The sequence below is a fragment of the Carnobacterium jeotgali MS3 genome (assembly GCF_000745125.1).
Classification (GTDB): domain Bacteria; phylum Bacillota; class Bacilli; order Lactobacillales; family Carnobacteriaceae; genus Carnobacterium_B; species Carnobacterium_B jeotgali.
Genome location: NZ_JQNF01000010.1, coordinates 115,343 through 173,013 on the forward strand (window position 1 = coordinate 115,343; position 57,671 = coordinate 173,013).

The 57,671-nt window shown below is 34.8% G+C and carries 51 protein-coding genes and 1 pseudogene (2 of these 52 running past the window's edge); 18 read left to right on the top strand and 34 right to left on the bottom strand.

The genetic code is table 11. The features are described from left to right. From BP18_RS08115 to BP18_RS08140, 6 genes are all read right to left on the bottom strand, one after another. Positions 1–482: the start of an ABC transporter ATP-binding protein gene (locus BP18_RS08115; RefSeq protein WP_007723984.1), read on the bottom strand. The gene continues 613 nt to the left of window position 1, outside the view; the window shows 482 of its 1,095 coding nt (coding positions 1–482); the start codon lies at positions 480–482; its stop codon lies off the left edge, out of view. 65 nt (positions 483–547) lie between these two features. Then, positions 548–1,090: a helix-turn-helix domain-containing protein gene (locus tag BP18_RS08120; RefSeq protein WP_007723985.1), complete on the bottom strand. Its 543-nt coding sequence runs from the start codon at positions 1,088–1,090 to the stop codon at positions 548–550. Positions 1,091–1,349: 259 nt separating this feature from the next. Continuing rightward, on the bottom strand, positions 1,350–2,249 hold the full coding sequence (gene murB, locus BP18_RS08125; RefSeq protein ID WP_029276113.1) for a UDP-N-acetylmuramate dehydrogenase: 900 nt from the start codon (positions 2,247–2,249) through the stop codon (positions 1,350–1,352). A 246-nt stretch (positions 2,250–2,495) separates the two neighbouring features. Further along, positions 2,496–3,167 (bottom strand): potassium channel family protein, encoded by a 672-nt coding sequence (locus BP18_RS08130; protein WP_007723988.1) that lies wholly within the window; start codon positions 3,165–3,167, stop codon positions 2,496–2,498. Between the two features lie 12 nt (positions 3,168–3,179). Further along, positions 3,180–4,559, bottom strand: a complete 1,380-nt coding sequence (locus BP18_RS08135) for a TrkH family potassium uptake protein (RefSeq protein ID WP_029276115.1) — start codon at positions 4,557–4,559, stop codon at positions 3,180–3,182. 141 nt (positions 4,560–4,700) lie between these two features. Then, a complete protein-coding gene (locus BP18_RS08140) occupies positions 4,701–5,600 on the bottom strand; it encodes a Gfo/Idh/MocA family protein (RefSeq protein ID WP_007723990.1) in 900 nt (299 codons plus the stop codon). Between the two features lie 408 nt (positions 5,601–6,008). On the opposite strand from BP18_RS08140, the gene BP18_RS08145 reads away from it, so the two are divergent. The 5 genes from BP18_RS08145 to BP18_RS08165 all read left to right on the top strand — a co-directional run bounded on the left by BP18_RS08145 (position 6,009) and on the right by BP18_RS08165 (position 13,063). Then, a complete protein-coding gene (locus BP18_RS08145) occupies positions 6,009–6,782 on the top strand; it encodes an exodeoxyribonuclease III (RefSeq protein ID WP_029277629.1) in 774 nt (257 codons plus the stop codon). 545 nt (positions 6,783–7,327) lie between these two features. Further along, complete coding sequence (locus tag BP18_RS08150; RefSeq protein WP_029277627.1) at positions 7,328–9,964, top strand: cation-translocating P-type ATPase; 2,637 nt, start codon at positions 7,328–7,330, stop codon at positions 9,962–9,964. Between the two features lie 141 nt (positions 9,965–10,105). Continuing rightward, positions 10,106–10,639: a 3'-5' exonuclease gene (locus BP18_RS08155; RefSeq protein ID WP_007720877.1), complete on the top strand. Its 534-nt coding sequence runs from the start codon at positions 10,106–10,108 to the stop codon at positions 10,637–10,639. Positions 10,640–10,884: 245 nt separating this feature from the next. After that, positions 10,885–12,339: an amino acid ABC transporter substrate-binding protein/permease gene (locus BP18_RS08160; RefSeq protein ID WP_029277625.1), complete on the top strand. Its 1,455-nt coding sequence runs from the start codon at positions 10,885–10,887 to the stop codon at positions 12,337–12,339. Next, the gene (locus tag BP18_RS08165) at positions 12,332–13,063 is read left to right on the top strand and encodes an amino acid ABC transporter ATP-binding protein (protein ID WP_029277623.1); all 732 of its coding nucleotides are present in this window, start codon (positions 12,332–12,334) and stop codon (positions 13,061–13,063) included. Before BP18_RS08160 ends, BP18_RS08165 begins: the two co-directional genes overlap by 8 nt. A gap of 37 nt (positions 13,064–13,100) precedes the next feature. On the opposite strand, the gene BP18_RS08170 is transcribed toward BP18_RS08165, so the two are convergent. The 5 genes from BP18_RS08170 to BP18_RS08190 all read right to left on the bottom strand — a co-directional run bounded on the left by BP18_RS08170 (position 13,101) and on the right by BP18_RS08190 (position 16,745). Next, complete coding sequence (locus BP18_RS08170) at positions 13,101–13,625, bottom strand: GNAT family N-acetyltransferase (protein ID WP_029277621.1); 525 nt, start codon at positions 13,623–13,625, stop codon at positions 13,101–13,103. Positions 13,626–13,628: 3 nt separating this feature from the next. Continuing rightward, on the bottom strand, positions 13,629–14,099 hold the full coding sequence (gene tsaE / locus BP18_RS08175) for a tRNA (adenosine(37)-N6)-threonylcarbamoyltransferase complex ATPase subunit type 1 TsaE (protein ID WP_029277619.1): 471 nt from the start codon (positions 14,097–14,099) through the stop codon (positions 13,629–13,631). A gap of 122 nt (positions 14,100–14,221) precedes the next feature. Then, positions 14,222–14,860 carry an NAD(P)-dependent oxidoreductase gene (locus BP18_RS08180; protein WP_007720904.1) on the bottom strand — a complete coding sequence of 213 codons (639 nt, stop codon included), beginning with the start codon at positions 14,858–14,860 and terminating at the stop codon, positions 14,222–14,224. Between the two features lie 120 nt (positions 14,861–14,980). Further along, entirely contained in the window at positions 14,981–15,961 is a 981-nt protein-coding gene (gene pta / locus BP18_RS08185) for a phosphate acetyltransferase (protein ID WP_007720906.1), read from the bottom strand. A gap of 100 nt (positions 15,962–16,061) precedes the next feature. After that, positions 16,062–16,745 (bottom strand): uracil-DNA glycosylase, encoded by a 684-nt coding sequence (locus tag BP18_RS08190; RefSeq protein ID WP_029277617.1) that lies wholly within the window; start codon positions 16,743–16,745, stop codon positions 16,062–16,064. 197 nt (positions 16,746–16,942) lie between these two features. On the opposite strand from BP18_RS08190, the gene BP18_RS08195 reads away from it, so the two are divergent. From BP18_RS08195 to BP18_RS08205, 3 genes are all read left to right on the top strand, one after another. Then, positions 16,943–17,851, top strand: a complete 909-nt coding sequence (locus tag BP18_RS08195) for a Cof-type HAD-IIB family hydrolase (RefSeq protein WP_007720914.1) — start codon at positions 16,943–16,945, stop codon at positions 17,849–17,851. A 108-nt stretch (positions 17,852–17,959) separates the two neighbouring features. Next, positions 17,960–18,124: a YvrJ family protein gene (locus tag BP18_RS08200; protein WP_231549456.1), complete on the top strand. Its 165-nt coding sequence runs from the start codon at positions 17,960–17,962 to the stop codon at positions 18,122–18,124. 123 nt (positions 18,125–18,247) lie between these two features. Beyond that, a complete protein-coding gene (locus BP18_RS08205; RefSeq protein WP_007720920.1) occupies positions 18,248–18,766 on the top strand; it encodes an LURP-one-related/scramblase family protein in 519 nt (172 codons plus the stop codon). A 40-nt stretch (positions 18,767–18,806) separates the two neighbouring features. Here BP18_RS08205 and BP18_RS08210 read toward each other — a convergent pair whose 3' ends face one another. After that, positions 18,807–19,367 (bottom strand): GNAT family N-acetyltransferase, encoded by a 561-nt coding sequence (locus tag BP18_RS08210; RefSeq protein WP_029277613.1) that lies wholly within the window; start codon positions 19,365–19,367, stop codon positions 18,807–18,809. Positions 19,368–19,554: 187 nt separating this feature from the next. Between BP18_RS08210 and BP18_RS08215 the strand changes: the two genes are divergently transcribed. Next, complete coding sequence (locus tag BP18_RS08215; protein ID WP_029277612.1) at positions 19,555–21,006, top strand: amino acid ABC transporter substrate-binding protein/permease; 1,452 nt, start codon at positions 19,555–19,557, stop codon at positions 21,004–21,006. Then, a complete protein-coding gene (locus BP18_RS08220; RefSeq protein ID WP_029277610.1) occupies positions 20,999–21,730 on the top strand; it encodes an amino acid ABC transporter ATP-binding protein in 732 nt (243 codons plus the stop codon). The genes BP18_RS08215 and BP18_RS08220 overlap by 8 nt, the downstream gene beginning before the upstream one ends. Positions 21,731–21,780: 50 nt before the next feature. Here the strand turns inward: BP18_RS08220 and BP18_RS08225 are convergent, their stop codons facing one another. Together BP18_RS08225 and BP18_RS08230 are read right to left on the bottom strand one after the other, a co-directional pair. Then, positions 21,781–24,558, bottom strand: coding sequence for a YhgE/Pip domain-containing protein (locus tag BP18_RS08225; RefSeq protein ID WP_029277608.1), 2,778 nt, complete (start codon positions 24,556–24,558; stop codon positions 21,781–21,783). Positions 24,559–24,591: 33 nt separating this feature from the next. Further along, positions 24,592–25,062, bottom strand: a complete 471-nt coding sequence (locus BP18_RS08230; RefSeq protein WP_029277606.1) for an Rrf2 family transcriptional regulator — start codon at positions 25,060–25,062, stop codon at positions 24,592–24,594. Between the two features lie 181 nt (positions 25,063–25,243). Here BP18_RS08230 and BP18_RS08235 point away from each other — a divergent pair, with 181 nt between their 5' ends. Continuing rightward, positions 25,244–25,588, top strand: a complete 345-nt coding sequence (locus BP18_RS08235) for an iron-sulfur cluster biosynthesis family protein (RefSeq protein ID WP_029277603.1) — start codon at positions 25,244–25,246, stop codon at positions 25,586–25,588. Positions 25,589–25,683: 95 nt separating this feature from the next. After that, positions 25,684–26,031 (top strand): iron-sulfur cluster biosynthesis family protein, encoded by a 348-nt coding sequence (locus BP18_RS08240; protein ID WP_029277601.1) that lies wholly within the window; start codon positions 25,684–25,686, stop codon positions 26,029–26,031. A gap of 57 nt (positions 26,032–26,088) precedes the next feature. Here BP18_RS08240 and uvrC read toward each other — a convergent pair whose 3' ends face one another. The 3 genes from uvrC to BP18_RS08255 all read right to left on the bottom strand — a co-directional run bounded on the left by uvrC (position 26,089) and on the right by BP18_RS08255 (position 29,482). Then, a complete protein-coding gene (gene uvrC, locus BP18_RS08245) occupies positions 26,089–27,867 on the bottom strand; it encodes an excinuclease ABC subunit UvrC (protein WP_007720942.1) in 1,779 nt (592 codons plus the stop codon). A gap of 192 nt (positions 27,868–28,059) precedes the next feature. After that, positions 28,060–28,320, bottom strand: coding sequence for a hypothetical protein (locus tag BP18_RS08250; protein ID WP_007720945.1), 261 nt, complete (start codon positions 28,318–28,320; stop codon positions 28,060–28,062). A 25-nt stretch (positions 28,321–28,345) separates the two neighbouring features. After that, positions 28,346–29,482 (bottom strand): 3D domain-containing protein, encoded by a 1,137-nt coding sequence (locus BP18_RS08255; RefSeq protein ID WP_155860424.1) that lies wholly within the window; start codon positions 29,480–29,482, stop codon positions 28,346–28,348. Between the two features lie 152 nt (positions 29,483–29,634). Here BP18_RS08255 and BP18_RS08260 point away from each other — a divergent pair, with 152 nt between their 5' ends. Further along, the gene (locus BP18_RS08260) at positions 29,635–30,114 is read left to right on the top strand and encodes a nucleoside 2-deoxyribosyltransferase (RefSeq protein WP_007720949.1); all 480 of its coding nucleotides are present in this window, start codon (positions 29,635–29,637) and stop codon (positions 30,112–30,114) included. A gap of 89 nt (positions 30,115–30,203) precedes the next feature. On the opposite strand, the gene brnQ is transcribed toward BP18_RS08260, so the two are convergent. From brnQ to BP18_RS08285, 6 genes and pseudogenes are all read right to left on the bottom strand, one after another. After that, positions 30,204–31,562 (bottom strand): branched-chain amino acid transport system II carrier protein, encoded by a 1,359-nt coding sequence (brnQ, locus tag BP18_RS08265; RefSeq protein ID WP_007720951.1) that lies wholly within the window; start codon positions 31,560–31,562, stop codon positions 30,204–30,206. A gap of 193 nt (positions 31,563–31,755) precedes the next feature. Then, the gene (locus tag BP18_RS12865; RefSeq protein ID WP_081835468.1) at positions 31,756–32,208 is read right to left on the bottom strand and encodes a group II intron maturase-specific domain-containing protein; all 453 of its coding nucleotides are present in this window, start codon (positions 32,206–32,208) and stop codon (positions 31,756–31,758) included. After that, positions 32,121–33,029 (bottom strand): annotated as a pseudogene (ltrA, locus tag BP18_RS12870) (group II intron reverse transcriptase/maturase). The gene BP18_RS12865 and the pseudogene ltrA overlap by 88 nt, the downstream one beginning before the upstream one ends. Positions 33,030–33,851: 822 nt before the next feature. Then, positions 33,852–34,532 carry an amino acid ABC transporter permease gene (locus BP18_RS08275; RefSeq protein ID WP_007720956.1) on the bottom strand — a complete coding sequence of 227 codons (681 nt, stop codon included), beginning with the start codon at positions 34,530–34,532 and terminating at the stop codon, positions 33,852–33,854. Between the two features lie 17 nt (positions 34,533–34,549). Further along, the gene (locus BP18_RS08280) at positions 34,550–35,419 is read right to left on the bottom strand and encodes a transporter substrate-binding domain-containing protein (RefSeq protein ID WP_007720958.1); all 870 of its coding nucleotides are present in this window, start codon (positions 35,417–35,419) and stop codon (positions 34,550–34,552) included. Positions 35,420–35,813: 394 nt separating this feature from the next. Further along, entirely contained in the window at positions 35,814–36,776 is a 963-nt protein-coding gene (locus BP18_RS08285; RefSeq protein ID WP_007720960.1) for a phosphoglycerate dehydrogenase, read from the bottom strand. Between the two features lie 151 nt (positions 36,777–36,927). Between BP18_RS08285 and BP18_RS08290 the strand changes: the two genes are divergently transcribed. After that, positions 36,928–37,968 carry a hypothetical protein gene (locus BP18_RS08290; RefSeq protein ID WP_007720962.1) on the top strand — a complete coding sequence of 347 codons (1,041 nt, stop codon included), beginning with the start codon at positions 36,928–36,930 and terminating at the stop codon, positions 37,966–37,968. A gap of 101 nt (positions 37,969–38,069) precedes the next feature. Here the strand turns inward: BP18_RS08290 and BP18_RS08295 are convergent, their stop codons facing one another. Continuing rightward, the gene (locus tag BP18_RS08295) at positions 38,070–38,537 is read right to left on the bottom strand and encodes a Dps family protein (protein ID WP_007720964.1); all 468 of its coding nucleotides are present in this window, start codon (positions 38,535–38,537) and stop codon (positions 38,070–38,072) included. Positions 38,538–38,798: 261 nt separating this feature from the next. On the opposite strand from BP18_RS08295, the gene BP18_RS08300 reads away from it, so the two are divergent. Then, positions 38,799–40,427 (top strand): ABC-F family ATP-binding cassette domain-containing protein, encoded by a 1,629-nt coding sequence (locus BP18_RS08300; protein WP_007720965.1) that lies wholly within the window; start codon positions 38,799–38,801, stop codon positions 40,425–40,427. A gap of 112 nt (positions 40,428–40,539) precedes the next feature. Here the strand turns inward: BP18_RS08300 and BP18_RS08305 are convergent, their stop codons facing one another. The 3 genes from BP18_RS08305 to BP18_RS08315 form a co-directional block, all read right to left on the bottom strand. Continuing rightward, positions 40,540–41,640 carry a GGDEF domain-containing protein gene (locus BP18_RS08305; RefSeq protein WP_029278270.1) on the bottom strand — a complete coding sequence of 367 codons (1,101 nt, stop codon included), beginning with the start codon at positions 41,638–41,640 and terminating at the stop codon, positions 40,540–40,542. Positions 41,641–41,711: 71 nt separating this feature from the next. Then, a complete protein-coding gene (locus BP18_RS08310; RefSeq protein ID WP_007720969.1) occupies positions 41,712–42,425 on the bottom strand; it encodes an EAL domain-containing protein in 714 nt (237 codons plus the stop codon). A gap of 215 nt (positions 42,426–42,640) precedes the next feature. Then, positions 42,641–44,092: a DEAD/DEAH box helicase gene (locus tag BP18_RS08315; RefSeq protein ID WP_007720971.1), complete on the bottom strand. Its 1,452-nt coding sequence runs from the start codon at positions 44,090–44,092 to the stop codon at positions 42,641–42,643. Between the two features lie 239 nt (positions 44,093–44,331). On the opposite strand from BP18_RS08315, the gene BP18_RS08320 reads away from it, so the two are divergent. Further along, a complete protein-coding gene (locus tag BP18_RS08320) occupies positions 44,332–45,297 on the top strand; it encodes an asparaginase (RefSeq protein WP_007720972.1) in 966 nt (321 codons plus the stop codon). A 59-nt stretch (positions 45,298–45,356) separates the two neighbouring features. Here the strand turns inward: BP18_RS08320 and BP18_RS08325 are convergent, their stop codons facing one another. The 5 genes from BP18_RS08325 to BP18_RS08345 all read right to left on the bottom strand — a co-directional run bounded on the left by BP18_RS08325 (position 45,357) and on the right by BP18_RS08345 (position 51,904). Further along, the gene (locus BP18_RS08325; RefSeq protein WP_007720973.1) at positions 45,357–46,109 is read right to left on the bottom strand and encodes an acyl-[acyl-carrier-protein] thioesterase; all 753 of its coding nucleotides are present in this window, start codon (positions 46,107–46,109) and stop codon (positions 45,357–45,359) included. 135 nt (positions 46,110–46,244) lie between these two features. Further along, positions 46,245–48,029 carry an ABC transporter ATP-binding protein gene (locus BP18_RS08330; protein ID WP_007720975.1) on the bottom strand — a complete coding sequence of 595 codons (1,785 nt, stop codon included), beginning with the start codon at positions 48,027–48,029 and terminating at the stop codon, positions 46,245–46,247. Beyond that, entirely contained in the window at positions 48,016–49,776 is a 1,761-nt protein-coding gene (locus BP18_RS08335; protein ID WP_029278267.1) for an ABC transporter ATP-binding protein, read from the bottom strand. Before BP18_RS08335 ends, BP18_RS08330 begins: the two co-directional genes overlap by 14 nt. Before the next feature lie 304 nt (positions 49,777–50,080). Beyond that, positions 50,081–50,935: a glycosyltransferase family 8 protein gene (locus BP18_RS08340; protein WP_007720984.1), complete on the bottom strand. Its 855-nt coding sequence runs from the start codon at positions 50,933–50,935 to the stop codon at positions 50,081–50,083. Positions 50,936–51,046: 111 nt separating this feature from the next. Next, entirely contained in the window at positions 51,047–51,904 is an 858-nt protein-coding gene (locus BP18_RS08345; RefSeq protein WP_007720986.1) for a glycosyltransferase family 8 protein, read from the bottom strand. 372 nt (positions 51,905–52,276) lie between these two features. Here BP18_RS08345 and BP18_RS08350 point away from each other — a divergent pair, with 372 nt between their 5' ends. Further along, entirely contained in the window at positions 52,277–52,834 is a 558-nt protein-coding gene (locus BP18_RS08350) for a hypothetical protein (RefSeq protein WP_007720987.1), read from the top strand. Positions 52,835–53,152: 318 nt separating this feature from the next. Here the strand turns inward: BP18_RS08350 and BP18_RS08355 are convergent, their stop codons facing one another. Continuing rightward, positions 53,153–56,212: an SbcC/MukB-like Walker B domain-containing protein gene (locus tag BP18_RS08355; protein WP_035050581.1), complete on the bottom strand. Its 3,060-nt coding sequence runs from the start codon at positions 56,210–56,212 to the stop codon at positions 53,153–53,155. A gap of 1 nt (position 56,213) precedes the next feature. Next, complete coding sequence (locus BP18_RS08360) at positions 56,214–57,344, bottom strand: exonuclease SbcCD subunit D (RefSeq protein ID WP_029278265.1); 1,131 nt, start codon at positions 57,342–57,344, stop codon at positions 56,214–56,216. Between the two features lie 177 nt (positions 57,345–57,521). Here BP18_RS08360 and BP18_RS08365 point away from each other — a divergent pair, with 177 nt between their 5' ends. Then, on the top strand, positions 57,522–57,671 hold the start of the coding sequence (locus BP18_RS08365) for an acyl-CoA thioesterase (RefSeq protein ID WP_029278264.1). Its footprint extends 288 nt past the window's final position; 150 of the gene's 438 nt are visible here — the first part of the coding sequence; its start codon is at positions 57,522–57,524; its stop codon lies off the right edge, out of view.

Here is a 57,671-nt window from a genome sequence, read left to right on the forward strand (position 1 = left end):
AACAATAAAACTTCCGGTTCATTTACTAATGCACGTGCAATAGCAACTCTTTGACGTTGTCCACCCGACATTTCACTAATAGCACGATCTTCATAGCCCGATAATTGAACCATTTTTAAAATATTTTCTACTTTCTCTTTGATGATCTTTTTGTCTAGTTTCTTGATTCTTAACCCAAAAGCTACATTTTCAAAAACATTCATATGTGGAAATAGCGCATAGTCTTGGAAAACCGTATTTACTTTGCGTTTATTAGCAGGGATATCATTAACCTTTTTTCCATCTAACGTAATCGTTCCTTCTGAAGTTTCAGTAAAGCCCGCAATCAAATTTAGAATCGTTGTTTTCCCACAACCAGATGGCCCAAGCAAAGTATAAAATTTTCCTCGTTCAATCTCAAAATTAATATTCTTTAAAACTGGCTCGTCATCATCGTATTGTTTTTTTACATTTTCAAATGTAATAATCGCATTGTTTGTCATTTTTTTGCTCCCTTATAATGAATTTTTTTGACTTTCGTTCTTGTTGTCTCTGTTTAGTTGATTAATCAAAGATAAGAATCGGTAACTACCAATAGCAATAAACTTTCTTCATTGCTGTGATTAATGATTTGGTGCTTCTGGGTAGCATGAAAATAAATAGATTCCCCTTTTTTAGCAAAATACCGTTTAAGTCCTATTTCGACACAAATTTCTCCTTCTAATACATACCCAAACGTCTCAGCTAATGATGGTCCAAATTCTTTAAATTGCCCATTAGTAGTCAATTTTAAAAAAACCGGCTCCATTTCATTTTCATTCGATTCTGGAACAAGCCATTTGATCTCGTATCCTTTTTCATCGTCTTCATAGACAGTTATCTCATCTTTAGTGTAAACGACACGCTGCTCTTCTTGTTTTTCATCAAAGAAGTCTTTTGGACTACACCCCAAAACTTCTAAAATATCAAAAAAGACTTCCATTGAAGGAACACTTAAATCTCTTTCAACTTGAGAAATGTATCCTTTGCTCAAATTGGTTCGTTCAGCTAATTCTTCTTGTGTCAGATTCTTTTGGATTCTTAAATTTTTAATCTGGTTCCCAATTTCCATACAAACTCTCCTTCGAGTTTCCTTGTTTACTATCAGTAAACCAAAGCTCACTATTGTTTACGCTTAGTAAACATAATGTTTACTACAACCTTTTATATTATAAATCCTTTTGAATAAAAAGCAACAAAAAGAATCGCATTCCATTCAAACTGGATGCGATTCTATGTGCTCCCTAAATCTCTTTGATTAAATTCCACCCATTCAGCTGTGCTACCTAAAAAAAACTCTAGAAGATTTCGCTTCTAGAGTTTTCAACTCATTAGTCTTCTCCAATGATTCTTACTTCAGGTACAAGCTTAACACCATTCTTTTCAAAAATAACTTCTTGAATATGATGAATCAATTCGATGTAATCTGTTGCTGTTGCTTGATTGATGTTTACAATAAAGCCGGCATGTTTCATTGAAATTTGAGCGCCACCCCATATCTTCCCTTGTAAACCAGCTTCTTGAATCAATTTACCAGTAAAATACCCAGCCGGACGTTTAAAAACACTTCCACATGAAGGATACTCCAAAGGTTGCTTAGATTCTCTTAACAAGGTTAATTCATCCATTCTTTCTTTTATATCTACAGAATGGCCTTTTTTCAATTGGAAAACGACTTCCAAGACGATATCTTGGATTTCTTGGATACGACTATGTCGGTAACTAAATTCTAGTTCTTGATTATCAAATGTTTTTACTTCACCATCACGTGTTAATACCGTAACTGATTCAATAACTTCACTCACTTCACCATCATAAGCACCGGCATTCATATAAACTGCTCCACCAATACTTCCAGGGATGCCGCACGCAAATTCTAATCCCGTCAACTCAGCTTCATAAGCTGCATAAGATGTATCAATTAATCGTGCTCCACTTTGGACAGTTATTTTTTTCTTCTCAATTTTTATCTGTTTCATTTCCGTTAATATCATGACAATTCCATGTATCCCGCTGTCTTTGACAATCAAATTACTGGCATTTCCTAAAACCGTTAAAGGCAAGTTTTCTTTTTTTGCCCACAGGACAACGTCTTTAACTTCTTCTGCTGAATTTGGAAAAACTAACATATCAGCTGGTCCACCTGTTTTAGTATACGTGTAAAGTGACAAAGGTTCATTTTCTTTTATGTTCAAATTCGGGAATTGATTCTTAAACTCTTCAAATAACATAGTATTTAATACCCTTTCGTATAAGTTGAGCCTACTGCTCTACCTTTTATTAATCGATCTAGCCTACTTACTATACTTAGTTTAACATGCTAGGTTTCTTTTTTATAGTTTCGTTTAGCTTTCTGTCAAAAGATTTAGTACTTTCTTAACATAACCTTTGTTCAAAAAAAGGTCTGGGAAAATTCTCCCAGGCCTGTTTGATTTGAACTCATTTTTCAGCTAACCATAAGTCGCTACATCATTTTCTTATTTTAATTTATTCAAGTAATCATAACGTTCAAATATTTCTGACTCAGCTATTCCTACAAGAACGGTTCCTTCTTCGATCCGGTAATCTGGACCAAAAGAAACATCCATTCGTTTTTGATTCACTTTTCTGATTCCAATAATATTGATTTCATATTTTTGGCGTAAATCTAACTCATCAAACGTTTTACCAATCCAACGAACTGGCGGTTTGAATTCAATAACAGCGTAATCTTCATCTAAATCTACAATATCCGTAATGTGTCTTCTTAAAACATTTTTTGCTACACGCGTTCCAGCTTCTTTTTCAGGACGTATTACTTTGGTAGCACCAATTTCATAAAGAACTTCCATAAACGACTTGTTTTTAGCTTTTGCAATAATCGAAGGAACACCTAATTTTTTGCAGTTCATAATAGCTAGAACACTAGCTTCTAAACTCGTTCCAGTTGCTACAACCACTACATCGCAATTATCTAAACCGATGCTACGCAAAAAATTCAAATCTGTAATATTTCCTTGTATTGCTTTTGTTACATAAGGTTCGACACGTTCAACATTATCCATATCTAAATCAACTGCAATAACCTCACAGTCAAATTCATTTAATTCTTTAGCAATTGACGATCCAAAGACACCTAGGCCTAATACGCCGATTGTTCTTACTGCCATATTCAAGTTCTCCTATCCAATTAAAATTGTTGTCTTTGCATACAACTGATCTTTTGTTTTTCTACTTTTCCGACTCAAACTTAATAAAATGGTGATCGGTCCAATTCTACCCACGAACATTAAAATCATCAATACAACCTGACTAATATGAGATAACTCTGGTGTCAAATTAACACTAACACCCACTGTTGCCAATGCAGATACTGCTTCAAACAATAAATATAAGAAAGGTTGGTCTTCAACTAACATTAAAATGCTCACACCTGCCAATAGGAAGAGTGTAAAGGTTGCAATAACAACGATTGCACGACGAATAAGTTCTATCGGAATTGTATGATGAGCATAGTTAACGTGTTTTTGACCTTTGATTTCACTGATAATTAATAAAACAACTAGTGCAAATGTTGTCGTCTTAATCCCACCCGCAGCTCCACCTGGAGACCCGCCAATAAACATTGTGCCAATAAAAAATAGTAATGAAAAAGGTTTTACTAATTCAAAATCAATTGTCGCAAAACCGGCTGTTCTCATCGTTACTGTTTGGAAGAAAGAAGTTAATACTTTCTCACCAAACGTGAAGTTTCCGATTGAATTAGGATTATTCCACTCTACCGCTAAGAAAACAAGAGTTCCAACTACAATTAACCCCAAGGTCATATTGATAGCTAAGCGCGTATGAATTTTTAACATCCTGTAAGATCTTTTCCAACCACTTTTGCATTTATTTTTAATAATAGATTGAACATTATGAGTCACATCAAACCAAACGGAGAAACCAATCCCGCCTAAAATAATCAACGTCGTGACCACCAAATTTATCAAAGGATCATGAACATATTCTTGCAGGCTGTAAGCACCTATGTTATCAAAACCTGCATTGCAAAATGCTGAAACAGCAATAAATAAAGAAACAAAAAGACCGCTAGCATATCCAAATTCCGGGATAAATCTAATTGATAAAAGAAGCATTCCCGTACCTTCTATAATGGCAGTATATTTAATAATGGAGGCTAGATAAATTTTGAAATCTCCTAGTTCATCTCTGTTAAGAGATTCTTTCACAGCAATAGTATCCGAGAAACTCATTTTCCTTCCCATTCGCATGAGAAAGGTCGCTAATATGGTCATTAAACCAATTCCACCAATTTGCATGAGAATAATACAAACTATTTGTCCAAATACCGTAAAAGATGTGGCTACGGGTAATGTAAATAAACCCGTTACACATACCATGGATACTGCTGTAAATAAATTATCAAAATAAGTTGTTTCTGAACTTTCAAGATTGCTAAAAGGAAGCGTCAATAAAAGCGATCCTATGAAGATAACTGTTGCAAAGCTAATGACTATTTTAACAGCTGGAGGTAATCTCCTGAGCCTTTTTAAAAACATCGTTTTCTCCTCATTCTTTCTTAAATTCTGGCATACGAATGTATTATATTCTTTCTAAAATAAAAGTAAAGCAAATTCGATTTTTTCTAAAAAAATAAGATTGGTTTCCGCCAATCTTATGCTTATAATCACACTAGTTTATTAGACATAATCTGCTACAATCAGTTGACAGATGCGGTGGCTTTCCAGAGAGGATTCCATGCTCACAGGATTCACTTGATTTTCAAATCCTTCTATTGTATCACGAATCAACGGAGCAAAACCTCTTTTTTCAAGCGTTTGATCCCAATCACTAAAATTGATGACTTGTTTTTTTCCAGCAGTTTCAATTTCGTAATCGGTTAAATTTGTTACTCGATGAGTACCTGTTGGCGATTGAACTTCTGCTGTTTCGAAGTTCGCACCTGAGTTATAATTCATTGTGGCAATACACTCTGTGTGTTTTGTAGTAAGATGCAACACACATGTTTTCAAATCACCGTTTTCTTCTTTTATGCTGAAGTTTGTTTGAATAACGGGTTCATCCAATAAGAATAAAGCGGTATCAACTACATGAATAAACAAATCATAAATGGCATATTTCACACTACCCGAACTGTTAGGTTTTGTTTTTTGGACAAAGACCATACTTTTGTTAGGAACTTCTTTCAATTTTTTAATCATCGGTGCAAATCTACGATTAAATCCTGTAACAAGTAAAACATTTTTTTCTTCAGCTAGTTGCATCAATGTTTTTACTTCATCAAGATCTTCACTGATTGGTTTATCAACATACACATGGATGCCTTTTTCAATACATTGTCTGATTAGAGCTTCATGAGTATGCGTTGCTGTATGTATAAAAACGGCTTCAACTCCACTCATAAGTAACTCTTCAACAGAAGAATACAAATTAGAAATTCGATATTTTCCACCGATTTTTGCTAACTTTTCTTGATCACGTGTAAATAAATGCCATTCTATTGTTTTATCCATAGCCATCATAACCGGCAAATAAGCCTTTTGAGAAATATTTCCTAAACCAATAATTCCAATTTTCATTTTTAAAACCTTCTCTCTTTTTTCTTTTTCACTACATATCCTATCATATTTCATACGAGAATACTCTTTTTAAAGGCTTTTCGTCAAATAGTGTGGATGCTTCAAAAAATTCTTATGGAATAGACGGATTTGCTTGTAAGAGCCCTGGTACGGTCTTAAGCCTAAAGTCTTAATATCTTTCAAGCATCAAACACAGCCTACTCGCTAAAGCATTAAAGCTGAGTCATTCGCATTGAATACTTAATCGGGCTACAAGCAATCCTATTTCTCCAGAATGTTAAGCATGAACTAAATTAATCTACCCACACTAAAAAGTATAGAGACTTTTTAAAATGCGAGATAGTTTACTATTTTTTTATCTTTTGTACAATAAAGATAAGATGTTACTTATTTAGGAGGAACAAGCTAATGAAATTTATCTCATGGAATGTTAATGGATTGCGTGCCATTATAAAAAAAGGCTTTATGGATATTTTCAATGAATTAGATGCTGATTTCTTTTGTCTGCAAGAAACCAAGCTCCAAGAAGGACAGATTGAGTTTAAAGTTCCAGGCTATTATGATTACTGGAATTATGCAGAGAAAAAAGGCTATTCTGGAACAGCTATTTTCACCAAACACAAACCACTATCTGTAACTTATGGCATTGGGAAGCCTGAACATGATCAAGAAGGACGCGTTATCACTTTAAGCTACCCTGATTATTATGTTGTTACTTGTTATACACCTAACTCTAAAAGCGAATTGAAACGTCTGGATTATCGAATGGAATGGGAAGATGACTTTCTCTCGTACCTTAAAACATTGGATACTGAAAAACCAGTTATTCTCTGTGGCGATTTAAATGTTGCTCACGAGAATATCGATTTAAAAAATTGGAAAACAAATCAATTAAGTGCGGGCTTTAGCAAAGAAGAACGCTTGAAGTTCTCCACTTTACTAGACAATGGATTTATTGATACTTTCCGTTACTTCTACCCCAATAAAGAAGGTGCCTATACTTGGTGGAACTATCGTTTTAACGCACGTAAAAATAATGCTGGTTGGCGGATTGATTATTTTTGTGTGTCTGAGCGTTTACAAGAACACTTACAAGGAGCTAAAATTCTTAACGATATTGTGGGCTCTGATCATTGCCCTGTAGAATTAAGCTTAAAAGATTCATTTGACGAATCAAAATGAGATGAAAAGCGCCAGAAAGTAGTCTCTTTTACTCATTCGGTTAAATTATGTTCGCTATTCCAATTTTTTTTGTTGCAAAATCAAATAAAAACAGATATACTAACTAAGATGAAATCGATAGTTTTTCATAAGGGAGTAACTGGCAGCAACAGCTGTGGCAACGTCACCAACAAGTAGATTTGCAACAATCTTCTGGTGTTGTCTTAAATAGTGAGACTTATGCACATTGTTCTCTATAAAGGACAATCCTGCATAAGTCTCTTTTTTTTATCGATTTTACTGACCATCAATTAAAGGAGGATATTGAGCGTACAAAAACAAGCTTAGCTAATGATTGGACTAGTTTTTTTACAAGGTCATTGCCAATCAACCTAAAACTTGTTTGATGATAGTGAATATGCTACTATTTTTGGCAACTGTACTATAATGATATTATAATGGTATTATTTTTATTTCATGTTAAAACCGTTTCTACAGGCATTTCATCATATTCTTGATTGTCTGTCAGTAAACTGTCTATTTTTTTTTACGAAAGGGTGTATCACTTGGAAAATTATCAAAAAGACCAAGAAACAATATTAAAAGAATTACAGACTTCACCAAAAGGCCTGCAGGATGCCGAAGTCAAAACACGCCAGGAACGTGATGGCTTAAACGAATTAAAGCAAAAAGAAAAAGATTCCGTTCTTAAATTATTTTTATCAACTTTTAAGGACGCAATGGTTATTGTGCTGTTAATAGTAGCCGTTATCCAAATGGCTTTAGGTTCAGTAGTTGAATCATTGATCATTTTTGCTGTTTTAATGATCAACTCTGTTATCAGTGTTATTCAAACTAAAAAAGCTGAAAGTTCACTCGATGCGTTGTCCAGTCTCTCTGCTCCTGAATCGAAAGTAATCCGTAATGGCGTTAAAGTAACTATTCCGGCAAAAGAACTTGTTGTAGGAGATATTGTTATCTTAGATGCTGGGGATTATGTTCCAGCTGATGGACGTTTACTAGAAGCAGGATCACTTCAAATCAATGAAGGAATGTTAACTGGTGAATCTGTTCCGGCAGACAAAAATATTGAGATTGTTGAAAAAGAAGTACCTGTTGGAGATCGTTCAAACATGGTTCATAGCGGAACTTTAGTTACGTATGGTCGTGGTCTTGTGGTTGTTACAGGTACCGGTAACAATACTGAAATCGGTCAAGTTGCTAGTTTAATTGATAACGCAGTGGCTAAGCAAACACCATTGCAAAGAAAATTAGACGACTTTAGTAAAAAACTAGGATTTGGTATTCTTATCCTTTCTATTCTTATCTTTGCTATCCAAGCCGCTCGTATCTTCTTTGGTGGAGCAACAGATGTAAACACTGAATTGTTGAATGCCTTTATGTTCGCAGTTGCAGTAGCCGTTGCTGCCATTCCTGAAGCATTACAATCTATCGTTACCATCGTTCTTTCTACTGGAACAAACAAAATGGCTAAGAAACATGCGATTATTCGTAAGCTCCCAGCTGTTGAAACATTAGGTTCCACAAGTGTTATTTGTACTGACAAAACAGGTACATTAACACAAAATAAAATGACGATAGTTGATTACTTCTTACCAAATGGACAAACAGGCGATTTCAATTCTACTCCTGATACATGGACTACTGATGAAGCTCGTTTAATGCAAATTGCTGTACTAGCAAATGATTCTAACATCAATGACCAAGGTCAAGAACTTGGTGACCCAACTGAAGTTGCTATGATTGCTTTCAGTAATAAAGTGAACAAACCTTACCATGAATTACGTAATGCTTACCCTAGATTAGCTGAGTTGCCTTTTGATTCAGATCGTAAGCTAATGTCTACTGTTCATGTCATTGACGGTGAAAACCTTATGTTAACAAAAGGTGGCCCCGATGTAGTCTTTAACCGCAGTTCAAAAATCTTGATTGATGGAAAAGTCGTTCCTTTAACAGATGACAACCTAAAATCTTTAGCTGATCAAAATGAAATCTTTTCAGATCGTGCTTTGCGCGTATTGGCTTTTGCTTATAAACCTGTTTCAGAAGGAGAAAACATTACTTTTGAAGACGAAAACGATTTGATTCTAGTTGGTTTAGTTGCTATGATTGATCCGCCTCGTGAAGCTGTTTATGGCGCTGTAGAACAAGCTAAAAAAGCTGGTATCAAAACCGTTATGATTACCGGTGACCACAAAACAACTGCACGTGCAATTGCTCGTGATATCGGAATCTCAGAACCAGACGACATTGCTTTGACTGGTCAAGAATTAGACGCTTTAAGTGAAGATGAGTTAAATGCTAAATTAGAACAAATCTCTGTTTATGCTCGTGTTTCTCCAGAAAACAAAATCAGAATCGTTCGCGCTTGGCAAAATAAAGATAAGATTTCTGCTATGACTGGTGATGGTGTAAACGATGCACCTGCACTGAAACAAGCAGATATTGGAATCGCAATGGGTAGCGGAACTGACGTAGCTAAAGATGCTGCTGCAATGGTATTGACAGATGATAACTTTGTGTCAATCATTAGTGCCGTTGAAGTTGGTCGTAATGTATTTGATAACATCAAAAAGGCTGTTGCTTACCTATTTGCTGGTAACCTTGGTGCTATTATCGCAATCATTGTTGCGTTAATAATGAACTGGGTTAACCCATTCACTGCTTTACAATTATTGTTCATCAACTTAGTTAATGACTCTATTCCTGCTATTGCCTTAGGAATGGAAAAAGGCGAACCAAATGTTATGGAACGTAAACCTAGAGATCCGAACGAAGGCATCTTCGCAGGTGACACTTTAAGATCTGTTCTTTATCGTGGTGTGCTTATTGGTATCGCTGTTGTTATCTCACAATATATCGGATTAGGTTATTCAAATGAAATGAGTATTGCTATGGCCTTTACTACCCTTATCTTGGCTCGTACTTTACAAACTTTCCCAGCACGTTCAAATACACAAACATCTATTGGAGCAGGTTTCTTCTCTAATATGTATGCTATATATGCTGTTTTATTCTGTTCTGTTTTATATGGTGTGACAGTTCTTCCAGGTGTTCGTTCAATCTTTAATATTCCAGATAATTTTGGATGGGAACAATGGGGAATTGCTGCAGGCTTAGCTTTAGTTGCCGTTGTTCTAATGGAATTAGCTAAATTTCTTCCTCATAAAAAAGAAGCTTAAGACAAGCTAACTTATTAAACAAAAAAAACTTTCGCAGCTGATTTGTTAGCTAGCGAAAGTTTTTTTTGGAAATTTAATAGTAGCAACTTCTACTTAAATCCTTTATACTGTTAACCGAATACTTGTTCGAGGAGGACTCATATGAATTTTGTCGCATTAGATTTTGAAACAGCTAGCAACCAACGTCATAGCGCTTGTTCAGTGGCACTGACAGTTGTTCGAAAAAGCAAGATTGTTGATCATTACTACTCTTTAATTAAACCAGAAACTGAATTTTTTTGGCGTAATGTGCAAGTTCATGGCATTACTGAAAATGATGTTAAAGACGCACCTTCTTTCCCAGAAGTCTGGGAACAAATAAAACCTTTTTTCACAGAAAATAAATTGATTGTTGCTCATAATCTTCCGTTTGACCGTGGCGTTTTACAAGGCTGTCTTGATTACTATGACTTGCCTCAGCCTCACTTTCAAACTCTGTGCACTGTTCAAAGCAGTCGGAAATTAATCACAGAAATTCCCAATCATAAATTAAATACAGTTTGTGATCATTTAAATATTAGTTTGAAAAATCATCACAATGCACTTGAGGATAGCAATGCCTGTGCAGCTATTTTGCTTTATTTAGAAGATCATTTTGGAACAGATCCCTTAAAAAAACTCGTTAAACATATTTAGCGTGTTCGTTTTTTATAAGATGGTTGCTTTCAAAAAATTTAAGCAACCAAAGGAACTCAGCTATCTACACTAAAAATTATAAATGCAAAATAAACTGATTCTTTAGTTCTTTTAAAGAAACAGTTTATTTTTTTATACAAAAATTGCTCAAGTGCAAATAGTTGAAATGATAAAAGGATTCCCGTATTTTTAATATACGAGCTATATTTTAAAACTATAGCAAAACTATTTGGAGGAGTTTTTATATGATTACGAAACAGAACCAGTTTTTAGGGGCTGTATTTGCACTTTTTTTAGGCTTATTTTTATCCCTATCCACACCTATCCATGCTTCAGCAGAGAAAGGAACCGAAAGTGATCCTTATGTTATCACTACAGATGTCACTTACGCTCCTTTTGAATTTAAAAATGCAGAGGGCGACTATGTTGGTATCGATGTAGAAACGTTAGATGCGATTGCTGAAGATCAAAATTTTTCATATGAGTTACGCCCTTTAGCTTTCAGTGCAGGTTTACAAGCCTTAGAATCAAATCAAGTAGATGGAATGATTGCTGCAATGAGTATTACGGATGAACGTAAGGAATCTTTTGATTTTTCTGATCCTTATTTCGAAGCCGGTACCGTTATGGCTGTCTCAAAAAACAATGATGCTATTTCTTCTTATGAAGATTTAGATGGCAAGACTGTTGCTGTTAAGGTTGGTACCACTGGTGCCGCATTTGTGACAGAACTGAAAAAACAATTTGATATTGATATTAACCAATTTGAAGACTCAGCAACTATGTATGAAGACGTTGTTTCCGGTCATTCTGATGCGGTCTTTGATGACTACCCTGTTATGGCTTATGCTGTACAACAAGGTCTTAAACTACAATTTCCACTTGATCCAGAAGCAGGAGATGTTTACGGATTCGCTGTTAATAAAGGTCAAAATCCAGAATTACTAGAAAAATTCAATGCAGGTTTAGCAACCATCAAAGAAAATGGTGTTCATAAAGAAATTACGGATAAGTATACTAGTGAAAATTCAGAAGCTGCTACTAGCAATAACTTCTTCACTTTGATTCAAAATAATTATAGTGAATTATTAACAGGTCTTGGACGTACTTTAGTATTAACGCTTGTTTCATTTGCAATTGCTTTAGTCGTAGGAGTTATTTTAGGATTATTCAGTGCTACGTCAAACAATCTATTAAGTGGGATTTCGACTTTATATGTGACTATTATGCGCGGTATTCCTTTGATTGTACTAGCCTTTTTTGTCTATTTCTCTATTCCACAATTCTTAAACATTCAGTTATCCGCTTATCTTGCTGGTGTAATTACATTGAGTCTTAATACTTCTGCATACATTTCAGAGCTTGTTCGTGGCGGAATTCAAGCTGTGGCTGGTGGGCAATTAGAAGCCGCAAGAAGCTTGGGACTCCCTTATAAAACTTCTATGCGTAAAATTGTCTTACCACAAGCTATTAAGATAATGATTCCATCCTTTATCAATCAATTTGTTATCACGCTTAAAGATACTTCAATCCTATCGGTTATTGGCATTGTTGAATTGACTCAAACCGGAAAAATTATCATTGCTCGGACTTACTCTTCTGGAAATATGTGGTTAATCATCGGAATCATGTACATTGTTTTGATCACTATTTTAACGAAACTATCAACGGTACTTGAAAGGAAAATATCTAATGACTAAATTAAAAGTTGAACATTTAAAGAAAAATTTCGGAAAATTAGAAGTTTTAAAAGACTTGAATATTGAAGTTCAAGAAGGAGAAGTTATTTGTATTATTGGTCCTTCAGGTTCTGGAAAAAGTACTTTTCTTCGTTGTATGAATGCTTTGGAAGAAATTACAGGCGGAAAAGTCATCATTGATAATTTTGATTTAACTGATCCTAAACAAGATATCAATAAAGTACGCGAAAATATTGGAATGGTTTTTCAACAGTTTAATTTATTCCCACATTTGACAGTGTTAGACAACATTACGCTAGCCCCCAAAGAATTAAAAAAGGAATCCGCTGAAACGAGCGAAAAACGTGCATTAGAATTACTCGAAACAGTTGGTCTCTCTGAAAAAGCCAATGATTACCCAAAATCACTATCTGGCGGACAAAAGCAACGTGTGGCCATTGCAAGAGCTTTAGCGATGGATCCAGACATCATGTTGTTCGATGAACCCACTAGTGCATTGGATCCAGAAATGGTTGGTGACGTCCTTGAAGTTATGCAAAAATTAGCAGATCAAGGCATGACTATGCTAGTTGTAACTCATGAAATGGGCTTTGCCAAAGAAGTAGCAGATCGCGTTATTTTCATGGATGGCGGTTATATCGTTGAAGAAGGCGACCCTAAAGAAGTCTTCGATAATCCCCAACAAGAACGAACGAAAAACTTCTTAGAAAAAGTATTAATCTAAAAAAAAGCTTTGCAAAAGTTATCTTTTGCAAAGCTTTTTAAATTTCTCCAATCAGCATACTCATCAAACAAACATCTAAGTAAACACCTTCATCTTTAACTCCACGAGGCATGATTGCTTCGAGTTTAAAATCCATTCTTTCATAAAGACGGCGCGCTCGTTCATTGCGTGCTTGAACGGTTAATTCAAGTCGTTTTAACTGACTTACAGGACTATTTGCCCATTCAATCAATTGTTCCATCATTGTTGTGCCTAAACCTATTCCCCAATAAGCTTTTGCAATTGAAATGCTGATGTCCCCTATATGTTTCAGTTTTGGACTTACATTCCCATGAATTTCAGCAATTCCAATTAGTTCTTTTTTGTCTAAAGCGACAAATAAAACCGTTACATCGGACTCTAAAATAGTCTTAATTTCCTTCCGTTTCTCTTCAACTGTTTTCCCAGGACCTTCTGCTCCCATTGTCATAAAACCTGTTTCAACAGCGATTTTTTTCAAATGTTTCAACAAATTTTCAGCATCACTAGGGATAGCTTCTCGTATTTGGATAGTACTTATCATTTGTTATACCTGACTTTCCTCAAAATTTTGCATCAATTTTTCATACCTTTCCCCAACAGGCGAAAAAGTCAGCTCCCGTTCCATTAAATCATCTCCAGCAGGAACAAGCTTGATCTGCAAATATTCTTGAGGCAAGTCTTCGGGAATAAAGGTTGCCCATTCAACGATTGATACACCCTCGCCTTCAAAATATTCCTCTAATCCTAAATCCGTTCCACCAGTTTCTTCTAATCGATAGACATCCATATGGTACAACGGCAATCTTCCTTCAAGGTACTCCCTGATAATTGTATAAGTTGGACTTTTAATCACTTTGGTAATTCCAAGACCTTCGGCTAGGCCTTTTGTAAAAGTCGTTTTTCCAGCTCCAAGATTGCCTTCTAAAAGAATCGTATCTCCAGGTTCAAGCAATTTGGCTAATGTAGCAGCTATTATCTTTGTTTCTTCTTCATTACGTGCTTTAATTTGTTTCATTTTGTTCTCCTCTATCCCTATCTAGTTATCTTTTATTGTAATTCAAGTATTTAAAAATAGCCAAACAAAAATCCATTGAGCACCTAAAAATATAGACTCAATGGATTTCTATGCTCGTTTCCTTATTCGCTACATACTGTAATACGTTGACCCATAAATAATTGATTTTCAATTTCATCTACCAATGCAAGAGCAAAGTCAGCATAACTAATTTCACTTTCACCTTTACTATTGGTCAATAGTTGGTCTTGTCCTAATTGATATTTCCCAGTTCGTTTGCCTTCAGGATTAAAAAACGCAGATGGACTTACATACGTCCAATTGATATCTTCCGCTAGTTTTAATTGCTCAAAAGCTTTACTCATATTAACAGCTGTAGGTCTAGCTACTTCAGGAAAATCGGGAGTATCTATCAACCGCGTCGTTTTCGTATCATCAACATATAAACTTCCTGCTCCGCCAACAATGATTAGGCGCGGATTTTCATGTCCTTGTATTAACGACACAATATAAGCCAAACTTGTTTGATGCAATTCTTCTTTCCCAGGTGGAGCATTAAATGCATCAACCACCACATCTAAATTTTTTATATCATCATAGGTTAAATCATATAAATCCTTTTCGATATAATGGCTGTCTTTACTGTCTATCAGTTTGGAAGCATTTCGTATCAAAGGAATCACTTCATGTCCTCTGATCAATGCCTCTGCTGAAATTTTTGAACCTGATTTACCTGTAGCGCCGATAATGCCAATCTTCATAACCGTTCCTCCTTTTTACTAATACTCTTGTTTATTCATTATAATGAGAACGCATTCAATAGAGCAACTATTCTCTCTTTATCAAAAAAAAGCTAACTCAATGAGTCAGCTTTTTTAAATTTAATTCATTAATGTTTGATTTGCTGTGATGATTGTTAGTTTGTAAACATCCTCTTCGTTACAACCACGAGACAAGTCTGAGATGGGTTTATTTAACCCTTGTAAGATAGGTCCGATTGCTTCAAAATTACCAAAACGTTGCGCAATCTTATAACCAATGTTTCCTGATTGTAATTCAGGGAATACAAAAACACTTGCTTGTCCAGCAACATTAGAATCTGGTGCTTTTTGTTCAGCAACAGAAGCTACGAATGCAGCATCAAATTGCATTTCACCATCGATATCATATTGAGGAGCTAGTTCTTGAGCAATTTTAGTTGCTTCTGCTACTTTAGTTGCTTCTTCAGCAACTGCTGATCCTCTAGTTGAAAAACTTAACATAGCAACTTTTGGTTCGATACCAAACATTTCAGCCGTTTTAGCACTTTCTACAGCGATTTCAGCTAATTCTTGAGCATTTGGATTCACATTGATTGCACAATCTGAGAATAAGTATTTTTCTTGTCCACGTCCACGCATCATAATAAATGCACCACTTGTACGGCTAACGCCTGGTTTAGTTTTAATAATTTGTAATGCAGGGCGAACAGTGTCTCCTGTTGAGTGGATTGCTCCACTTACTAAGCCATCAACTAATCCCATATAGGTTAACATTGTACCAAAATAGTTTTCATCTTTTAATAATTCAATTGCTTTTTCTTCAGAAACTTTACCTTTACGACGTTCTACGAAAGAAGCAACCATTTCATCTATTTTAGCATAATTTGCTGGGTCAACAATTTCAATGTTTTCTACATTGAAGCCACGATTTTTTGCAGCTTCTTTAACAACTTCGGGGTTCCCAATTAATACCGGTTGAACTAAATCTTCTGATGCCAAACGAACTACAGCACCAAGAATACGAGGTTCAGATCCTTCTGGAAATACAATCCGAACTTTTTTTCCTTTAATCTTGCTTGATAAGCTTTCAATTAGCTCCACACTAATAACCTCCACAATTTGTGATTTTATATACAGTACTATCATACTCTTATTTTCTTAACAATAACAGTCTTTTTGGTTTAAAACCTATAAGTATTGCTTATTCAACTGTCTCAGGCAATTGCCAATTTATAGGTTCTTCGCCTAAATTGATCAATGCTTCATTTGTCTTAGAAAATGGTTTTGATCCAAAAAAGCCACGATAAGCTGACAAAGGACTTGGATGAACTGAGGTCAACACAACATGTTTTGTTTCATCAATTAAAGCTCTTTTTTTAATGGATGGATTTCCCCATAAAATAAACACCATTGGTTTCTCTCGTTCACTTAATTTTTTGATAACCGCATCTGTCAGTACTTCCCAGCCTTTGCCTTTATGTGAATGAGCCTGGCCTTTTCGAACAGTTAAAACGGTATTAAGTAATAAGACACCTTGTTTAGCCCAAGATTCCAGATAACCATGATTTGCACGAGGAATATCCAGATCCGTTTCCAATTCCTTATAGATGTTGACGAGAGAAGGCGGCGTTTTAACATTCGGCAATACAGAAAAGCTCAGTCCATGTGCTTGATCTGGTCCATGATAAGGATCTTGTCCTAAAATGACTACCTTTACTTCATTATAAGGAGTCCATTCAAAAGCTTGCCAAATATGGTGCATTTCAGGATAAACCGTTGTTTCTTGATAATCGTGTACTAAAAATTCTTTTAATGATTGATAAGTTGGTGTATTTATTTGTTCTTCCAAAATTGGCAACCAATCATTTTGTATCGGTAAGGTCATTATAATTTGCTCCTTATCTCTAATAAACTTACTCTTATCCTACAAGAATTACTTTTTTCTAACAAGTATTACCTGTCAGCTTCTTTTTGTTCTATTCATTTATTTCGACAATTTATTACAAAAAAAGCTTTATACGTTTGTTTTTTTATTATTAATGGTAGACTTAGTAATACAAACAACTCTTGGGAGGAACCAAAATGATAGAACTTATTGTATCTGATATGGATGGAACATTATTAAATGGAAAAATGAAAGTTTCTGAAACAAATGCTAAAGCTATTAAAGCGGCTATGAACCAAGGGATTCATTTTATGGTCGCCACAGGCCGTGGATTTACTGAAGCACAACCGTTACTTAAAGAAGTGGGTATCAACTGTTCGTTTATCACGCTTAATGGTGCTCAAGTTTATAATGAAGAAGGCTCTGTCATTCAAAATATTGGCATCGATAAACAATCGGTACACGAAATCGTTGCTGCGATAAAGAAAAGAAATCTTTATTGTGAAATGACGACATCTAATGGAATTTATTCCGATAATAAAGCGAAACGTATCGAATCTGTTGCTTCTTTATTATTTGAAACAAATCCGGATACTACTTATAAAATGGCCGTTGTTTTAGCAGCAGCCCGTTTAGAAATTATGAATATAAACTATGTTGAAGATTACGAAGAGCTTGTGCACGATGATTCCATTGAAGTTTTAAAAATTATCGCTTTTAGTGATGATGGTCGTAAGGTACTTGGGCCACTTACAGAGGAACTTGAAAAATCAGGTGAGCTTGCAATTACCGCTTCTTTTGTTAATAACATTGAAATCAATAACATTAATGCCCAAAAAGGCATTGCTCTTGAAGCAGCTGCAAAAAAATTAAATATTCCTCTTGAAAACATTATGACACTTGGAGATAATTTCAATGATGTCTCGATGTTAAAAGTAGCCGGATATAGTTTTGCCATGGAAAATGCTGAAGAAGAAGTCAAAACGTATGCTAAATACATTACTACTAGCAATAATAATGATGGTATTGCACATGCAATCAACCTAGCTTTAAACGATCAATTAGACTCAGCCAAATCACCTACTTTCGTAGAACGCACTGAGTAGAAAGTGAAAGTTAACAAATCTTATAGTAACAGTTTTTCTTTTCGTTTCGTTGTTATTAGTAGGTTGACAATACGTTAACTCAGCTAATAAATGAAGGGAGAGAATAACATGGATGCAAGTACTCAGTGGCTGTCTACTGTAACAGAGATTATCGGTAATGTTGGTTTCCCCATTTTTATCGCTTTATTTCTACTTCAGCGTATGGAAACTAAACTTGATGACGTGGTGAAAGCTCTGCACGAATTAGGTCAAGCCATTAAATCAGCGATATAAAGAAAACCCGCCATTAAAAAAGGCGGGCTTTTTTTTATCTCATTTGTATTTCGTTTTGCTTCTAGTTTTGGTATACTAAAAGAAACTGTATCCGCTTAATTTACCTTTAGAGGGGCGTTCATTATGGTACTTCTTTACATGAAACAAGAATATGTTTCAAGACAAGAAAAGATTCTCGTGAAAAATGAACTTGGCAAAGATCTCTACCTTATTTCAGGCAAATGGGGCAGAATCGGTGATAAATTATCGTTATATAGCATAGACGGTGACTTGCTTGTAGAAGTCAAACAAACAGTATTGTCTTTATTTCCTAAATTTGATATCTATACCCAAGGTAAAAAAATTGGTTCCATTACTAAACACCGTGGCTTAAAAGATGTTTATTTTAAAGTTACGCCGCTAAATTGGATTGTAACTGGAGATTTTTATAATCACAACTACACGGTAAACTGTAAAGGTAAGTTAATTATGGAAATGACTAAAGCTTATACTTCCTTTGGTGATTATTATGCACTGCATATACCCGAATCTCAACATGCACCACTTTGTCTCTGTATTGCTTTGATTGTAGATAATCTTACGTTAACACGCTTACCACAGACAGAAAAAAAACGAGTAAACCGTGCAATACAACTTATTTAATGGACATATAAGGCATTGATTTAATTGATCAATGCCTTTTTTAATGGATTTCCCATTGCATGTGGTCGTATAAATGTTGACCCAGCGTACACTCCCATACCTTTTTAAAGCCGATTTTAAGATACAGTTGTTGTGCTTTTTGATTCAGTTGGTCACAATTCAGTCCAATGATTTTCTCGTTCTCTGACTTTGCAATAGCTGGTAGTGCTTTTAACAACTCGCTTGCTACACCTTGTCCTCTAAAATTCACATCCGTCACCAACGAATCTAAGTACCACTCACCTGGAATGGTTTCAGGATCCTGAAATAAGAGGGTCTCTATTCCTTGTGCTTTTAATTTATCATTAAAAGCCTCATCAACTATAGGTTCCAACTCACCTTTGTACCCAAAACAGACACCTGCTCTTTTCCCTTCACGGATGCAGATATGTGCGCGATGATAGCTATAGCGGTAATTTTCATCTTCCATCGCTTCTTTCATCAGTTGTTTCAATTTATCCGTGTTTATTTCTTTCAACAATGTTAGCTCCATGTCTTCTAGAATAATCCAGACCCATTCCACTAATTGTTCTATATCTGTTATTTTAGCTTTTCGTAACACTTTATCACCCGCTTAGTTTGTCTTTTTCGCAATTTAAGCATAACGAACAAGTTTAAGTTATTCAACCTTTTATAGAAAAAGAAACGAGACAAGGGTATGTTAGTTTTTATCACATAACCAGATTACATTTTTGTTGCAATTGCCTTAAAATTAAATTAGTATTATATCTTATACAAGGAGGTTTCTTATGAATTTACGAAAAAAATCACTTTTTACTATTATGACGGCTTTATTACTTACAGTAATTTTCACTATTCTACTACCTACTACAGCTTCTGCTCAAGAAACAGATAAGACATATATCATTGGAACTGACATCACGTTTGCTCCCTTTGAATACAAAGATGCTGATGGTGAATATAAAGGAATTGATGTTGATTTATTAGATGCAATCGCTAAAGATCAAGGTTTCAACTATGAATTACGACCTCTAGGATTTAGTGCTGCATTACAAGCTTTAGAAACAAATCAAGTAGATGGCATGATCGCCGGTATGAGTATTACACCCGAACGTCAAGACTCATTTGATTTTTCTGAGCCTTACTTTGAAAGTGGTGTAGTTATGGCCGTCTCAGCGGATAACGATGACATTACTTCTTACGAAGATTTAGAAGGCAAAACAGTGGCTATCAAAGTAGGAACTACTGGTGCTGCTTTTGCTGAATCTATTCAAGAGGAATATGGATTTGATGTAAATACTTTTGAAGATTCTGCAAATATGTACGAAGACGTTCAAACTGGCAACTCAGATGCTGCTTTTGAAGATTATCCTGTAATGGCTTATGCGATTCAATCAGGTTTAAAATTGAAAATACCGACTGATCCTGAGCCTGGCGACAATTATGGTTTTGCCGTAAATAAAGATCAAAATGCTGAATTATTGGAAATGTTCAATAATGGATTAATCAACATCCGTGCAAATGGCACTTACGATGACATACTTGATACTTATCTTGGAGAGACGTCTCAAACCGAAACAGCTAATCTTGGATTCTTTGGTTTGATACAACAAAATGGCGGCGAATTATTAAAAGGTCTTGGTAGAACATTACTGTTAACCATTACGGCATTTATCATCGCTACCATTTTAGGTGTTATTTTTGGATTATTTAGCGCTTCTCCAAACAAAGTATTAAATTGGATAGCAACGATTTACGTAGATATTTTACGCGGTATCCCTTTAATCGTTTTAGCCTTTTTCATCTACTTCTCTATCCCACAATTCTTAAATATTCAAATACCAGCTTACCTTGCTGGTGTGATTACATTAAGTTTAAATACAACAGCCTACATCGCTGAACTGGTTCGTGGTGGTATTCAAGCGGTAGATAACGGCCAGCTAGAAGCTTCTAGAAGTTTGGGTCTTACTTACAACACTTCGATGCGCAAAGTAGTTTTACCACAAGCCGTTAAGATAATGATTCCATCTTTTATCAATCAATTTGTTATCACACTTAAAGATACTTCAATCTTATCCGTGATTGGAATTGTTGAATTGACTCAAACCGGAAAAATCATTATTGCCCGTACCTATTCTTCTGGCGATATGTGGTTGATCGTCGGTTTAATGTATATCATTATCATTACCATTCTAACGAAATTTTCAAATTATCTTGAAAGGAGATTATCAAATGACTAAACTAAAAGTTGAACATTTAAAGAAAAGTTTCGGAAATCTAGAGGTTTTAAAAGACTTGAATGTTGAAGTACAAGAAGGAGAAGTTATTTGTATTATCGGCCCTTCTGGTTCTGGGAAAAGTACTTTTCTTCGTTGCATGAACGCTTTAGAAGACATTACAGGCGGAAAAGTCATCATTGATGATTTTGATTTAACCGATCCTAAGCAAGATATCAATAAAGTACGTGAAAATATTGGAATGGTTTTTCAACAATTTAATTTATTCCCACATTTAACTGTTCTAGATAATATTACATTAGCTCCTAAAGAGTTAAAAAAAGAATCGACTGAGGCCATCAATAAAAGAGCGTTAGAATTATTAGAAACAGTTGGTCTTTCAGAAAAAGCCGCTGATTATCCTAAATCATTATCTGGTGGACAAAAGCAACGTGTGGCTATCGCACGAGCTTTAGCAATGAATCCGGACATCATGTTATTCGATGAACCAACTAGTGCACTTGATCCAGAAATGGTTGGTGACGTGCTTGAAGTTATGCAAAAACTAGCGGATCAAGGCATGACAATGTTAGTTGTGACCCATGAAATGGGTTTCGCTAAAGAAGTAGCGGATCGCGTTATTTTCATGGATGGCGGTTATATCGTTGAAGAAGGCAAACCTGAACAACTCTTTAACCATCCGCAACATGAGAGAACAAAAAACTTTTTAGATAAAGTGTTAATTTAAAAAAGTTCTGCCATGCGAGTAAACTCTCGCATGGCAGAACTTTTTTGCTATTATAACTCTTTTATTTCTTTCAATTCGGTTGTTTCATTTTCATTATTAGTTACCTCTTTTTTTTGCAAGACGTGCATTGCTAACATAAGCAAGCCATTGGAAACAAGAATAATCCCTATCATAACAAAATTAGCTTTCAAATAAACTGCATCCCCTAACCCACTACTGATAGCTTGTCTAAAACCATAAATAGAATACGTCATTGGTAAGAACGGATGAATTGCTTGGAAGAATGAATTTGTTAACGGCATTGGGAATGTTCCACCAGAACCGCCTAATTGTATGACGAGCAACACCATTGCCAAAAAGCGACCGATATTGTCGAATGCGACAACTAACATCATTATAATAGACATGAATGCTAGCGAAGTAAGGATAGCTAATAAGAATAATTTCCCAACAAATAATACTTCTAATCCCATCATTAATAAGATTCCACATTCAATCACTGCCATTAAAGTTGCCACTAGCATGGTTACTGAAGTCTTACTTTGCCACCAAGCAAAGCTTGATTTCCCTTGAAGTGCTCTCTTGCGAACAGGATAGATTGTAGTAAAAGCAATTGCTCCAATGTACAATGCCATTGACATAATATAAGGGGCTAACGCTGCTCCATAGTTTGGCACAGTACTATATTTTTCTTGCTCTAACGTTATAGGACTTGCAAACATATCTGTGGTTTTATTCGTAGCATCTATATCATTAACAGTTGTTGAACCTTCTAATAAACTAGTTGATAACTGATTCGTTCCATCTTTCAATGTATTTATTCCAGTTCCTAGTGTTTTAGATCCATCACTTAATGCTTGCGAGCCCTCTTTAAGTTTTGTAGAACCATCTGCTAGGCTAGTTGCACCATCATTTAAACTAGCTGAATTATCGTTCAAAAGAGTCGTTCCTTCGACTAATTTTGTCGATCCATTGTTTAATTGATTGATACCTTCAATTAAGTTTGGCAACTGAGTGGTTAATTGTCCTATGCCACTATTTAATTGTTGAGCACCTGTATTTAATGCCGGTGAATTTGCCTTTAATTTATCTGCCCCAGACTGCAAACTTTCTACTCCGTTTGTATAGTCTGTTACTCCATTTACTAATCCATTTTCTCCTGACAGACCATTTTGAACAGCAGCTAGACCTTGGTTTAATTCAGTCATCCCTTGAATGATTCCTTTATTAGAACCCGTCCCTTGTTGTTCCAAAGCTTTTTGTATGCCTGATAATCCGTTAATAAGTTCATTCATTGCTTGATTAGTTGCTGGCAATAGTTGGTTTGAACTTTGAGCGAGTGCATCTATTTGCGTTTTTAGTTGTGGCAATTGATTGGTTAATTCACTGATTGTCGTCAATTCCTTTTGCAAATTGCTTAACGATGTACCAGCATCAGTTGCGTTTGTTGCTATTGCATTTGTACTTTCATTTGCAACAGCTAGTTGATCTTTCAATTTGCTTATGTTTGCTAACTCTGCTTGTTTTGCAGCGATTGCACTTGTATCATTTGTAGCTATTGCCGTATTCAATTCAGCAATTGTACTTTCAAGAGCGTTAACTGTATCTGTCGCTTCTTTTAAACTACCACCAGTGACTGCTATATTGTTTGCAACGCTAGTTAAACTATCACCTGCTTGTTTCAGATTAGTTTCAATCCCACCATTACTAGCAGTGTTTGACTGTCCGTTAAGCAGAGTATCTAGTTTTTGAATCCCATCATTCATAGAAGACAAGTTTTTCATTAAAAATTGTAGTTGGTCATTGTTTTCGGTTGTTAGACTTTTATCTAATTCTGCAGAAAGCTGATTTAATCCCGTTAATAATTGATCACTACCTGATTTAACTTGATCAACACCATTACTGATTTCACTTGTGCCATTTTGAAGTGAGGTAGAATTTCCGTTCAATAGCTTAGTTCCATCGGCCAACTGTGAAACACCATTTGTATAAGATTCAACACCGTTTGATAAATCTGCTGATCCTTTTTCTAACTGCAGACCGCCATTTTGAAGCGGGCCTACATTTGACGCTAACGTACTGATGCCATTATTTAGCTGAGTTGCGCCATTATTTACTTGAGCTACTCCATTTGTATAGTCTTTTAGTCCCAGCTCAATTTTCTGCGTTCCTTCTTCAAATGTTAATGTACTTGAAGACAGCTTTTCTAAATTCTTTGTTAACTGTTGGCTTCCATCTGCCAACTTCCCAGTTCCATCATCAATCTCTCCGGCACCGTCAGCGGCTTTTGAAAAACCCGTTCCTATCTTACTAATTTGTTCAAATATTGCTTCCGTATAAGCTTTCGTTACATTATCAGATACTTCGGTTTTAATATCTTTAGCAGCTGATTTACTGATAACTTCTCCGATATAATTTAACGATCCATTCGTTTCATATTTAATGGTCATTTTTTTAGGATTCTTATCCATCAATGTAGCAGCATCTGTGGAAAAATCAGCCGGTAAAGTCATGACCATATAATAATCGCTATTTTCCAATCCAGATTGAGCCTCTTCTTGAGATACAAAATGCCAATCTAATGCATCATTTCCCTTAAGTTTCTCAACCACATCAGAACCTATGTCCAGTTTTTCTCCCTGATAGTCAACTGAGTGATCTAAATTAACAACTGCCACAGATAGTTTATCCGTATTTCCATAGGGATCCCAGTTTGATTTTAAGAAGAAACCAGCATACATTATTGGAATAAATAACATCACTATACAAGATAGTAGCATCATTTTATTAGAGACTAATTTCTTCCATTCCTTTTTTATCATTTCCATTTTACAAGTACATTCCTTTCAATTTAAAACGAATTATTTTTTATTCCAGTCAATAGAAGGTACTTCACTTTTGCCTATCGTAGAACCAATAAGCTGATTTAGCGTTTGCTGTTCGAGAAAACTTGTGTAAAGTTTGTCTGCTTCTCCAAAAGTTGTGGTTAGCATTTTTTCTCCATTACTAGCTGGTTCACCTATATCTGAGAAAACTTGATTAATCATCCCAGAATTTGGATAAGTAACGATTTTACCTTCTAATGCTTCTACAATTTCCAACAAATTAATTTTTTCGGGTTTTTTAGCTAACATAAAACCACCATTGCTGCCAGGGATTGATGTTGCTAACCCACTAACCACTAATTTTCGAATAATTTTTCTAATGTAAGAATGTGACGTTCCTTTTAAACGACTATTCAATACATGCGAAGTAATCGGAATATGATTATCTTGAGTAGAAAGCATAGCCAAAATACAAACTGCTTGTTCCAAGCCTTTTGTTAACTTCATTGTTTCCCTTCTTTCTTTACTTCAGTAGCATTAATTGTGGACTTTAAATATCCACAAATAGTAATATACATCTTTCACACTAATTTTGCAATTATTTTCTTCGTTTTTTCCACCATTTAGCTCGACAAGTTTAGTTGTTCGAGCTATCATAAGTTCAAAGAATTGAAAAGAGGTCTTTTACATGTTTTTAACTATTACTGAACAAGCTCAACAAAAGATCGAACAGACATGCTCTCAACATCCAGGGCAGTTAGTCCTCTATTATGAATCTAGAATTGGCTGTACCTGCGGAAATAACGGAATTTTTTTACTAAAAATCATACAACAAATAGATTCTGAACTCGATTCCATCTTATCCACATCGTTAGGGGACTTGCCTATTCAAGGCTGGAGCTTAGCTTTTTTAGATGAACAAATGAAGTTAGATTACAACGAAACCAAAAATGCGCTAATTCTGCGCAGTGATAGTGGTCTTATTAATGATAATGTCTTGATTCTTAATGAGGCTAATCACGCTCTTTCTTAATTTTAGCAAACATATTGGTGGACATTCCGCCCTTTTCGATATATAATTCACTTACTAAATGAAAGTGTAACAAAGTAGCTAAATGGAGGGATTTTATGTTTTTAACTGTAACAGAACCCGCAATTGAACGATTAAAAGCAATTCAAGCACAACACCCAGGAAAATTAGCTTTATATTATAACCGTATAACAGGTGGCTACGCTTGTGGAATCGTTGGTACCTTTTCACTAAAATTATTTACCAGTCCCAATGAAGAATTAAATGCGACTATTGACTCAACTATTGGAGAAATCCCAGTCCAAAGTAATCGTCTAGAAGACTTATCAGAAAACGTTGTATTAGATTATAAAAAATCAAAAAATAGTTTGATTTTAAAAAGTGACGCTGGACTGATAAATGACGACGTAACCGTACTAGATAATGACAATAACAAACTTTTTTAAACCCTAACAAACTAAAAAGCCGAGACAAAGGATTCTTTCTCCTTTATCTCGGCTTTTTTATTTTTCACTCAGGGCTTCTTTAATTCTTACAGCTGTTTTTAAAGGGATTCCCAACCCATTTATTTCTTCCACACTTGCTTCTGTTACTTTTTTTACTGATTTAAAATGCTTTAATATCTTTGTGCGTGTCTTTGGCCCAACACCTTCAATACGATCCAATTTCGAGGACAAACTATTTTTCCCACGTAACTGACGGTGAAATGTAATCGCAAAACGATGGACTTCATCTTGAATTCGTTGAACAAGGTAAAAAGCTTGACTAGTCGGTTTTAGAGATACTTTTTCAAGTTTTTCGCCAAAAATAAGCGAAGAAGTTCTATGTTTATCATCTTTCACCATACCTGCTACAGGAATCGATAATCCCAACTCGTTCTCAAGAATATTAATGGCACCATTTACTTGAATTTTCCCACCATCCATTAAAATTAAATCCGGTAAAGGTTTGCCTTCTTTTAACAACCGCTCATATCTTCTTCGAATAACCTCTTCAGTCGTGGCTAATTCATTGCTTCCATGAACATTTTTTATTTTGTATTTTCGGTAATTGCTTTTATCTGGTCGACCATCTAAAAAAGAGACCATCGCTGAAACAGGGTTTGTTCCTTGAATATTGGAGTGGTCAAAGGCTTCAATACGACTAACTAGAGGCAAATGTAGCGCTTCTGAAAGCTCTTTGATTGCTCCAATTGTTTTACGATCATCCATTTCAATGAGCTGGAATTTTTCATTTAATGAAATTTCACTGTTTTTCGTTGCTAAATCCAGCATGTCTTTTTTTCTTCCTTGAAGCGGTACTTTAACAGGTATTTCTAGCACCTCAGACAATGTTTTGGTATCTACGCCACTTGGCACCAATATTTCTTTTGGTAGCAAATGATTCTCTTCTTGATAAAATTGAACCATATAGGAGGCTAACTCTTCTTGAGGTGTATCGTAACAAGGAAAAATAGTTGCTTCTCTCTTAATCAATGTGGCTTGCCTTATAAAGAATACTTGAATTGAAATCCAACCTTTATTCATATAATAGCTAAAAACATCTCTAGTCGTAAAATCATTCGTAATAATATTTTGTCTTTCCACAGTCGTTTCAATATATTGAATTTGATTGCGGTATTCTGCTGCTCGTTCAAAAGCCAACTCATCAGCTGCTTGCATCATTTTACTTTTCAATATTTTTTTAATTTCTTTTACATCGCCATTCAAGAAACGCCTAATTTTGTCGATTTGAGCATTGTATTCTTCTTTAGGTATCTCATGGTCGCAAGGGCCAATACACTGCCCTAAATGGTAATACAAACACGCTCTCTTTTGATACCCATTGCATTTCCTCAATGGATAAACTTTTTGGATAAATTGTTGTGTTTCACTCGCTGCATATACATTTGGATAGGGTCCAAAATAATGTCCGCCATCTCTTTTAACTTCAGACGTAATAATGAGTTGTGGATCCTTTTCATTTGTAATCTTTAAATACGGATAGCTTGTTCCTTGCTTTAATTTGATATTGTATTTCGGTAAGTGTTTTTTGATTAATGTGATTTCAAGCAGCAAACATTCTTTATCCGTAGAAGTAATAATAGTTTCAAAATCTACAATTTCTTCAACCAGTAATTGCGTTTTCCCTTCGTGAGTCCCTCGAAAATAAGAACGTACGCGTTTTTTTAAATTTTTAGCTTTTCCAATATAGATGATTTCTTTTTCTTTATTTTTCATTAAATAACATCCTGGCAAGTCAGGAAGCAACATTAGTTTATTATTGATATGTGTATTAACCATCTTCATGATTCCCCTTATAGTCATTCATTACTTTTCACTGTTAATTAATTATGATTATTCGTCAAATAGTGCAGCTAATTCAAAAAAAACTCATCTATTGATTCTAAGAATTGTAAATTCTTATTTATCTATTTTACCACTAAACAGTAAAACAACGACAGAATTAACGCTCTGTCGTTGTTTTACTGTTTATTATCTTTTAGAAGAACTAAATAAGAACCAATTATTAAATGTACTATAATCTGAGTAGCCCACTGCAATCTCTTTATATAAAAATAACTTTCCAAGTTGATGTTCCCCAGATTGGTATTTCAATTCGATATCTTTTGCAATTGCTTGGTACAACTCTTCTAATTGTTCATCATTAAGTTGGCCGTACTTGTTTTCCCATGACTCTAAAAAAGCTTCTTCATCACTATCTAGATAAAAATCGATTTCTACTTGCTCTGCCATCTGATTCACCTTTTCTAAAAAAATCTTAATTTAAGATATTAATGGTAATTGTTTTTCTACCAAAATTATTCGCTTGTTGCACAGTAGAAAAGTGAATATCAATTTTATTGCCTTTGATTGCTCCACCAGTATCTCCAGCGATAAATGTTCCATATCCTGGAATTTCAACAATCGAACCTAAAGGAATTACACGAGGATCTACCGCAATAACCATTGGATTACTTTCTAAGTTGATTCCAGTTGCAGTATGAGTACTCAAATTAGCTTGTTTAGTTGAATATCCTGTTGCTGATACAACAATTGATTTACCTTTTGATGTTGTTGCAGTACTTTCAGCTGGTTTAGTAGTAGCAACCTTTTCAGTTGCTACTGTTGTTTCTTCTTTTTTATTTTCTGATGGCTCAGTTGTTGCAGTTGTTGTTACAGTAGCAGATTCTTTTTCAAGTTTTGTTTCAAGCGCTGTAGCAGTTGCTTTTTCAGCTGCTGCTTTCTCTTCAGCAGCTTTAGCTTCAGCAATTCTTGTTTCTTCTGCTGCACGTTTTTCATCTAATTCATTTAGAATTTCTTGATTTTCATCCATTGTTTTTTGAAGACTTGCTATTTGTGTATCCATTTCAGCTTTTTGTGCTTTAGCTTCTGCTGTTTCATTTTCTAATAAAGCTAAATTACTTTCAAGTTCTGTTTTCAATGCTGCTAATTCTGCTTTTTCATCTTCAGCCATTTCTAACTGGTCGTTTCCAGCTGATTGCAAAGTAACTAAAACATATGCACGATTAAAGAAATCTGATACACTTTCAGATTCAAATAATGACAATACAACATTTTGATTTACTTCAGTTGTTTGCATAGATAAGATACGTTCTTTTGCTTGATCCAAACGTTCTTTAACAACTGCTTCTTGTTCATTAACTGTTTCACTAGTTGCTTGAACCGTGTCTTTTAAAACATCAATTTGAGTAGTTAATTCTTCTAGCTCACTATTTTTTTCATTTACCTTAGTCAAAACTTTATTAATTTCACTATCAATTGCTGCCATTTCTTTTTCTTTTGTATTTTGTTGCGATTCGATTTCATTTAATGTCGCTGCAAAACCTGTTGTAGGAATGACGTTAACCATTAATAAAGCCAACATAAGGCTAGTAACTAGTTTTTTTATTCTCACGAATTGACAACACCCTTCTTTTCTTCTATTTTTGCTCTCCAATGATTATAACGAATAAAACGTACTGTTATATTTCTTTAAGATTACTTTTTGTTACAAAACAATTTTAAGGTATACTAAAACTGTAATAAACGTATTAGGAGGATGAAAAAATGTCGAAAAAAATTTATTTTGCAAGTCCATTGTTTTCAGAGATGGAAAAAATTTACAACGAAATACTAGTAGCAAGCATTCGAAAGACCTATTCAGAAGTAAAAGTCTATGTTCCTCAAGAACAAGGGGAAATAAATGATAAAAATAGCTATGCAGATTCAATTGCTATTGCTAAATACGATACGAACGCCTTATTAGATAGCCAGTTAATGGTTGCCGTTTTAGATGGTTCAACGATTGATGTTGGAGTGGCCACTGAAATTGGTGTTGCTTATCAAGCGGGAATACCTATCATTGGTTTATATACGGATTCACGTCAGCAAGGGGCTACAAATCCTAAAAAATTGAATGCTTTACAAGAAGTGGCCGAATCTCAATTTTCATATATCAATCTTTACACAGTTGGATTAATCAAAATGAATGGTGCTATTTACAGCACTTCTGAAGACTTTATTACAGCTATTGGTGCTTATTTGTAATCATTTTGTAAAAAAAAGGTTCCCTGCAATAATTGCAAGGAACCTTTTTTATGGAGTTTGAGTTTCTAATTGTAGACTTTATTCTTCTATTATAAAGCACGGGGATTTGGTTTCGTAACTAAGCTAATGATAATTCCAACGACAAATCCAATTGTTGCTGGTAGAATCCATCCCATTCCCATAGAAAACAAAGGCAGATAGTCTGCACAAAAAGTTAAGAAATTTTGTATTCCATTTAAATTACGGATATTTTCAGGTAAAGCATTTAATAGATCCGCTACACTGACTACTAGCGTAAAAATTGTTGTGGTAACATAAACCACTTGTCGGTCTTTGAATAAAGGAGACAATAGTGCTAGTAAAATCAATGTTATCGCTAATGGGTATAAAAACATTAACACGGGAAGTGAAAAAGCAATGATATTTGTTAATCCAATATTTGCGACTAACGTTGTTAACACACTGAATACCACTACGTATGCTTTATAACTAATTGAGCGTGGAAACATTTCTTTAAACGTTTCAGCACAAGCTGTTATTAAACCAATAGCTGTTTTCAAACAAGCGACTGTTACAATCACAGCTAATAATACACTGCCAAATGAACCAAAGTAATAGTTAGAAATTTGGGCTAAGGCAATTCCACCATTTTCTGAAACTGGGAACTGTCCAACACTCATTGTTCCAATATAAGCTAAGCTAGCATAGATGATTCCCATCAAAAGAATGCTAATCAATCCTGATTTAATCGTGTCTTTTGCTATCTCGCTTGGCTTAGTTACTCCTAACGTTTTAATTGTTTGAACAACTACAATTCCGAATGCTAGTGATGCTAGTGCATCCATTGTATTGTATCCTTCAAGAAATCCGCTAACAAAGGGTTGCGCTACATAACTCCCCGTCACTGACGCGTCCATCACGCCTCCAAGCGGACGAATAAATGCTGTTACGATCAAGACGCCTAAGAAGACTAAGAAAATAGGGTTTAATACTTTTCCAACATAAACTAAAATTTTTGTAGGTTTTAAAGAAAGAAATAATGCTGTACCATAAAATAAAATAGAAAAAATTGCTAATCCTACTGTTTGATATGCTGGACTAATGTAAGGTGTTAAACCAATTTCATACGATACTGTACTCAATCTAGGCAATGCAAAGAATGGTCCAATCGTTAAATACAAAGCGATTGTCATAAAGTAACCATAATAAGGATGAATACGACTAGCTAAATCAAATAAACCATTACTTTTGGAAATTCCAATCGCGATAACTCCTAAAAATGGCAATCCAATACCTGTTACTAAAAATCCTAGTGTAGCCCAACTTACGTTAGCTCCTGCTACTTGACCCATGTGAACGGGAAAGATTAAATTTCCTGCTCCAAAAAACAATCCAAATAACATGGATCCTATATACAAATAAGAAGACAATGATAGTCCTTTTTTCATAAAAACCGCCCTTTCTAACGTATCTATGTAACACGTAACTTAAATAATAGCTTTTTTAGTTCTCACCTTCAAGCAAAAATCCTGTTTACTTGTTAGTTTTCAATCGAGTAGGAGGTAGATAATTAATTTATCTACCGACCTCTCACACCACCGTGCGTACGGTTCCGTACACGGCGGTTCAATAATTTAAGTATCACTTACGCTCATATAGTAGGATTAAATCTTTTAATCCCCACTGTATGAGCCTTTTATTTGTTATCGAGCGGTGTAGAACTTCACTACGTGAAATACGCCAATACCCTTTACGGCTGGCTGCTGTTTTCAGTGCGTTATCGTGGTCTATTCCTAATCTTTTCAGTTGATTGTATCTAGTGGATACCTTTTTCCATCGTTTCCATATTAATTGTCTTACACGATGGCGCAACCAGTTCTGAGTTTCTTCTAGGAAGGATTTCATGAAGGAAATCTTATAATAATTTATCCATCCAACAGTTACTTGGTTTAGTTGTGTTAGGATTTCTTTAAATGTCCCTGGCCGTTTTCGGCTTGTGAGATACTTTAGTTTATTTCGGAATCGTTGTTTTGCCGACTTACTAGGTCGGCATCCAACTTTCCCATATGGTTCATAATATGAAAACCAAGGAATTTTGCTTTAGTCGGAGTGGTGATACTGCTTTTCTTTTGGTTTACTGTAAGACGCAAGTCTTTTTCAATGAATTGAGTAACACTTTCCATTACTCGTTCGCCTGCACGTTTACTTTTAACGTAAATAACGAAGTCGTCCGCGTAGCGAATGAAAGCATGACCTCTCCTTTCAAGTTCCCTATCCAGTTGATTTAAATAGACATTTGCTAGTAATGGAGAAAGTGGGACTCCTTAAGGAGCTCCGGTATCTGTCTCGATATAACTATCTTTGTCTAAAATGCCTGACTTTAGGAATTTCCATATCAGCTTTAGAACGATTTTATCTTGAATAAACCATTCTAGGTTTGCCCGTAATTTCTGATGGTGTATCGTATCGAAATAGCTTTTTAAATCATAATCGACTACTACCCGATACCCTTCTTTATAATACTGTTCTGCCTTTTGAATGGCCTGATGGGCATTTCTTCCTTTTCTAAAACCATAACTGTTGTCGGATAATTGTGGGTCGATAATCGGATCAATCACCTGGAGAATAGCTTGTTGTACCACTCTATCCAATACAGAAGGAATCCCTAATAATCTTTTGGTGCCATCTGATTTTGGAATGGATACTCTGCGCACTGGTTGTGGTTGATAAGAACCGTCTTTCAATTTCCTTATAAGATGAGGATAATATCTCTTCATGTGACCTTCCAGTTGATAGACGGTTAGACCATCTACACCTGGAGCTCCTTTGTTCTTACGAACTTTAATCATCGCTCTTTCTAAATTATCTTTATCTATAACTTTCTCGATAAGTGTGATACCATCTTGTTTTTCCATATCTATGCTACGTCCCTACGCACTCCTACATACTCTTTCGTTTCCAACTTATCCCTCTGTAGGTAGCCATCTCTTGGTCTTTACCTTGATGTTTTCTGCGATAGTGGTGACGTATTCACCTCCTGGTTTTCCCAAGATTATTATTGTTCAGCCCTTCAGAGAACAACGTTCTCCTACTATGGCGTCTGCTGACTTCTCACTATTCGTTATTACTACGAGCTTGCTCGCTAGTGAGACCTCCCCGGGTAAGAATGATAACCTTCCACTCATGTCACTGCCTCATTTACTGTAGAAGATTCGTGCAGTATTGGACTTTGCTTTGTTTAGCAAGCTCGTCCCTCTCCAGTCAGCCTTATATGAGGTTTCTGTTCGTCAGTGCGAGTGTTTGCGTCCGGCTTCCTTCAGATTCCACTTCACAATGGACACCCTTGCCATTCGCTAACAGTTCCTACTGCAAAGCCTGTTGTGGACTTTCACCACCAAGTTATCACCCATGCCGGGCGCACTAAAAAAAAGAGATGCGACTTTTGCCGCACCTCTTTTTGGATCTATATTTTTTAGTGTTGATAGTTGAATTTAGTTCATGCTTAACACTTCTGGAGGAAGAGGATTGCTTGTAGCCCTGTAAAGTATTCAATGCGAATTACATCGCTTTATCGCTTTAGCGATTAAGCGGTGTTTGAGGCTTGAAAGTTCTTAAGACATTAGGCTCAAGACGGTACCAGGGCTCTTACAAGCAAATCCGTCTATTCCGAAAGAATTTTTAGAAGCAGCCACACTATTTGACGAAGAGTCCTCTTTTTTATGTTCGAATGGTTAGTCTCATTCTATATAAAGAGACGTTTTCTTTTCTAAATAATTTTGAAAAATAGTAAAGACACTACAAATAGCCCAATAGATCAAAGCTACTAAAATATACATTGTCATGTAATCAAATTCTCTGCCACCAACAATTTTAGCTTGTTGGAAAATTTCTGGAACAGTTATCATTGCGGCCAGAGAAGTTCCTTTAATCAGATCAAGCAGCACGTTGCTCATTGGTGGCACGGCAATTCTCATTGCTTGAGGTATGATAACTTTTCGCATAATAAAAGGCCATTTCAATCCCAATGCATAGGCAGCTTCCCATTGTCCATGATCAACAGAATGCAATGAAGAACGAATGATTTCCGCACTATAGGCTGCAGAACTCAAACTAAAACCTATGATGGCAGCATTTACTGCTTCAAACTGAATTCCGATAAAGGGAAAACCAAAATACAATATAAACAAAAAAACTAACGTAGGCGTTCCACGCATAAAGGAGATATACGTACGTGCAATTATCCTTAAAATTTTACTATTCGACATACGCATAATGGCCAATAAGAACCCTAATACAGTTCCAAAAATCATACTGGCTAACGAAATACCTAAAGTATACCCTAAACCTTTTAAAATATAACCAACACTATCAAATGCTAAAGCAGGATCAAAAATATATTGCCACTGGATTTCAGACATATTCTGTCACCTACTTTCTATTCGCCTTCCTCTAATTCAATTTCAGGAAAATCATAATCAATTTGTTTTGATACGTCTTCGCCATCATAGAATTGTTTAGACAATTCTGTCAAAGTTCCATCAGCTTTCATTTCTTCTAAGGTCGTATTGACTTTATCGGTTAACAGATCATTCCCTTTTTTTATTGCATAGTTTGTTTCACTAGGGTTGTAAAAAATGTCATGAACTTTTACTGGGATTTCTGGCAAAGCAGCAACAGCCATTTTTTGTGAATAATAGTCATTCAATATCACATCCGTACGTCCATTCGCTACATCTTGCAAATATTGATCATTTGTTGCATTATCATAAATCACTTCTTCAGCTCCAAAGTGTCTGGCAACTTTCATGTAGCTTGTCGTAGCTGCTCCAGCTGCTTTTTTACCTTTTAAATCTTCTAACGTTTCAATACCCGAGTCATCTGATTCGCGTACAACCATTGCTCCAAAAGAATATTTATATGGAATTGTATAATTGTATTTATCTGCATTTTCTCCATTACGGTCTATGCCCATAGCAGCAATATCAATTGCGCCACTGTTAACAGAAGTCAGCATGCCGTCTACTCCCATTTCTGTAAAATCGACCTCTAAGTCTAATCGATTGGCAACTTCACGAATAATTTCTACTTCGTATCCTGTCAGCTTATCTGTTTCAGCCTCATGAAAAGAACTTGGATAAAGCGTTCCAGATGTAGCTACCTTTATTGCTCCTCGTTCTTCGATTTCGCTCCATGCTGTATCGGATGTATTTTTTGCTGAATCAGAAGATGATTCATTTGATCCACAAGCTGCTAAAGTCATTGATACAAAAGTTATTAATCCAAAACCCACTATTTTTTTCAACACATTACTATCCCCTTTTGTTGTCTTTTTAATTTCCTCAATTAGAATAACAATGCATAACTGTGTAGTCAAACTTCTCTTAAAAAAAGTATAATTTCTTTCATTACCTTTCTTACTTTCCACATCAAAACGTTGTTAAACTAACATTTCAAACGTTCGTTTAACAAACAATTTTGTTTTTATCTAAAATGAAACACCTGAATAAACTGTTATATTAATAATAGAATTTTGACAAAAACAAAACACCTCCTAGTTAAAGTGAGGTGTTTTATTTTTGCTTTTAAAAGATTGTTTACTGACCTACTGTGAGACTACTTCAAAAAAATTTCTCTAGAAATTTCAGCTCATCAAATGAGTCTATCTATTAACACTAAAAATGATAGCTTTTTTTAAGCTCTTAGTATTGTTGGTCGTAATCAATCAAGTTTGTAGGGAGTTTTTCTCCAGCTAAGTAAGCTTTTAGATTTTCTTCAAAGATAGTAAACAGTCTTTTTTTGAAATGTTCTGCGATTCCAGTAATATGAGGAGTAATTAAAACATCGTCCCTATTCCACAATTCACTTTCTTCTGTTAATGGTTCTGTTTCAAAGACATCTAAACCGGCAAAAGCCAATTTTCCACTATCAAGAGCGTTTACCAAATCATCTGTTTTGACTGTTGGTCCTCTTCCAACATTAATAAAAAGAGTTCCGTCTTTCATTTGTGAGAAAACAGCTTGGTTAAAGAAGTAATGAGTTTGATCCGTGTGCGGTAAAATGTTCACCACAATATCTGCTAGTTTTACTTGTTCTATTAACTCTGGTTGTCTAATTAACTGATCCATATAGTTTACGTCTCTTCCACTACGATTTACACCAATTGTCTTCATATTAAATGCTTTAGCTAAACGTCCAACTTCTATGCCAATTTTTCCGGTCCCAACGATCATAATGGTTTTACCATTCAATTCCATTAACTTATCGACTTGGTCCCATTTTTTTGTTTGTTGATCTTTTACAGCCTTTTGAATGCCTCTTGCATAAGCAAGCAATAGACCAAAGACTGATTCTGCGATTGGAATGCTGTGAATTCCACTTCCATTAGTTAGTAGTATTTGTTTTTCTTCAAGTTTCTTCAAATCAAGAAAATCAACACCAGCTGCTTTTCCTTGAGCCCATCTCAAAACAGGTTTATCATCTGCTAACAGCTCTTCTGTCCGTTGTCCTGTCCATCCATATATAATTTCAACAGACTCTAAAGAGACCTCTTTTTCGTCTGTTTCCCATCCTTTAATTAGGTCATAATCTGGAGCTAGGTCTTTTAAAGTTTCTATTTGTTCATTTGTTGTTTTTTGTATTAACCAGATACTTTTTTTTGTCATTCTTTCATCACCTTTCTATCATTTTCTATTATTATCTCATGCAAAAAAAAGATAGCAAAGAAATTCCCTTGTCTATCTTCATTTTCTGTTAATTTTATTGCGTTAAATGGTACAATAGATGAAAGATACAGCTTTAGAACGGGGTGTTTGAATGGATAAAGAGCATTTACTAACAACGAAATTGATTATTGATGGCCACTTTCATGATTTTCAACTCTATAGTGGAAAATTTTATTTGTGGATGAATCAAAAAGAATTGAATGTCTATGATTGGAATAAATGGATGAAACAACTCGTTGACGTTGATCGCCCCATTTACCTTGAACCTCAGCCTTCTGAGCAAATATCTGTGACTATTGAAGAATTAATTCCTTTTTTGGAGCGTACTATTTCTTTTAGTGAACCCATTTATGATTGTGCAATATTTAATCATATTTTATATTTTTCTGACGACAACGGTTTTTATCGTTATTCTTTAACAAAAAACAATGCGCAAAAAGAGCGGATATGGGATCAAGCTGTTTATTCTATTTCACTTTCTGCTAAAGGTAGAATGGCCTTATCTGCAGGAGAGTCTGGTCTTTTTGAATATCTACTTTCTTCTCATTACCTATATGACCAACTTGATCGTCAAAAAGCACCACGTATCTATCAACTAAATGCTCACTTTGCTTCTCAAGCCACCTGGAATCATCATGACCTTATTCAATATGGTAAAAGTCAGAGCAATCCAACTTATTTAACGCAATTTAACGAGCAGAAAGGTCAGCTACATATAGTCGATGTTTTACCTGTAACTCAGCTAAGTGGATCTTTGACTAGCCAGGTACAAGAATACTTGCTGCCTTTGTCTTTAAATCCACCTTCTATGAAAGATGGTTTACTTTTTTCTTTTGAAATGGATCACCAAAAAGTAAAAAAAGACTCTTTGTATCGATCTAAAACGATTCGTTTAGTAGTAAAGCCGCCAGCAGTTCTTGAACAGCAACAAGATTCAATTGACTTTTTGCTTGTAATGGCTGACTCTCCATCCTTTAAAGTTGTTTTACAAAATGATGTTTTACTAGAAATTCCGCATCACTCTATCCAGAAATTCAGAATTTATAATCGAACAAGGCATTACCGCAATCAATTACATGTTTTACAAAATAATTCCCTAATTTTGTATCTTTTCACAGAAATTAATCGCTGATCCATTTGGCTACTTCGAAAAATTCCTTGCCGAATGCAGCCATTTTAAAAAGAGCCCTTAGATTAGCTTAGGGCTCTTTGCTTTTACACTCTTTTTATTTTTTAAGCATCCAGTGGATTTTTACCTAAAAAAGCTTGCAACATCCAAATTGTTTTATCTACGCCAGATTTGTAGCCAATCAACAAATCTTGTGTTGAATCATCCCCTGCTTCTCCAGTAAGATTAATCCCTTTTTGCAATCTTTCGTCAATGATTTTATAATCTAAAATAGTTGAACTAACCATTTCTTCAGCCGTTTCTTTTCCGTCATACGGAGCTTCTTTAATAGTAGAGAATTCTAAAAACTCTCCTAGAGTTGCATAAGGTTTGCCACCAATTGCAATCAAACGTTCAGCTAATTCATCGAATTGCCCGGTTACTTCATCATAAAGTTCTTCAAATTTCTCATGTAAGGTAAAGAAATGAGGTCCTTTCACATAAAAATGATGTTGATACAATTTGATATTAAAGACACCATATGTTGCGACTAGTTCATTTAATAGTTCTTGTACTTCTGTTTGTTTTGCCATTAGTTCATTCCTCCTGTTTTTTAATTGTTTTATTTATCAACTTATATTTATTATAATCTAAGAAAGTTTTATAGTCTAGTAAATTGATTTAATTTGATAGAATTCTTTTATGCGTTAATCCAGTAAACAAATCTTACTTTTCAGCATTTTACAATAGAATGCTGTTAATTTGATAAGAAAAGAATTCCTAACATCGCATTTCATGATTATATGTGCTAGAATGGTTTAGCATATATAAAAGAATAGGGGTAACTAAATTAAATGATTACAGTAACTAATGTAAGTTTACAATTTTCAGATAGAAAATTGTTCGATGACGTAAATATAAAATTCATTCCCGGCAATTGTTATGGTCTAATTGGTGCAAATGGTGCAGGTAAGTCTACTTTCTTAAAAATACTAGCTGGTGAGATCCAACCTTCAACTGGTAATATTTCTATGGGTCCTGATGAACGCTTGACTACTTTAAGTCAAAATCACTATGGCTTTGAAGATCACACTGTTTTAGAAACAGTTATTATGGGGCATACGCGTTTATACGAAATTATGAAAGAAAAAGATGCTGTCTATATGAAAGCTGACTTCACTGATGCAGATGGTATTTTAGCTGCTGAACTAGAAGGCGAATTTGCTGAATTAGACGGTTGGGAAGCTGAACCTCAAGCAGCAGTTATGCTTCAAGGTTTAGGTATTACAGAAGATATGCTTGATAAAAAAATGAGCGAATTAACAGAAGGTTTGAAAGTTAAAGTCTTGTTAGCGCAAGCTTTATTTGGCAAACCAGATGTTCTTCTATTGGATGAGCCTACCAATGGTTTAGACAAACAATCCATCGAATGGTTAGAAGAATTCTTAATTGATTTCCCGAATACCGTTATTGTGGTTTCTCATGACCGTCACTTCTTAAACAAAGTTTGTACTCACATGGCTGACGTTGACTTTAGTAAAATCAAGTTATATGTTGGAAACTATGATTTCTGGTTAGAATCAAGCCAACTAGCTTCTAAATTACAAGGCAATGTAAATGCTAAAAAAGAAGAGCAAATCAAAGAACTACAAGCCTTTATTGCTCGATTCAGCGCAAATGCGTCTAAATCTAAACAAGCAACGTCTCGTAAAAAGATGTTAGAAAAAATTACGTTAGATGACATTCAACCTTCTTCTCGTCGTTATCCATTCGTTGGATTTACTCCTGATCGTGAAATCGGAAATGACTTGCTGCGTGTTGAAAATGTTTCTAAAACGATCGATGGCAAAAAAATATTAGATAATGTTACTTTCATTTTGAATAAAGACGATAAAGTGGCCTTTACCAGTAAGAATGATATTGCCATTACAGTTTTATTTAAAATATTGATGGGCGAAATGGAACCTGATACTGGTTCAGTCAAATGGGGAGTAACCACTTCTCAGTCTTATTTACCAAAAGATACAACTGACGAATTTGCCGATGAAAAATTAACTGTTGTGGATTGGTTACGTCAATTCGCTTCTGCTGAAGAAAATGACAATACCTTCTTACGTAGTTTCTTAGGTCGTATGTTATTCTCTGGAGAAGATGTTTTAAAAGAAGTATCTGTCCTTTCCGGTGGAGAAAAAGTTCGTTGTATGTTATCTAAAATGATGTTGAGCAAATCAAATGTTTTAGTAATGGACGACCCAACAAATCACTTGGACTTAGAATCTATTACAGCTTTAAATGATGGTTTAATTGCTTTCAAGGGTTCAATTTTATTTGGATCACATGACCACCAATTTATCCAAACTATCGCAAACCGTATTATTGAAATTTCTCCAAATGGAGTAGTAGACCGTGCTGAAACGACTTATGATGACTTCTTAGATAATAAGGCTGTTAAAGAACAAATTGCTGCTTTATATGCTGACTAATTAAAATTATGTAAAAAAAGGCTGTCATGATTCCATTTAAATGGAATCATGACAGCCTTTTTAGTTTCAATAGGTTTATTCAATACCTTTTATCTTTCTAGACATGAAACTATTACTCATCTACCATTACTTCACCCATCACTTTATTTCTGCCTTGGTTTTTGGCCATGTATAAACAGCGGTCTGCCAGTCGGTATAATTTCTTCATATCTTTATTTTGATCAGATGCTGCCAATCCAATTGAGACAGTTATCTTGATCCTCGTTCCATTTTCTAATAAAAATTCTTTATCGGCTACACTAGATCTAATATTATCGGCTATATTTTTTTGTTCAGCATAAGACAGATCATTTAAAATCAAACAAAATTCCTCGCCACCTACACGGTAAACGAGTTCATTATCATGAGCTCCAACTTTCAAGATTGTTGCCACTTGTCGCAAAATAAAATCTCCATTTGCATGACCGTAGCTATCATTGATCCATTTAAAATAATCAATATCAACCATCATTAACGCAGTTTTTGCGATTGTTTGATCTCCTTCAATTTTTCGCCATTTCTTATTGAACGCTCTCATATTATACAATCCGGTCAAAAAATCCATTTTTGCATGTTCTTTCTCATTTAAGTACAAAGAACGACTTTTTAGTAAATCTTCAATAAATACTGTTGCAAGAATACCTACAAGACTAGAGAGCACTAAAAAAATACTATAAATAAGGATATAGACTAAAAAACTATCGTATAAAACATATGAATTCAACGCAATAAGGACAACACAGATAGCATTGAGAATTAATAAAACAACATATTTATTGTTAAATTGTTTTACTAGCTTACGGCATACTAATGGCAATAGGAAGCCCAGAATGATATACATGATTGCCGTTCGAATCGATGCTGGATTGACTCCGAATGTCAAACGCAGTAGTGAAATCAGAATAGCTGTAGGAATAGCCACTTTTTGACCAACATAATAAACTAATAAGATTAATATAATTTGCCTCAGATCTATTATAGCTCCTTTAGGCAAATCAACTGCAAACAGCATCAATAAAAAACTTGTTAAACTAGCGAAACCAATCATTAATAGTTGTTGCTTCACGGTTAGTGTATAAACTTTTTTCTTTGGAATCAGTTTAACGAATATGTAAGATGCTGTACTAAGAATCGATATATTCGCAATGATGCTTAATAAAACAGATGTCAGCATAGCCAGCACCTCCAATCAATTAGTTAGTGTAAATAAATATAGATGAACCATCTCGTTTTCTGCTAGTGACGTTATTGCAGAGACTTTGAAGGTTTGCCAAAATGATACCCTTGTTGTAGAAATATACCTTGCTCATTAAACGTTTCACTTATTTGTTGATTTTCAATTCCTTCTATAACAAAATCAAGCTCATAATCTTCTGCAATTTTTTGCCACGCACCTAAGAAAAGATGCATTGTTTCTTCTTTCAAGTTTTTCTTATTGCATTTTACGATTGAGAATTTAATTTGCTTCAAATAGGAAGTATATTTCAAAACTTCATCTAATGAATTCTTTCCTGAACCTACATCGTCCAGTGCAATATCATATCCTTTTTCTTTGATTGAAGTAAAGATAGATTGCAAGCGTTGTTCGATTATTGAAGAATTCATATTTTCAATTGAAGCAACAAATAGCGGAACATCTTCTGTTATTTCGATAATCAATTGTTCAGCGTATGGTTGGAGTTTGGTAAAAAAAGCATGCGTTTCTGGATAAAATAATTGCTTTGGCGCAAAATTGATAGAAAATATTACTGTGGGAAATGACTGCACCAGTTGTTCCAATTCTTTTTGAAACCAGTTTAAATAAAGACTGTGTTCTTCTTTATTATAAATGATTTCCTCCATTCTCTGAGCTGGATAAAATGGGTTTGCCTCATTATTTCTTAATAAAATTTCATACCCAATAATTCGATTGTCTTGCATATCGACTTTAGGTTGGAAGTAAAGTTGAAACTCGTTCATTAAAAACCCTCCCTTAATACTACTACAATCGGTCATTTATGTATAAAAATAAGACCTGAGTAAATACTTTCTAGTATTAGGCTAACCATTCTTCGTCAAAAAATAAAATCAGCTGATTATACTTTTTTATATAAAAACACCTTCGACGTTTATACTGATTTCCAGTACACCCTCTCGAAGGCGCTTATGTTAGTTAGATTTTTGAAGAGTTTATCTTATTTTCTAGCTTTACGTACTTTTAATGTTTTTCCTTTAATCGTGCGCGTTTGCATCTCTTGTATCACTAAAGGACCTTTTCCATTTAAGATATCAATATACGTGACATTTTCTTGAATCGTAATGATTCCAATGTCATCCGCATTAATACCTGGAATTTTAGCAATGGTTCCTACAAAATCGACTGCACGCATTTTTTTCTTTTTACCACCATTAAAATAAACTTTAGTGATATCACGATTAAGTTCTTTTGAACGCACTTGTTTCAAAGGTGGACGTTCTTGTAATTTTTTTCCAAAAGAAGTTTTATGACTTTGAACTAATCGCGTAGTTGGCAAAGAAACTTCAATAACTGTTTGTCCAGCATAAGCTTTAACTTCATTCCACCATTTTTCTTCTTTAGGTGTAACAAGTGTTAACGCCATTCCAGTTTTTCCGGCTCTTCCTGTTCGTCCTGTACGATGCACAAAGCTTTCTTTTTCTACCGGCACGTCAAAGTTGACTACGTGTGTAACATTTTCAATATCGATTCCTCTTGCAGCAACATCTGTAGCTACTAAATAACGGAATCTTCCTTGTCTAAAGTCATCCATTACAGAAAAACGATCTTCTTGAACCATACCGCCATGAATTTTATCAATTGGCAAGCCTGCTTTGTTTAAGAATGTGTATAAGTTGTTGACAGCTTCTTGTGTATTACAAAAAATCATACATGAATCTGCGTTTTCCACAGTTAATAAATCAAGCAGTTGTTGTTCTTTCTTGTCTTCTTGTACCTTGACACTTGATTGAATAATTTTAGGTTTTGATAACTCAGTTGTCTCGATGACAATAGATTGTTTATCCTGTTTCATGTAAAAACTAGCTATACGCTCAATTTCTTTTGGCATAGTTGCTGAGAAAAGTAAGGTTTGACGTTCTGCAGGTAAAAAATTAATAATTGCTTCTACTTGGTCTGCGAAGCCCATATTTAACATTTCATCCGCTTCATCTAAGACTAAACAGTCAATTTTTTCTACTTTGAAAGTTCCTTTTTGCAAATGGTCTAATACACGACCAGGTGTACCTACAACAATATGGCTTTTTTGTTTTAATTCAGATTTTTGAGTATCGAATGAAGCTTTACCATATACTGCAGTAGCTTTCACTCTCTTTAGACGACCAATATTCATTAAATCTTCTTTTACTTGAATCGCTAGTTCTCTAGTTGGTACTAAAACAAGTACTTGAGGTTTGTTTTCTTCCCAATCAACGGTTTCGCATAACGGTACTCCATAACTAACGGTTTTCCCGCTTCCTGTTTGAGACTCTACAATGACATCTTTTCCTTCTAATGCTAATGGGATCACTTCTTCTTGAACTTTAGTGGGATGAAAATAGCGCAGGCTTGTTAGTGCTGTAACGATTTCATCACTGATTGCAAATTCTTTAAACGTTTTATTTTTATTCATAATAACCTCTTTCAATTGTCCATTTCTTTTAGTATAACAGCATATTCACAAAAATACCGCCATTGAAAGGATATTTTAATAAAAATGCCTAAATAACTAACAGACTGTTCAAACTTTGTCTTCTTTCATTTTTATTCAGTAATATAAGAAATGAATCAAACGTGTTATACTACTATACGAAATGAGTGAATCAGCTTTTTTTCATAAGTTAGTTCATTCCTATTATTGGAGGTATTATATTGAAAACTATTCTTGTATTGCATACTGGTGGAACCATCTCAATGAGTGAGGACCAAACAACTGGAAAAGTTTCTCCTAGTTCAGAAAACCCTTTGAAAAAACGGAGTCATTTATTTGATAAGTTGGCTAATATGATCGTAGAAGATTTTTTACATTTGCCCTCCCCACACATAACACCTAAAGAAATGCTCCTTATAAAAAACCGTATTGAAAAAGCCATCGCTAATCACGAAGCAGATGCTGTTGTGATTACTCATGGAACAGATACATTAGAAGAAACTGCTTATTTCTTAGATCTGACACTTAAAACGTCCATTCCAATCGTTGTAACAGGAGCTATGCGCTCAATCAACGAAATTGGTTCAGATGGATTATATAATTTTCAAAGTGCCATTTGGGTAGCTTTATCTGATGAAGCCAAAGAAAAAGGTGTCTTAGTCGTAATGAATGATGAAATTCATACTGCTCGTTATGTCACCAAAACACATACAAGTAATGTAGCTACATTCCGTACACCAACATTTGGTCCAATTGGGTTGATTTCAAAAAACGAGGTGCTATTTTTCCAAAAGTTAATTGAAGAAGACGTTTATTCTATCAACAATGTAGCTAAAAATGTCTATTTGCTTAAAGTGTATGCGGGTATGGATGGTACATTATTTGACGCTCTAAATCAACCAACAACTGACGGACTTGTTATTGAAGCATTAGGCGCTGGAAACTTGCCACCTACTGCTTTGCCTGCTCTTAAAAGTCTATTGGCCAATCATATCCCTGTAGTACTTGTATCGCGTTCGTTTAATGGTATTGCACAAGATGTTTATGATTACGTTGGTGGCGGAAAACGACTAAAAGAAGATGGCGTTATTTTTACAAATGGCCTATCCGGTCCGAAAGCTCGTATCAAATTACAAGTTGTATTGAGTCAAGATACTTTGACTCGTTCACTAGAAGACTATTTTTAATCTGATTCAAAAAAAACCGTTCATTTGATTAAATGAACGGTTTTTTTCAATGAATTTATTTAGACAATTTTTTTCCAAACGATGCTTGCTTCACAGTTCGTAATGTCTTCTGTCCCAATACGATGAGCAGTAATCACTTCATTGTCTTGCGTTTTTGTTAAGCTCATTTCACTGTGGATCAATTGGCCATAGTGAACTTCTTTTTCAAACTTGATCGTCATCGTTTCTATTTCATGAGTTGTAAGAAATTCAAAATCCAATGTATCGATAGCCCACTCAATGTATTTAGAGTTATTCACATGTCGATTGCTGTCAATATCAAGGTACCTAACAGGATAGTCTTTAGAAATTATGTTTTCTTCATCGACTTTTACAGGCTTTGGAGTACGGATTAGTTTTTTAGAAAATTCTGATTCATATGGTGCAACAATTTCAGCCGGTACGCGAGCCATTTTCCGTTCTTGTACATTCATTAATGCAAAGGTACTATTAACGGTCACGCATAAGTTGCCTTGGGTATCGTATACTTTAAACGTCCGATAACAAAACAGCTTATTGTAAGAAGTTGCCTGTGTCGTGATTTTGATTGATTCATAAAAAGCAGGCATACGCTCGACTTTAACTTCGTATTGAAGAATAATCCAAGCTAATCCTTTCTCAGCTAAAACTTCATCTCCTACACCTAAAATATAGCTTTGTTCACCGGATACATGCAGCATAATATTTAATAACATAGAAAGCGTCATTTTTTGAGTTGTATCACACTCGTAGTATTTAATTTGATGTTCTTTTTCATATATTTTTCCACTCATCCAAAATCCTCATTTCTTTATGACCTTTTCGCTTTAAGAATAGCATATATTTATTAAAAAATTCTGAAAAAATAGTTTGTTTTGCTTCTTTTAATCAGATAAAAAGGTCTAAGACAATTGTCTCAGACCTTTTCATCACATCTTTTTCAGTAATTTAGCTTGAGTTGAATACAACTGATAATACAAGCCTTTTTGAGCAATTAATTCATTGTGACTGCCTGATTCTTGAATTTTTTTATCCGCAATATAAAAAATTCGCGAACTATTTTTAATAGTTGACAGTCTGTGGGCAATAATAAATGCCGTTCTACCTTCGAGTAAGCGGTCCAAACCTTCTTGCACTAATATTTCAGTTTGGGTATCAATACTGGACGTTGCTTCATCTAATATCAATACTTTTGGATCTGCTAACAGAGTACGTGCAAATGAAATCAATTGCCGTTGTCCGGCAGACAAGGTACTTCCACGTTCTTTAACAACTGTCCGGTAGCCATCTTTTAAACTGATAATAAAATCATGAGCTCGAACTATTTTTGCAGCTCGGATAATCTCTTCTTCCGTGGCATCTAATTTACCTAAACGAATGTTTTCCATAATGGTACCCGAAAAGATAAACGTATCTTGCAACATGATTCCAATTTCATTTCGTAAAGAGTTTAATGTTACTTTTCGAATGTCAATTCCGTCTACCAAAATCTCGCCTTCATCTACATCGTAAAAACGAGTCATTAAATTAATAATCGTCGATTTACCTGCACCAGTCGGACCTACTAATGCAATCGTCTCACCGGAGCGGACTTGGAAAGAAAGATCTTCAAAAATCGGCTGATCTTTTTTATATCCAAATGTCACATCATTAAAAACGACATATCCTTGTATAGGAGGCAATTCAAAAGCATTAGGAGCATCTTGTATCTCTGGTTCAATGTCTAAAACTTCAAAAATACGTTCCAAGTAAACCATACCGGTTACTAAACTGTTATAAAAATTACCAATATTGATCATTGGATTCCAAAAGTTATTAACATAACCAATAAAAGCTATTAAAACACCGGTAGAAACATCTATACCGACATCAAGATTACTTAAACCAACAAAATAAATAATCGCTATCGTGATTGCGGCGATATTTTGGATAAATGGAGCCAATAAAAATTGGATTTTTACTGCATGCATCCAAGAGGTTCGTTGGTCTTCACTAACTTCTGCAAAAATATTTCTATTCACATTTTCTCTTGTATAAGATTGAGTAACTTTTATTCCGGCTACACTTTCATGAATATAGGCATTCAAACTTGCTTGTTTGCTGCTGACCTCTTCATACGCTTTGCGTTGTTTATTTTGAATCACAATCGTTACAATAAATAAGATTGGCAATAAAATAAAGCTATAAAGTGTCAACCGAACATCCATGGCAAACATAATGGCTAACGTAACGACTAAACTCATTACGTCAGATAATACGTTTATTAACCCATTTGATAATAAATCACTCAATGAGTTAATGTAGTTTACAACACGCGTAACAATTTTCCCATGTGGACGACTGTCAAAAAATGAGAATGGCAGTTTTTGTAAATGAACGAAGATATCCGTACGCATATCTTTCAAAACATTCTGTCCTAATAAGGTTATATTTTTTATCCGGTATCTTGAAGACCATCCGCCAAATAACTGAGCTAATGAAAACAAAACAATAATCCACGTTAATTGTGTTGTGTCTTTATTTGGAATGCTTTCATCAATAATAATACTCGTAAAATAAGGGCCAATGACCAAAACAAAATTGGATACTAAAATCGCAAAAAAGAGTTTTAAAAACCCATTTTTGTAAGGTGCCAGATATTTCCCTACTCTTCTAATAAGATGAGCATTTTTTTGGTTATTCTTTTCTTCAATTGTTGAGTTAGTCTGCTCCATTCGTTTCCACCTCCTCTTCATAAGATTGACCTAATTGTTTCTGATAAATTCTATAGTAGTAACCTTTTTTATCTAATAAAGAAGCATGGTTCCCTCTTTCTATTATTTCACCTTTAGACATAATAATAATCTCATCAGCTGTTTTTACAGAAGATATTCGATTGGCAATAATAAACGTTGTTTTTTCTTTCATTAATTCGCCTAATCCTTGTTGGATCTTAACTTCTGTTTCCATATCCACAGCAGAAGTCGTATCATCTAAAATAAGAATAGAAGGGTCTTTCATTAAGCCTCTTGCTAAAGAAATCCTTTGCTTTTGTCCACCAGATAATCCACTGCCTCGCTCACCTAAATAAGTATTGTATTGATCAGGCATGCGCTGAATAAAGGGATCAGCATCTGCCACTCGTGCACTTTTTTGCACACTCTCAAGATCTGCTTCAGGGTTTCCAAATGAAATGTTTTTTTGGATTGAATCTGAAAATAGAAAGACATCTTGCATAACAATAGCAATGTGACTTCTTAGTTCCCTTACATTCCATTTTTTTGCATCAATTCCATCGATTAAAACTTTTCCTTCCGTTGGATCAAAGAAACGTGAAATCAAATTAACCAAAGTCGATTTTCCTGACCCCGTTTCTCCTAAGATTCCAATAGTCATACCAGGCTTAGCTTTCAATGAAATATGGCTTAAGATAGGCGTTTCAGGATCATCCTCAAATGAGAATGATACGTCTTGAAATTCAACAATTCCTTGAATGGTTTTTACTGATTCTTTTTCTTCAATTGGAATCATCGGTTTAGCAGCTAACAATTCTCTAATTTTATAAGAAGACGCAATGAACCGTTGCAAATCGTTTACATACCAACCAACGTTACGCATCGGTAAGTTTAACATCCAGATAAAGCCATTAAAAGTGACTAAATCTCCTAAACTCATTGAACCGTCGATGACTAGAAACCCACCATAACCTACCGTAATAACCGATAAAAATCCAGCTAGCGTTTCTAAAGGGGGCAAATAGGTTCTTGTGACATTGGCAGAATCCATATTGCGTTGTTTGTAGTCATCATTGAATTTATCAAATTTTTCTTTTTCATAATCTTCTATAGCAAAAGCTTTGATAACCTTATTTCCACTTACGTTCTCTTCAACCATTGAATTTAATCTCGAAAAACTTTCACGGATTTCATAGTAAACAGCATTTGCTTTGCCGGATAACAAGACAGTTAATAATCCGATAAACGGTGTAACAATCAACAAAGCTAACATTAAACGCCATTCTATAAATCCCATCACTAAAATAGCTGATACTAATAACAACAGATTGTCTAAGACATTATACGATAGCCATGAAATCGCATGTCGAATAGCATCTGTATCGCCAGACATACGAGCCATAATGTCTCCTACTCGTGTATTGTTAAAAAAAGCAAAATCTAATTCTTGAAGTTTTTTATACATACTTTCTCTCATTTGGTAGATAGCATCTTGACCTATTTGTTCGAACATAATTTGGTACACATATCTCAATACCGTCCTTAATATGGTTGCTCCTATCATTAAGGCTAACAAAGGGATAAGCAAATTTTTCTGCTCATCAACAATTACTCTATCAACGATTTCACCACCAATCAGCGGTGAAACAACATTTAATAACGCAACTATAATGACCATGATGGTTCCCACCAGAGTCTTCACCTTATTTGATTTGATATATTGTGAAACCCATTTTATGCTACTCATACAACAATGCCTCCTTATCTTACATTTAAAATTTGTTTGGCTATTCATTAAAACATAGTCGCTTCAACTAGTTTTATTTCTTCCATTCTTTTGGATAGTCCTATCTAAACTGTTAATTTTAATCTCCTATACAGTATATTTGATTCATAAAATGAATACACGTATTCTGCTCATGATCCTAGTTCTTCCATAAAAATCTCATTTAAAATTTATACCGTTTTTAATGTTCAACTATCTAAAAAAAGATGGGTATGGAACAAAATGTCCAAGGCCCATCTTTTTTATTACTATTAAGTTCGTGTTCCTAATCCTTAGAGTAACTTGGTTTCTTTTTTATTGGGAAAAATGTTTTTTCACGAATATCAAAATACTGCTCTTTAAATGGATGATTTGAATCTGCATTCCAAGGTTTCGCATGTCCGCAGAAATGAATAACTGCTGGATTTTCTCTTGCTTCATCCCATTTTAATTGACCTTGAATTGTTGGATGTTCTACTTCTTGCAACATCATATAGGTTTGTGCATTCCAACGTGGATCAAGTTCTAACCATCTATCATGTAAGATAGCATTTAATGCATCTTGATCATGAAATCTTAATTTTTCAGGGTTATTTTCAATGAAAGCTAAAACTTGTTCGGTTATTTTCTCTTCACGCCATTTTTCTAAATCCATTACCATAAGGCCTGAATTAAAGTAAAGATCCGTTTCGCTTTCAATGCCCATCTTTTCTAGACGGTTATGGAATCCAGCATCTTCAACGGCACCAAGCAATTTATCACCTAAATCCACTTCCCAAAGGCCTTCAATATCTTCTAAAGAAATCATATCACAATCCATATAAATGGCACGTTTAGTTTCCTTTAATAGATTCGGAATTGAAATACGGTAGTAAGCCGTTTGTGGGATACGGTCACTCTCTACTGCGCCTGCGAACTCGGTAGGATCAATTGTGACATAACTGATTCTTGCATCGTACTCTCCCACTGTACGATTCAATAAAAATTTAGAATGGAGTGAAATATTGTCATCAATTACATAAAAATGAAAAGTTGTATGTGTTTGTTTTGTTGTTAAAAGTGAGCGAAACAGCGTTGCCAAGTGTGGAACAAACGCTTCATTGCTCGACGATACAATTGAGATACTTCTTTGTTCAACCATTGGTAATTCCTCCTTAAATTTGCTGTTGTTCTTATCCTAACTCATCCAAAATAAGAAAAGGTAAGATATCCTTTTATTTAGAAGGACATTCCTTCTAATCCTTTAAGATTTCTAGTTGACTGCATCCTTCTTTGATACTTCATCACTAAAAGGAGTTTTGCTTAATTCTGCCAAATATTTCTCGGCATAAGGATGGTACTCATCTGAGTTCCATGGTTTATCATGTCCAGTAAAGTGAATAATAGATGGTTGGCGAATCGCTTCTTTGTATGACTTTGCATATTCCTCATTTGGGGGTTGGTGTCTTTCAAATACTAAAGAAGTTTGCACATTCCATTTTGGATGAAGTCCGTACCACTTCTCGTAAAGCGTTCCATTTAAGGCATCTTGATCATGATAGATGATTTTATCCATCTGTTTTTCAAGAAACGATAACGTTTTTTCAGTAATTTGCGCTTTGCGCCAGTTGTCTAAATCAATCAACAGTAAGCCTGAATTAAAATAATAATCCTCTGTTTCGATACCTAACCTAGGATGAACGACCGCTTGTCCAGGATCAATAACGGCACCTACTACTTTATCTCCTATGTCCGTTTCATACAGTTTAGAAATATCCTCTAGTACTAAGACATCGCTGTCGATATACACTACTTTTTCATAGTTTTTATCTTTTAACAAATCTGGTAACGATATTCTATAGTACGCTGTTTGTGTGATATGATCACTTTCCATTACATCCGCATACAATTCTGAATCGACTTCCAAATAGTCAATTGTAGCAGTATGATTGGAAATAACTTTTGCTAATTTTTTTTTGCTGTCTGCTGAAATATGATCATCAATAATGTAAAAAGCTACATCATAAGCACTAGACAGATGATCTAAAATTGTTTTTAGGGTCACACTTAGGTAAGGGGCGTAATTATTATCTGCCGCACTTACAATTGGAATAAGCTTTCTTTCTCCCATTTCAAACCATCCTTTCTATCTTTTGTTAAAAAATAATTAAAATTTAATTAAGATTTGAATTATCTCTATACAAAATTCTACCTCTTTATTTTATTTTTTTCAAACGATACGCCTTGATATAACAGCATTTACTTTAAAAAGAAAAGAAAAACGCTACTTTTCAAGCACTTAAACCTCATACCCACTTGCTTACACTCCTTATAGTTAAATGAATTATAGACTTTAGACCCATAGAATTTTTTTGAAATTCATGTATACTAAAAATGAAATCAAAAACAACTAAAAGGACTCATATTGATTAAAAATCGAAAATAGAGGTAGTTTAACTAACTTTTTTTGATGACTAAAAAGTAAAGAGATGAAGGTCTTATAATGAAAATTTATCTTATGTTAACTGATACAAATACCGTTCTGTCTAAAACGATTAAATTATATACAAAAGCAACTTATAATCATGCTTCTATTGCACTGGAACCTACTTTGCTAAAACCCTATAGTTTTGGTCGCAAATATACACATAATCCCTTTTTAGGCGGCTTTATAGAAGAAGATTTAACTCGTCCCTATTTTTTAAGAGCTCAATGCGCTATTTATTGTTGCGAAATTTCTGAACAGCAATATGAATCACTCGTTGAACTGCTCTCTTTTTATAATCAAACTAAAGACATTTATCGTTATAATTTAATTGGCCTAATCACTTTAGCTTTGAATATTGATTTTGATCGAAGAGATTCTTTCTTTTGTTCACAATTTGTCGCATCCGTTCTCAGTGAAAGTGGTATTTATACATTTGAAAAAGAACCTCATTTTATTACCCCTGAAGATTTAAGCCAAGTCCCCATATTTGTACCTATTTATGCTGGCTCTTTGTTGGGCTATTTACAGACAGTTGCTCAAGAACAATCTAAACCGCAATTATTATTATCATAAAATAGTGTGGATGCTTCAATAAATTCTTATGAACTAGCCGGATTTTCTTGTAAGAGCCCTGGTACCGTCTTAAGCCTAAAGATTTAAGATTTTTCAAGCCTCAAACACAGCCTAATCGCTAAAGCGTTAAAGCTGTGTCATTCTCATTGAATACCTCACCAGGCTATAAGCAATCCTATTCCTCCAGAATGTTAAGCAGGAACTAAATTCATTTATCCACACTAAAAAGTTTAGAGCCAAAAGAAGCTGTGTAGCTTCTTTTGGCTCTAACTGTTATTTATATAAATCATCTCCATCAAAGGATCGTTGCTTCTCTTTTTACATTTTAATCGCAGCTCGGCTACCTTCTGATGATTTTGTTACTTCAATATGGACCGGTATCCTTGTTTTTAATTCCTCAACATGAGAAATAATACCTACTAATCGACCTCTTTGATTTAATTCAAACAATGTTTCAATAGCGCTATCTAATGACTCTGCATCTAACGTCCCAAAACCTTCATCAATAAATAATGTATCCACACTAACTCCGCCACTGTGATTTTGAATAACATCACTCAATCCTAAAGCAAGTGCGAGAGAGGCTTTGAAACTTTCTCCGCCAGACAATGTCTTCACACTTCTTTTCATACCCGTGTAATTATCAAATACATCTAGATCTAAGCCTTTTGGACCTGCCCCTTTTGTTTTTTCTTTATTTCGAATAAGCACATACCGATCAATGGTCATTTGAGTAAATCGTGTATTGGCTGCTTCTATGATTTCTTCAAAATAAATACCCAGAACATAGCGTTCAAAAGAAATATAATCGGTTTCTTTTGAGCCATTAGCCATTTCTGACAATTCCTTGTACATTAAATATTCTTCTTGTTGTCCTTTTTTCGCATGATAGTTGAATTGAATTTGTGAAAGAATGGATTGGACCGTTTTTTCCGTTCCAATTAACTCACGCAGTTGTTCTTTAAATGCAGTGCTTTCTAATTCTATTGCTTGATTCTTTGTTTGATAGGTTTCAATCGATTGGTCGGCTCCTTCTTTAGCAAGATTCCCTTTTTTCTCTAACATACTGGTTTGATTCGTCCACATTTTCTTATCAAAAGCTGCTATTTCATCGATCAACTGCAGCTTAGCTTCTTTTCCCACTAAATATTTTTCAAAGCTCTCATCTAATTGACTTGCGATTAGCTTCTGATTAAAGACTTCTTTCACCTCTCTCTCACGTTCATTTAGTGTGCTCAATTGTTTTTCATAAGCTTTTGTACTTGTTTGGTACTGTGTTTGCGCTTTTTCTAATTTGACTTTCTTTTCTTGTGCATCGCTGTATTCTTCTTCAATATGAGTAATTTCATTTGTTCTTTCACCAATTTCTACTTGGATAGCTGATAGGTCCGTTAGCGTTAAGTTTGTTTGCAACGTATCGATTTCTATCTTCAATTCACTAATGCGCGTTGAGTGGTGTTGAACAGCAGATGCAAGCTGTTGCATTTTCGTTTCTTTTTCACTTACTTGTCTGACTGTCTCACGTTTTTCTTTTTCTGCCTGCTCTTCTTTAGCAATCTTTTTTTGTAAAGTTTTTAGTTCTTCGGTCAATTCCTCTTGCTTCGTAGTTGTTTCAGATATCCGTTGTTCAATTTTGATTTGTTCATTCTGTAATGCAGTTGACTGAATGCCCAACGCTTTTTCACTTGATTGAATGGCTTCACTCAATCCTTGCAGTTCAATGGAAATTCGGTCAAATTGTTTACCAATTTCATTTTTATGTGCTTCTAGTTCTTCTAGGGCTTCTTTTGAAACTGTATCTTGAGCCAGTTTTGCAGGAGCAGGATGATGGAGCGAACCGCAAACAGGACAGGCTTTTTCCTCTTCTAATTCACTAGCTAGTATCCCAGCAATATTTCGGTTATAGATTAGTCGTTGTTCTTGATAATGGCTTTCTACTTGCTTAAATTTAGATTCTATTTCATGAAATTCTTTTTGTTTAGCAGCTCTTTTTGTTAAATAACCGCTGAACACTAGTAAAACTTCTTGCTGCCTTTTTGTTTCATGTTGGTCTTGTTGAAGTTTGCTTGTCTCACGTTGCTTTTCCATGATGCTGGTTTTAGCTTGTTGGATTTCTTGCAATGTGCGCTCTTGTTTCTCCAACTGTTCTTTACCAATAAAGACTTGATTTTCCAACTGTTTGATAGCTTGTTGTTTCGCATCATTTTCTTGCTCCAACTCACCAATAGCTTTTTCTTTAGCAGTTTGTTCGCTGAGTTTTTTTTCTTGCTCTTTCAAGCTTAATAACGCTTCTCGCTTATTCGGCAATTCTTTGTAGGCAACTTGTAAACCGTGATACCTTTTTTCTGTTTCTAGTAAACACTCTGCTGTTTCAGTCAGCAGCTTTTGTTCTTTAGTTAGTTCCATTTCAATAGCTTGCTTTTCAGTAGCGATGCGTTCTACTTGTTGCTTGGCTTCAAAACATTCTTCAGCTTGTTTAGCTAACGCTAGTCCCAAACGTTTCGCCTCAATGAGTTCTGCATTGCTTCCCAAAATTTCTTTTTCTTCTTCAAGAATTTCTAAAGCTACTAGCAAATCAATCTTTCGCTGATTATTATGAGACAACGTGTCTAATGTTGCTAATTCTTTTTCAAGTAACTGAATCTTTGCTTTGTAACTTTCAACTAATCGAGTCAATTCTTCCATGATGGTTGGGATGTCATATAAAAGGATAGCTTCTCTGAGTATTTCATTGCTATTTTCAGGAATCATTCCGACAAATTGTTGCAAAGTACTTTCACTTTGATCCATTCCTTGTTTTAAATTACTGGCTTTGTCTTTTAATAAGGATTGCAAGTCTTTGATCGTATCCGTTTGGAAAATATTCCGAAAAATCTTTTCTTTGTCGGCACTGTTGGATTCCAACATCTTTTTAAACTCACCTTGAGGCAACATAACAATTTGTTTAAATTGCTCATACGATAAAGAAAGCAATTCTTGAATTTCTTGATTGGCTTCACTAATTTTAGTCGTAACCGTTCCATTGTGATGAAATTCAACCTCTGAGGACCATTTTTTTAATTTCCCATTTTTTCCGGGTCCAATTTGAACGGGACTTCTTTTTATGAAATAATTTCTGCCCGCTATTTCAAACTCTAGCTCGACAAAACACAACACCTCATCTGAAGCAAATTGCGATTTAAAGGAATCTTTCCCCCGACTTGTACCACTGGCATCATCGTATAAAGCATAGGCAATCGCATCAAAGATTGTGGTCTTTCCTGCTCCCGTGGGTCCACTCACAAGAAAAAGGGTTTGTTGCTGAAATTGAGTAAAATCAATCACGACTTTTTCTTTGTAAGGGCCAAAAGCATTCATCACTAATTTTAAAGGTCTCATCTTATTCGCCTCTTTCCATTTGATGCAACAGACTGTCAATAATCTCTTTTCGTTCAGTCGTCAATTCTTTTTCTTTGTAATGAGCGTAAAAGTCCGCAAAAATATCTTGGATTGATAATTTTTTCAATTGTTCTTGATGCATAGCTGAAGAACTTTCTTCGCGTTCTTTCTTAGCCGTATACTCCAGACCCATGGCATTTGGATAACGACGACGCAATTGATTCATTGCATCCATAACAAAATTTTCGTCTAGTAGTTCAAAAAAGACATAGTCATCAGATTTCTGTTCCATTATGTTGTCAAACAACCCTTTTATGACTCTCATATCTCTTTTAGGCTGGATATAAATGGGTTCTATTTCAACATGATTTTTTTCTAACGTCACTAAAGATAGTTGTTTTTTATGGACAGCTTCTGATTTTGAATATTTCATTATCGACCCACTGTAACGTATCCGGTCGTGTTTTACTTTTTGAGCTTTATGCAAATGTCCCAATGCAACATAATCAAATGCCTCAAATAATTCAACACTAACATATTCGGCTGTTCCAATACTAAGCGGCCTTTCTGAGTCGGTTGTTTCAGAAGTATCATTGCTCAAATTAATGACGTATCCATGTGCAATTAAAACATTGATTTCTGTTGGATCCATTTCTTTTTTTATGGCTTCAATCTGCACTCTAGCAGCATCTTCTAAACTTTTAATGGACTCATCTTGTAGCAGTTCCCGAATATAGGCATAGTCTGCGAAAGGCATTAAATAAAAATTGACTCCTTTAATGGTTACTTTTCGTGTCTTTTCTTTTACGGTTCCTTCAATGTATAACTGATTGGTCGCTAATAAATCCGCCCCATATTCTACCCGTTCATTGCTATCATGGTTACCTGCTATCACCAATACGGGGACGTTAACTTCTTGAACCAGTCTTGTCAATACCTTATTGGCTAAGGCAACAGCCTCTTTTGACGGCATGGCCCGGTCATATAAATCTCCAGCCATAATCACAGCATCTACTTTTACTGTTTTTAATTTTTCTATGAGTTGATCAAGAAAATAGTCTTGGTCTTCTAACATCGACAGTTCATTGACAATTTTCCCAATGTGCCAGTCTGCTGTATGTAATAATCGCATAAGTACTCTCCTTTATAATCCTCTATTGCTTCTAGTATACTACGAATAATTCGTTGAAAACACCAACTGTTGAAACTAAAACCAACTCTCTTTTTAATTGTTTTATTTGCTAGCTAAAAAAACATTCCAACTTATGCTATGCTTGTATTAATCAATTGATAGGAATGAGGTAAGATCATGCAAACAAATTTTGACTTATACGAACATCAAGCTCAATACTATGAAACAGACCAGATGGGAATCATCCACCATTCAAATTATATTCGGTGGTTTGAAGAAGCCAGAACCAATTTATTGGATCAATTGGGTTTTGGTTATGATCAAATG

Excerpts from the sequence above, each read along its gene's own strand:
- BP18_RS08120 (WP_007723985.1), bottom strand. The coding sequence starts at position 1,090 with ATGGAAATTGGGAACCAGATTAAAAATTTAAGAATCCAAAAGAATCTG.
- murB (WP_029276113.1), bottom strand. The coding sequence starts at position 2,249 with ATGTTATTTGAAGAGTTTAAGAATCAATTCCCGAATTTGAACATAAAA.
- BP18_RS08130 (WP_007723988.1), bottom strand. The coding sequence starts at position 3,167 with ATGGCAGTAAGAACAATCGGCGTATTAGGCCTAGGTGTCTTTGGATCG.
- BP18_RS08135 (WP_029276115.1), bottom strand. The coding sequence starts at position 4,559 with ATGTTTTTAAAAAGGCTCAGGAGATTACCTCCAGCTGTTAAAATAGTC.
- BP18_RS08140 (WP_007723990.1), bottom strand. The coding sequence starts at position 5,600 with ATGAAAATTGGAATTATTGGTTTAGGAAATATTTCTCAAAAGGCTTAT.
- BP18_RS08145 (WP_029277629.1), top strand. The coding sequence starts at position 6,009 with ATGAAATTTATCTCATGGAATGTTAATGGATTGCGTGCCATTATAAAA.
- BP18_RS08155 (WP_007720877.1), top strand. The coding sequence starts at position 10,106 with ATGAATTTTGTCGCATTAGATTTTGAAACAGCTAGCAACCAACGTCAT.
- BP18_RS08160 (WP_029277625.1), top strand. The coding sequence starts at position 10,885 with ATGATTACGAAACAGAACCAGTTTTTAGGGGCTGTATTTGCACTTTTT.
- BP18_RS08165 (WP_029277623.1), top strand. The coding sequence starts at position 12,332 with ATGACTAAATTAAAAGTTGAACATTTAAAGAAAAATTTCGGAAAATTA.
- BP18_RS08170 (WP_029277621.1), bottom strand. The coding sequence starts at position 13,625 with ATGATAAGTACTATCCAAATACGAGAAGCTATCCCTAGTGATGCTGAA.
- tsaE (WP_029277619.1), bottom strand. The coding sequence starts at position 14,099 with ATGAAACAAATTAAAGCACGTAATGAAGAAGAAACAAAGATAATAGCT.
- BP18_RS08180 (WP_007720904.1), bottom strand. The coding sequence starts at position 14,860 with ATGAAGATTGGCATTATCGGCGCTACAGGTAAATCAGGTTCAAAAATT.
- BP18_RS08190 (WP_029277617.1), bottom strand. The coding sequence starts at position 16,745 with ATGACCTTACCGATACAAAATGATTGGTTGCCAATTTTGGAAGAACAA.
- BP18_RS08195 (WP_007720914.1), top strand. The coding sequence starts at position 16,943 with ATGATAGAACTTATTGTATCTGATATGGATGGAACATTATTAAATGGA.
- BP18_RS08200 (WP_231549456.1), top strand. The coding sequence starts at position 17,960 with ATGGATGCAAGTACTCAGTGGCTGTCTACTGTAACAGAGATTATCGGT.
- BP18_RS08205 (WP_007720920.1), top strand. The coding sequence starts at position 18,248 with ATGGTACTTCTTTACATGAAACAAGAATATGTTTCAAGACAAGAAAAG.
- BP18_RS08215 (WP_029277612.1), top strand. The coding sequence starts at position 19,555 with ATGAATTTACGAAAAAAATCACTTTTTACTATTATGACGGCTTTATTA.
- BP18_RS08220 (WP_029277610.1), top strand. The coding sequence starts at position 20,999 with ATGACTAAACTAAAAGTTGAACATTTAAAGAAAAGTTTCGGAAATCTA.
- BP18_RS08225 (WP_029277608.1), bottom strand. The coding sequence starts at position 24,558 with ATGGAAATGATAAAAAAGGAATGGAAGAAATTAGTCTCTAATAAAATG.
- BP18_RS08230 (WP_029277606.1), bottom strand. The coding sequence starts at position 25,062 with ATGAAGTTAACAAAAGGCTTGGAACAAGCAGTTTGTATTTTGGCTATG.
- BP18_RS08235 (WP_029277603.1), top strand. The coding sequence starts at position 25,244 with ATGTTTTTAACTATTACTGAACAAGCTCAACAAAAGATCGAACAGACA.
- BP18_RS08240 (WP_029277601.1), top strand. The coding sequence starts at position 25,684 with ATGTTTTTAACTGTAACAGAACCCGCAATTGAACGATTAAAAGCAATT.
- uvrC (WP_007720942.1), bottom strand. The coding sequence starts at position 27,867 with ATGGTTAATACACATATCAATAATAAACTAATGTTGCTTCCTGACTTG.
- BP18_RS08250 (WP_007720945.1), bottom strand. The coding sequence starts at position 28,320 with ATGGCAGAGCAAGTAGAAATCGATTTTTATCTAGATAGTGATGAAGAA.
- BP18_RS08260 (WP_007720949.1), top strand. The coding sequence starts at position 29,635 with ATGTCGAAAAAAATTTATTTTGCAAGTCCATTGTTTTCAGAGATGGAA.
- brnQ (WP_007720951.1), bottom strand. The coding sequence starts at position 31,562 with ATGAAAAAAGGACTATCATTGTCTTCTTATTTGTATATAGGATCCATG.
- BP18_RS08275 (WP_007720956.1), bottom strand. The coding sequence starts at position 34,532 with ATGTCTGAAATCCAGTGGCAATATATTTTTGATCCTGCTTTAGCATTT.
- BP18_RS08285 (WP_007720960.1), bottom strand. The coding sequence starts at position 36,776 with ATGACAAAAAAAAGTATCTGGTTAATACAAAAAACAACAAATGAACAA.
- BP18_RS08290 (WP_007720962.1), top strand. The coding sequence starts at position 36,928 with ATGGATAAAGAGCATTTACTAACAACGAAATTGATTATTGATGGCCAC.
- BP18_RS08295 (WP_007720964.1), bottom strand. The coding sequence starts at position 38,537 with ATGGCAAAACAAACAGAAGTACAAGAACTATTAAATGAACTAGTCGCA.
- BP18_RS08300 (WP_007720965.1), top strand. The coding sequence starts at position 38,799 with ATGATTACAGTAACTAATGTAAGTTTACAATTTTCAGATAGAAAATTG.
- BP18_RS08305 (WP_029278270.1), bottom strand. The coding sequence starts at position 41,640 with ATGCTGACATCTGTTTTATTAAGCATCATTGCGAATATATCGATTCTT.
- BP18_RS08310 (WP_007720969.1), bottom strand. The coding sequence starts at position 42,425 with ATGAACGAGTTTCAACTTTACTTCCAACCTAAAGTCGATATGCAAGAC.
- BP18_RS08315 (WP_007720971.1), bottom strand. The coding sequence starts at position 44,092 with ATGAATAAAAATAAAACGTTTAAAGAATTTGCAATCAGTGATGAAATC.
- BP18_RS08325 (WP_007720973.1), bottom strand. The coding sequence starts at position 46,109 with ATGAGTGGAAAAATATATGAAAAAGAACATCAAATTAAATACTACGAG.
- BP18_RS08330 (WP_007720975.1), bottom strand. The coding sequence starts at position 48,029 with ATGGAGCAGACTAACTCAACAATTGAAGAAAAGAATAACCAAAAAAAT.
- BP18_RS08335 (WP_029278267.1), bottom strand. The coding sequence starts at position 49,776 with ATGAGTAGCATAAAATGGGTTTCACAATATATCAAATCAAATAAGGTG.
- BP18_RS08340 (WP_007720984.1), bottom strand. The coding sequence starts at position 50,935 with ATGGTTGAACAAAGAAGTATCTCAATTGTATCGTCGAGCAATGAAGCG.
- BP18_RS08345 (WP_007720986.1), bottom strand. The coding sequence starts at position 51,904 with ATGGGAGAAAGAAAGCTTATTCCAATTGTAAGTGCGGCAGATAATAAT.
- BP18_RS08350 (WP_007720987.1), top strand. The coding sequence starts at position 52,277 with ATGAAAATTTATCTTATGTTAACTGATACAAATACCGTTCTGTCTAAA.
- BP18_RS08355 (WP_035050581.1), bottom strand. The coding sequence starts at position 56,212 with ATGAGACCTTTAAAATTAGTGATGAATGCTTTTGGCCCTTACAAAGAA.
- BP18_RS08360 (WP_029278265.1), bottom strand. The coding sequence starts at position 57,344 with ATGCGATTATTACATACAGCAGACTGGCACATTGGGAAAATTGTCAAT.